The sequence below is a fragment of the Pseudomonas sp. ASL7 genome (assembly GCF_056680375.1).
Window position 1 is genome coordinate 3,738,599 of sequence record NZ_CM155279.1, and the last position, 56,460, is coordinate 3,795,058.

Here is a 56,460-nt window from a genome sequence, read left to right on the forward strand (position 1 = left end):
AGGCTCCACTGCCAAGCCTTGCAGTATAGGGGCTCTACGGCTGTGGCAAGTTGTCACAGCGCAATTCTTTGATAAATTACGCCCATAAAAAAACGCCCAGCTCCGCGAGGAAACTGGGCGTTCTTTTTGAACGCGAAAGCGAATTAACGCTTCGAGTACTGCGGACGCTTACGCGCTTTACGCAGACCGACTTTCTTACGTTCAACTTCACGAGCATCGCGAGTAACGAAGCCAGCTTTGCGCAGAGCGCCACGCAGGGTTTCGTCGTACTGCATCAGTGCGCGAGTGATACCGTGGCGGATTGCGCCAGCTTGACCACTTACACCACCGCCGATCACGGTGACGTAGATGTCGAACTTCTCGACAGTCTCAGTCAATTCCAGCGGCTGACGAACTACCATGCGGGCAGTTTCGCGGCCGAAGAAATTATCCAGCGAACGGTTGTTGATGGAGATGTTACCAGTACCCGGACGCAGGAAAACGCGTGCGGTTGCGGTCTTGCGACGGCCAGTGCCGTAATTTTGAGTCGCCGACATAATGAACTATTCCGTTAAAACTTCAGTTCTTGGGGCTGCTGAGCAGTATGAGGGTGTACAGCGCCCGCATAGACTTTCAGCTTACGATACATGTCGCGACCCAGCGGGTTCTTAGGCAGCATGCCCTTGACCGCAGTCTCGATCACGCGCTCAGGGGCTTTAGCGATCAGCTTTTCGAAGTTGATCGACTTGATGCCGCCCGGGAAACCGGAGTGGGAGTAGTAGATTTTGTCGGTGGTTTTAGCACCGGTTACACGAATCTGCTCGGCATTGATAACGACGATGTAATCGCCGGTGTCAACGTGAGGAGTGTACTCAGCTTTATGCTTGCCACGCAGACGGCTCGCGATTTCGGTGGCCAGACGACCCAGGGTCTGACCTGCAGCGTCGACGACAAACCAGTCGCGCTGTACTGTTTCCGGTTTAGCAGTAAAAGTTTTCATTCTTTATAGCCTCAGGGGCCGCCCTGTAAATTAGACGGCGGATCTTACTGAATAGTGCGTACTTTGACAAGTCAAAGGCAGCCGGATACAGACGCTTTCGGGGGCTCGGGTCGGCGCGTCCGTTCAACGGCAAGATTCTTCGGCGGCGGCGCATCACTTCCACTGCAGAAAGAGGTGCGCAATTATGCAGATTGCGAAAAATAATTCAACCTGCTTTTATGATTGTTTTGCCCAAGGAGCATCCGATGGACTATCGCCAGCTAGGCCGAACCAATTTGAATGTGAGTGCCATCTGTCTCGGAACCATGACCTGGGGCGAGCAAAACAGCGAAGCTGAAGCCTTCGCCCAGATTGAACGGGCCAAAAGCGCCGGGATCAATTTCATCGACACCGCCGAGATGTACCCGGTGCCGCCCAAGGCCGAAACCTACGCCACCACCGAGCGCTACATCGGCAATTACTTCAAAAGTCGTGGCGATCGCGCCGACTGGATCCTGGCCAGCAAGATCGCCGGCCCCGGCAATACCATCGACTACATCCGCGACAAGAACCTGCGGCATAACCGCCAGCACATCACCGAAGCGGTGGATGCCAGCCTCAAGCGCCTGCAAACCGACTACATCGACTTGTATCAATTGCACTGGCCAGAGCGCAGCACCAATTTTTTCGGCCAGCTCGGCTACAAGCACAAAACTGAAGCCAACCTCACGCCGCTGGAGGACACCCTCGAAGCACTGGACGAACAGGTGAAAGCCGGCAAGATTCGCCACATCGGCCTGTCCAATGAAACGCCGTGGGGCACCATGCGCTTCCTCGCCCTGGCCGAAGCCCGTGGCTGGCCGCGCGCGGTATCGATCCAGAACCCGTACAACCTGCTTAACCGCAGCTTCGAAGTCGGCCTGGCGGAAATCGCGATCCGCGAACAATGCGGCCTGCTCGCCTATTCGCCGCTGGCATTCGGTTTCCTGTCAGGCAAGTACGAAGGTGGCGCACGCCCACCAAAAGGCCGCCTGAGCCTCTACAGCCGCTTCAGCCGCTATTTCAATGCACAATCGGAAGCAGCCTGCAGCCGTTATGTGGCACTGGCGCGTGAACACGGCCTGGACCCGGCACAGATGGCGTTGGCATTCGTGACGCAGCAACCGTTCGTCACCAGTAACATCATCGGCGCGACGACGATGGAGCAACTGGAGAGCAACATTGCCAGTTTTGATCTGAAGCTGTCGGATGAAGTGCTGGAGGGAATTGAGGCAATTCACAAGGATCACCCGAACCCGGCACCTTAATCATTTTTTAGATCCATTCGCGAGCAGGCTCGCTCCCACAGGAGATCATCTTGATCTGTGGGAGCGAGCCTGCTCGCGAAAGCGGTCTTACATTCACCGCAAATTAAAGCGACCGCGCAATAATCTCCTTCATGATTTCATTGGTCCCGGCATAGATGCGCTGCACCCGCGCATCCGCCCATGCCCGGGCGATCGGGTATTCCCACATAAAGCCGTAGCCGCCATGCAACTGCACGCATTCGTCGAGCACCCTGCATTGCAGGTCCGTGCCCCAGTACTTGGCCATCGCCGCTGTCGGCACATCCAGCTTGCCCTGCAGATGCAACTCCAGACAGCGATCGACGAAGACTCGACCAATCTGAATCTCGGTCGCCATCTCCGCCAGTTTGAACCGAGTGTTCTGGAAGTCGGCGATCGCCTTGCCGAACGCTTTGCGCTCGCGGGTGTATTCCAGCGTCCATTGGAGCCCGGCCTCAGCCGAGGCGACCCCGCCGATAGCGACGGTGAGACGCTCCTGCGGCAACTCCTGCATCAGGTAGGCAAACCCCATCCCGACCTGGCCGAGCAGGTTCTCCTTGGGCACTCGCACGTCCTGGAAAAACAACTCCGACGTGTCCTGGGCCTTCATGCCGACTTTTTCCAGCCGCTTGCCCTTGGCGAAACCCGGGGTGTTGGCTTCCACCAGGAATAAACTGGTGCCCTTGGCCCCGGCCTTCGGATCGGTCTTGGCGACGACAATCACCAGGTCCGCGAGATAGCCGTTGGTGATGAAGGTTTTCGAACCGTTGATCACGTACTCGTCGCCATCCAATACCGCCGTTGTTTTCACTCCTTGCAGGTCGGAACCGGCGCCCGGCTCGGTCATTGCAATGGCGGTGACCATCTCGCCAGAGACCAGTTTTGGCAGGTATTTGTGTTTCAGCACTTCACTGCCGTAATGCAGGATGTAAGGCGCAACGATGTCCGAATGCAGCGAAAAACCGATACCGGTCAGGCCAAGACGGCCCACCTCTTCGATCACCACCGCACTGTAAAGAAAGTCCGCCCCCAGCCCGCCATATTCTTCTGGCAGGTGCGAACACAACATCCCCGCCTCCCCCGCCTTGTTCCAGAGTTCACGATCGATATATCCCTGCTTTTCCCATTGAGCATGAAACGGGACCGCCTCTTTTTCGAGGAACGTTCGCACGCTGTCACGAAAAAGTTCGTGCTCGGAACTGAATAGGGTTCTGGGGATCATGCGGCACCTGTCGTTATTGCTAGAGGGAATCCACCTCAGAGACTAAGCCTCGTATCCGACACAGGACACTGGACACATCAGACAAAAAATAAGACGATCCAGCCGTCTGGTGACCACTTTCCCCTATAAGAATAAAGTTGAATTATGTCTAACCAAGTCTCCACGCCCTTGCGGCGCGTCTGCATCCTGGCTATCGACCGGGTTTTCGCATCCACCCTCATGCAAGCCAAGGATTTCTTTCACCTGGCCAGCCTGCGCTACGGCAAACAACTGGGCCACGGCCTGACTCCGGCGTTCGAAACCCGTCTGGTCAGTCCCGACGCAAAGCCAGTGAACAGCTTCAGCGATGTGATGATGCCGGTGGACGGCGGCCTGGAAAACGCCGATATCATCATCCTTCCCGCCTTCTGGGACGATTTCGAAACCCTTTGCCAACGTTATCCACAGGTCCTGCCATGGCTGCGCCAGCAACATGCGCGCGGCGCAGTGCTCTGTGGTGAAGCGACCGGCGTGTTCTGGCTGGCTGAGGCCGGTTTGCTCGATGGCAAGGAAGCAACCACCTACTGGCGCTTCTTCAACGCATTTGCCGAGCGCTTCCCGAAGGTGCAACTCAATCAGGACAAGCACCTGACCGACGCCGACAACCTGTATTGCGCGGGCGGCACCACGTCGGCGTGTGATCTGTACATTTACTTGATCGAGCGCTTCTGCGGCGCCAACGTATCCCAAGCTGTCGCGCGAGATATTCTGTATGAAGTGCAACGCAGCTACACGCCGGGGAGAATTGGTTTCGGTGGGCAGAAGCTGCACCAGGACGTGATCATCCTGCAGATCCAGCACTGGCTGGAAGAACACTTCGCCGACAAATTCCGCTTCGAAGACGTCGCGCGTGAACACGGCATGAGCATTCGCAACTTCATGCGTCGCTTCCAGACCGCCACCGGCGACAAGCCCTTGCATTACCTGCAACGCCTGCGCATCGAAACCGCCAAGGGTTTGCTCTCCGGCAGCCGCAAGAGCATCAAGACCATCAGCTATGAAGTCGGCTACGACGATGCGAGCTTCTTTGCACGGCTATTCCGCCAGCATACCGAGCTGTCACCGAACCAGTACCGGCAGCAGTTTCAGCAAGCGGCGTAATCCTGAAGCCCAGCAGTAGGAGCGAGCTTGCTCGCGATGGACGTTAACGATAATGCGTGTTTCCTGAATAAACGCGCCGCTCTTGAGTCCATCGCGAGCAGGCTCGCTCCCACAGTGTTTGTTCGACGCAAACAGAAAAGGCCTGCAATCCAGGCCTTTTTCCCACGCAACAAAGGGAAAACAGAGCAACTCTGCGCCCAGCTTTGCTCATGTACCCTGACAGTTCAGTGCATCAACATCTTCCCCTGCAAACACCATCAGTGCTGACAGGGAAGATCAACAGTGACTATCGGATCAAGCTACAACTACCCCTCATACGTTGCCAAAGATCGCGCTCGAACAAAGCGATCAGCTAAAAGCAAATGGACTGCCCGCTTTCCGAACCCACCGGACTTGTGCTTCGACTATCGATCCTTGGTAGAACAAGAGAACGGCATCGCAAAAGCAACTGACCCGAACCATAGAATTTGCATTATCGGTGCCGGCGTAACCGGACTGACTGCCGCCAGAGAACTCTATCGCTGCGGCTTCACCCAAATCACCCTTATAGAACAATCCAGGCGCATAGGCGGCAGGCATCTGACCGTTCCCGGAAGCCAACACTCCTCGCAAAGTCATACACCCTTTGAAATGGGCGCTATGCGCATGCCCTTCTTCAATCGTGCGGACGAGCCACCGACAGAGGGCAGGTCGCTGATGGCCTACTACGCCAAGATTTTCGACTTATCGTTTTCAGACTTTGCCAATCCCGGAAGCCAATGGGTCAGCTCGACCGGCATCTATCTTCGAGAGGGCAGCATGGGCGGCGGATCGACGCCACAGATGTTGATATGGAAGAACGTCGATGGCCTGACTCCACCTCCTGGCGAAGCACTGCAAAAGGTTTATGCCAAGTGGAAAGCGTTTGCCGATCGCATGACCCGGCACGTTGCACAGGTGTATGGCAGCCAGGAATGGGAAGCCATGTGGACCGCTATCGTCGAAAAATACGAAGGCGTTTCGTTCCGCGATCTGGTCAGCATGACGGCACTGGACGTCTGGAACGAACGCTCGCCGGGGGACTTTGGTGGCATGGGAATGTCCGTCGAAGAGTCTGCGATTTTCTATGCGATTGGCATCGGTGACGGTAGCTGGGGAGCCTTTTACGATGTCTGTTGCCTTTATCCACTGCGCACTGCCATCTTTGGATTCAGCAGCCAGCTGCAATTGATCCATGGCCGGGTGGACACCCATGGTGATCCGCTGGCCGCCCCCTACCTGAACAGCGAAGCTGTTTATGATTCGGCGGGGTTGAGTTTCGACAGGCCTCGCTACATCGGGCTCGCCGCCTTGGACGAATGCCTGTTGTTCATGAAAACAGACGAAACCGGAAAATCCGTCTACGAACACAGCCGCGAAAGAAATACCGGTCTCCTGACCGACTCTTGCGTCACGAAACTTAAAAAACTGACCAACCAGAAAACCCGCGTTTACTTCAACTGGAAATACAGCCAATCCGAACACACCCAGGAACACTTCGATGACTTTGACTCAGTCATCATGACCCTTCCTTCCTGGCTGATCGAAACACGAATCCAGCTTGAAAACTTCACGCAGGAAATGCTGCCTTTCGAAACAATCAATGCCTATAAAACTGCGCATTGGGAAACCAGCTGCAAGGTTTTTGCGCCGTTGAAAAAATCATTTCTTTCAAAGAACAGCAAAATCCCCCAAGCCATCGTCACCGACAGTTTCATCCATGACGTTTACACCTATCGCTACAACGATCACTACAGCTACGACTGCATTCTCCTGAGTTACACCTGGGAGGATGATGCAACCAAACTGGCCTCATTCAGCGACCAGGAACTGGTGGCCAAGTGCGCCAAAGAGCTGGATCGCATCCTCATGAATGCCACCAATATCCAGCAGAAAATCTCTCCCTACATCGGCCTTGATCAAGCCGTGGTCCAACGCTGGATAACCGACAAAAACGCCTTGGGTTGTGCAAAGTTATACCGACCCGGCACCTACTACGACGCGGTGGGCTTGATGAAGTACAACCGCGACTTCGCGCATGCATCCGGCCTTTATTTTTCTGGCGAATCATTTTCCGTCGATGCCGGCTGGACAGAGCCCTGCTTTCGGGGTGCCGTCGATGCGGTTATTCATATTTGCAACAAAACCGTCGCAACATTCAATGGCGGTTTTGCCATGAGTGACTATCCGCAATACCAGCTCAAAGCCTGATCCCCTTCCCCACGGAGCCATGCACGGCGTGCATTGGCTCTACCTCAGCGCCACCTTGGCCAGCCAAATCTACTGCCTCGCCTCATGCATCTTCGGATAAGGACTACAACCTAAACGGAAGCCGCTGACTTACGTTCATCTGCCGTTTCAACTCTTAATAAACACGCAGTTAAACAGCGTGAATAAAAATAAAAAGAGGTCACCCGAAATGAGCGAATCAACAAGTCCTGTTCGCGTCGCAGTTGTGCAATTCGACCCCCAGGTGGGCATAGAAAATCGTAAAGATAATTTGCGTCAAAGCCTGGAATTAGCGCTACAGGCGGTGAACGGAGGGGCAAACCTCATCGTGCTGCCCGAGCTTTCAAATACCGGCTATTTCTTCAACAACCGGCAAGATGCCTTCGATCACGGCGAAGCGGTTCCCGGTGGGCCGAGCGTGCAAAGCTGGATGGATTTCGCCAGTGAACACAAGGTCTACCTCGTGGCAGGGTTGACTGAGCGCGATGGCATGCGGCTATTCAACACCGGCGTGCTTGTAGGGCCTGACGGTTTTATCGGCAAGTACCGCAAAGCCCATTTGTGGAACCTGGAAAAGCTATGGTTTACACCAGGTGATCTGGGCTTCCCGGTGTTTGAAACGCCAATAGGCCGCATTGGCTTGTTGATCTGCTGGGATATCTGGTTCCCGGAGGTGCCACGAATCCTGAGTCAGCAAGGTGCAGACATCATTTGCAGTTTGAATAACTGGGTCTGGACGCCTCCACCCCTGTTCGACGATGCCGGTAAATGCATGGCTTCGTACCTGACCATGACGGCAGCCCACGTCAACAACGTGTTTATTGCTGCCGCCAGCCGAATCGGCGAAGAACGAGGAGCACGTTATCTGGGCTGCTCTCTGATTGCCGGCACCAATGGCTGGCCGATTGGCGCCGTGGCTTCAGCTGACAAGCAAGAGATTCTATTCGCCGATATAGACCTGACCAGTTCCCGTAGCGCGCCTATCTGGAACGATTTGAACGATCTGCACCGCGATCGTCGAGCCGATCTCTACGATCAAATGCTTGGTTATACCCAACATCCTCGTCTCCCGCGCTGATAAGGGGGGACATGAATCATGGGAACTAAAACCGAAGAACATCGGCTGATCCGACGCGCCAGCAGCACGCCGTTTGATACTGCGATTGTCTTGCTGATGATCGGCACGACACTGCTGATTACCTGGCTTTCATTGACCAACCGTTCTTCCTGGTCGGCTCACTGGCCAGACTACAGTCATATGGTGACAAGCCTCCCCGATCCGAGTGCCTGGTTACGCTGGGTACTGGGAGATATCAGCGAGGTGGCATTCTACAAACACGAGTTCGCTTCCATCGGGCTGCTGGCGGGCGCGTATTTGGCTTACTGGGCAAATCGAACCGGAAAATCCTGGCAAGGCTTTGCCATTTCATATGGCAGCGGCCTATGGCCGTGGTTGATCACCAGTTCGCTGCTTGGGCTGCTGCTGAGTAATTTGCTGTGGGGTTGGACGGTCACGGCCACCAGCTGGCAACCAACGTTTGCAGCCTTTGTGTCACTGCCCGCGGCGATGGTGCTGATGTTTGGGGGTGGCTGGAAGGTCACGATCAACGGCGCACTCATGGGCGCTGCGCTCGTTACCCCGATGTGTTTATTGATCGTCAACTACGTCTGCAATCCACTGGGCTTGCCGGCCGTGATCGGCAATGTCTGCGGCATGGCAATCGCCAGCGTCGCGGCCTTCCTGCTCTGCCGTCACGTGCCAAGCCTGATGAAGTCCGCCCCATCCACGGCCTCCGAGAAGCCATCCGACACGGCTGATGCGCCAACCGAAGCAAAGACCCCTGACTACGGGGTCATCTGGAGCCTGCGCCGGATTTTGGCAGACTTTTCGGAAGCGCCGTTTTTTGGCAACGAACTGGCCAGTCTCGGCCTGTTACTGGGTGCACTGCTGGCTTACACCTTGAACCCCATGAGCCCGGTTTACGGCTCAGGTCTATTGCCACAACTAATCGGTGCACAGGCGTTGACGTCAGCTTTAGGGGTGGTGATCTGGCGGCGACAATGGATGATGCTCGGTTGGTTTCCAACCTATGTTCCGCTGGTGTCTGTGGTACCGGCGGTGGTTCTGACCTATGGCGGTAGTTGGCAGGTAATCGTTTCAAGTGCACTGTTTGGGGCACTTCTAGCGCCACCCTTGGCGCATGCGATCTCCAAGCGATTGCCGGCGGATATGCACCCCTACATCGGGAATGTGCTGTCCATGGCCATCAGTACCTTGCTGATCATTCCGTTTATCGGGTTCCTGATAACCCACTGAAGCACTCTTTCATCGGGCTGTACCTGCGGGTACAGCCACTTCTCATGCACATCAAGCGAGGTATGAAATGGACCTGCCCAAACTGGCTATTGCGGCTCTGGGTGGCACAGTGAGCATGCACGCCAGGCATGCCGGTGAAGGGGTTATCCCGACAGTCAGCGGCGAAACATTGTTGGCCTCGGTTCCGGAGCTGACGACCCTGGCCCGGGTGACCGTTGAAACACTCGGGCTATTGCCCAGCGCCTCACTGAATTTTGAGTTTTTGCTGAGTGTTCTTTCCTGGGCGAGATACCAGGTTGAGCAAGGCGCTCTTGGCGTCGTCATTACGCAAGGCACCGACACCCTCGAGGAAACCGCTACATTTTTCGATTATTTATGGGACCGCAACGAACCCTTGGTGGTGACCGGGGCGATGCGTTCGGCAAGCCAAGTGGGGGCCGATGGTCCGGCGAATCTGCTGGATGCTTGCCGGGTCGCGCTGGCCGACACCAGCCAGCAGCGAGGTGTTCAGGTGGTCATGAACGGGCAGATTCACCAAGCGAGTGTCGTGCGTAAAACCGACTCATTGGCATTGCATGCGTTCACCTCCCCGGTCTTTGGTCCCGTCGGCATGCTCATGGAAAATACCGTTCGCTATTTACGCCCACCGGCCCCGCGGATGCTTTTACCCTTGCCGCAACAGACCACACAGAAAATTGCCCTGCTTGAAGCGTCGCTTTCTGCCGACACCCTGTTATTGGAAAACATCCTCGAACTGGGCTACGACGCACTGGTGATCGCGGCGTTCGGTGCAGGACACGTTTCGGAACGCTGGGCGGCCGTTATCGAAAGCATCGCCAAAAAAATCCCCGTCATCATTGCGACCCGCACCGGCTCCGGCGCTACCGCGCAATTCTCCTACGGTTTTGTTGGCGGCGAGATTGATTTGATCCGTAAAGGTGCATCGATGGCCGGGTTTCTCTGCCCGCGCAAAGCCCGAATTTTGCTGTGGTTGCTCGTTGGCTGTCAGCGGCAGGATGACCTGGCGTTTTTTCTCGCTCAAGACTGACACAGACCTGTGGGAGCGAGCCTGCTCGCGATGGTGTGTCAGTCGACATCAATGCAGCTGACACTCCATCGCGAGCAGGCTCGCTCCCACAAGGGAACTACGGCGCACAAAAAAGGGCCTGCATGCAGGCCCTTTTTTATTTTCCGAATCGTCCTACGGCTTGTGCGCCCGGGACAGGAATTCGTGGGACTGCATTTCCAGCAGACGGCTGAGGGTGCGCTGGAACTCAAAGTTCAGGCGACCGCCGGTGTAGAGGTCTTTAAGCTCGACTTCAGCAGAAATGATCAGCTTCACGTTACGGTCGTAGAACTCATCGACCATGTTGATAAAGCGTCGGGCGATGTCGTCAGTGGTGACGCTCATCTGCTCGACACCGCTGAGCAACACGGCGTGGAAGATTTTGCCCAGTTCGATGTAATCGTTCTGGCTGCGCGGGCCGTCGCAGAGTTCGCGGAAGTCGAACCAGGCCACGTCATCACAGGTGCGCAAGGAGCGGATCTCGCGGTTCTCGATCATCAGCACGTCGTTTTCGATGGCTGCCGTGCATTCCGGCGTCAACGCGCGAAAGCTTTTACGCAGGCTTTCGTGAGACGCTTCGTCGAGCGGAAAGTGGAACAGCTCGGCTTGTTCGAGGTGACGCAGACGATAGTCGACGCCGCTGTCGACGTTGACGATCTCGGTGTTCTGCTTGATCAGCGCAATGGCCGGCAGGAAGCGAGCACGTTGCAGGCCGTCCTTGTACAGACCGTCTGGCACGATGTTCGAGGTCGCGACCAGGGTCACGCCGTTCTTGAACAGCTCTTCCATCAGCGTGCCGAGGATCATCGCGTCGGTGATATCGGACACGAAGAATTCATCGAAGCAGATGACCCGGGCTTCATCGGAGAAGCGCTTGGCGATGATGGTCAGCGGGTTTTTCTCGCCGCCGAGGGTCTTCATCTCTTCGTGCACGCGCTTCATGAAGCGGTGGAAGTGAGTCCGGACCTTTTCCTTGAACGGCAGCGCTTCGAAGAAGGTGTCGACCAGGTAGGTCTTGCCGCGACCCACGCCACCCCAGAAGTACAGGCCCTTGACCGGCACCTGCTCTTTCTTGGCAAACAGTTTGCCGAACAGGCCCGGTTTGCTGTGCGAGGCGGCGACCAGATCGTCGTACAGGCGCTGCAAATGGCGCACCGCAGTTTCCTGCGCGGCGTCATGAAAGAATTCCGGGCGTTTCAGATCAGCTTGATATCGTTCTAGGGGCGTCATAATTCGTTAGCAAGGCAACAAAAACGGGCCGACACTGTAGCGACGGCCCGGGGGAATGGCAATCGGCCCTTGGTCGGACCGAGCCGCTGATTATTCCTGAACTGGCGTCAGCGCAACGCGCAACGCGTCAATGGCGACGTCGCGAGCGGCACTGTCAGCAAAGGTTGCGCTGTCGGCAACACACTCACCTTCCAGCCAGATGCTGAAGCTCAAGTCTTCGCTACGCACGTCCAGCGGTTGACCCGCTTGCAGTTGCTTGGTGACCTGACCGGCGGTTTTGCCATCGACAAAGTTGCGCGACAGCAGCAATTGCTCGCCATCGGCCGCCAGCAGACGGAAGCGGAAACTGCCGTCGTCCTCACGGAAACTGACGAACCGCGCAGCTTTTACGGCTTTCTTCTTGGTGGTCGCCGCGACTTGCGTCTGGGCGAGGAACGAACGCAGGCCGACCGCTTCACGCAGCTCGTGAAGGAATGGCGTGGCCACCGAGCGAGCCTTCTTCGCGCCGGTCTGCAGGATGTCTTCCAGGTCCGCCGGACGTTCAATCAACTGGTGATAACGCTCACGAGACTCGCCCAGCTCGCTGTCGAGCAGCTGGAACAGACGATTCTTCGCCTCGCCCCAACCCAGGCCCTGCAACAGTTCGCTGCGCAATTCGTCGGACTGCGCCGGGGTGGCGAAGGCCTGAAACAGCGTGAACAAGTGGGAATTGTCCGGATCTTTGGCTTCGCCCGGCGCACGGGAGTCGGTGACAATCCGCGAAATCGCGTCTTTCATCTCTTTGGCGCTGCTGAACAACGGAATGGTGTTGTCGTAGCTCTTCGACATCTTGCGACCGTCGAGGCCTGGCAAGGTGGCGACGCTTTCTTCGATCAGCGCCTCGGGCATGGTGAAGAATTCTTTGCCCTGGCCGAACAGATGGTTGAAACGCTGGCCAATGTCGCGGGCCATTTCCACGTGCTGGATCTGGTCACGACCGACCGGCACCTTGTGGGCGTTGAACATCAGAATGTCCGCGGCCATCAGCACCGGGTAGCTGTACAAGCCCATGGTGATGCCGGCATCCGGGTCTTCGCCGGTTTCGACGTTCTTGTCCACCGACGCCTTGTAGGCGTGGGCGCGATTGAGCAGGCCCTTGGCGGCAACGCAGGTCAGCAGCCAGGTCAGTTCGGGGATTTCCGGGATGTCGGACTGGCGGTAAAAGGTCACGCGGTCCACATCCAGGCCACCGGCCAGCCAGGTCGCGGCGATTTCCAGACGCGAGCGCTGGATGCGCAGCGGGTCATCGCATTTGATCAGGGCGTGGTAGTCCGCCAGGAAATAGAACGAATCGGCATTGCTGTCACGGCTGGCCAGGATCGCCGGGCGGATGGCGCCGGCGTAGTTGCCCAGGTGCGGCGTGCCGGTGGTGGTGATGCCGGTGAGGATACGGGTACGAGTCGTCATGGGTAATCGCTTGTCAGACTGCAATCAATTCGAAAGACGCGGCAGGATCAGATCCTTGAGATCGGTCAGCTTGCCATGAAAAAAGTGTCCGCATTCTGCCACTTTCAGCAGCTCATGGGGGCGTTCAAGCGTGTCGGACCATGCGTAAACGAGTTGCGGATCGATGACTTCGTCGGTTTCCGGTTGAATCAGGGTCAACTCGCCCTGCTGCGGCAGTTGATCCTGATCACCCAGGCGCATGACCGCAGGTGCGACCATGAAGACATGCTTGAGTTGTTCGCCCTTGGCTTCCAGGCGCCCGCCGAGACTTGCTGCAACAAAACCGCCGAAGGAGAAACCAAACAGGGTCAGCGGCAATTGAGGGTGCTTGGCACGCAGCCATTCAGCCACTGCCTGGGCATCGTCGACTTCGCCAGTGCCCATGTCGTGCGTGCCTGCGCTGGCACCGACGCCACGGTAGTTGAATCGCAAGGTAATCAGACCGGCATCGCGCGCCGTGCGCTGTAGGGTCGATACCACTTTGTTGAGCATGGTGCCGCCCTGAACCGGGTTAGGGTGGCAGATCAGCGCAATGCCGCGGGGCTGGTCGTTATCCAGGTAGAGGGCTTCCAGTTGGCCGACCGGGCCATCAATCAATACAGGGGTTTCGCGCATAAGCAAGGAAGGAACTCCGTGACCTCGAATCGGGTCGACTCGTCTAGCAAATTGTCTGTGCCAATCTATTGCGAGTGAATCGCGGTATACAGCGCAGGTTCGAGCCGTTAACGTAAAGCAAAGCCGTTTATAGAGGAAGGACTCGTGGAACACTCGCTCTTAGTTTGGTTGTTACCGACTCTTGCCCTGGTTGTGGGTGTCGCCATTGGATTCCTGATCGCTCGCCTGGTGCCGAACGCCGCGCCTAGCAGCACGCAACGTCAGCTGGATGACATTCAGGAACGTTTCGACAGTTATCAGAACGAGGTGGTCACCCACTTCAACAGCACTGCAGCCCTGGTCAAGAAACTGACGGCAAGCTATCAGGAAGTGCAGGATCATCTCGCCGAGGGCGCCAACCGCCTGGCCCTGGACGAGCAAACCCGCCAACGCCTGCTGGCCTCCCTGCACGCCGATGCGGCAGCAGCCCCACGGGAGCGCCTGACGCCACCGCGCAATCAGGAGCCGCCTCGCGACTACGCCCCCAAAGCCCCTAACGCGCCGGGCATGCTCGATGAGCATTACGGCCTGAAGAAGTAATCAGGTTTCGCACCGCACAAAAAAGCCCTCGGACAACTGATTGTTCGAGGGCTTTTTTATTTCTGATTGTTTGGCTGTCTACTCTGGCCTCATCGCGAGCAAGCTCGCTCCCACAGGGACCGCGTACTTATCCAGCAACTCGGTCAACTGTGGGAGCGAGCTTGCTCGCGATGAGGCCAGATCTGTCGACACAAAAAACCGCCCGATCTGTTGAGGATCGGGCGGTTTTTTTTACGCCTGGGGTTCAGTCAGGTGGGTAAAGAGACTGCGTTTACTGCTGCGGATACTGTTGACCCGGAATGGCCTTCAGATTGACTTCCACCCGGCGGTTCTGCGCCCGGCCATTGGCGTCAGCGTTGCTGGCAATCGGGTTATCCGGCCCGGCGCCGCGTGCCGACAGGTTGGCACCGCTCACGCCCTGCGACGTCAGGTAAGTCGCCACACTCTGGGCGCGACGCTGGGAGAGGTCCATGTTGTGCTGACGGCTGCCTGTGCTGTCGGTGTAGCCAACGATCTCGATCTGGTTCTGGCTGAACTCCTTGAGCGAGCCTGCCAGGCTGTTCAGCGGCTGATAGAAGCTCGACGCGATATTCGCCGAATCGGTAGCGAATGTGATGTTGCCCGGCATGATCAGCTTGATCTGATCGCCTTGGCGTTGCACTTGAACTCCCGTATTGGCCATGCTGGCGCGCAGCTTTTTCTCTTGCTGGTCGGCGTAGTAGCCATAACCGGCGGCGGAAGCACCGCCCAGAGCCGCACCAATCAATGCCCCTTTGCCACGGTTATCGTGGTTAATGGCAGCACCGGCCACAGCACCGGCCAAAGCACCGAGACCGCCGTATTTGGCGGTTTTGCTCATGCCTTGGGAACCGCTATCAGCCTGACCCTGGTTATCGTAAGGGCTAGGCGAGGCGCAGCCAGACAGCAAGGCCACTGCGGTAGCGAGAATAATCAAACGACGCGTGGTGAACATGTAGAGCTCCTACTTTTTTGCATTCTGTGGTGCAACGGACTTAAGCATTGGACCTTTTGCGGGCGTTGGATCATCTCGCCGGTCAAAAATTCCCGGTGTTACAAATCAGGCCCGCACAAACGGGTTTTCGCGCATTTCATCGCCCAAACGCGTGTCCGGACCATGCCCGGTCACCACGGTTGCCTCTTCATCGAGGGTGTACAGCCGCTGCTTGATTGACCGCACGATGGTCGCCTGATCGCCACCCCACAAATCCGTACGCCCTACCCCGCGACGAAACAACGTGTCGCCGGCAATCAGCAGCTTAGCCTCGGAAAACCAAAAGCTCATGGAGCCCGGCGTATGACCCGGCGTGTGCAACGCCACGCCGCAGCCGCACGCCAGCTCTTCATCATCGGCCAGCCAGCGATCCGGCGAGGGTACCGGGGTGTAAGGCACACCGAACATTTGGCACTGCATTTCCAGGTTGTCCCAGAGAAATTGATCTTCTTTGTGCAGATGCAACGTCGCGCCGGTTTTCTCTTTGAGCTGACCAGAGGCCAGAAAGTGATCGAGGTGCGCGTGGGTGTGAATGATACTGACCACCTTCAGGCCCAACGCGTCGAGCCGGGCCAGAATCAGCTCATGATTGCCTCCCGGATCGACCACAATGGCCTTTTTCGTGACCGGATCACCGATGATCGTACAGTTGCACTGCAACGGGCCGACGGGGAAGGTTTCGCGGATAAGCAAGGGCTTTTCGGCTGCCATGGGTGTTCCTGTAAAGTTAATGGCACATTTTTGGTTCTGTGCAAAAAAGCGATGGTGACGTTTAGGAAGAAAGGCCCGCACCAGCCTGTTCGGCCATTACCTCAGATATGCAGCCATGCCAGCGAGCCGATCAAGACACCAGCGCCAGCGGCACAATACGCGACCTTTTTCAGCCACTCCTTGCGCGTCAACAAGGTGATCGCCGCCAGTGAAATGGCGATCTGGATAGCCGTCATGGCCTGAGCCCAGCGGTGATGCTGGTGCAATATCAGTTCGGATTTCGCATCCCACTCGCGAGCCTCGCTCTCAAGCACTTCTGCCTTCTTGCGTGCTTCTTCTTTCTGGTCTTTGTAGCGCTGGGCCTCTGCGACGTAGTGCGCGGCATCCAGGCCGGGTAGATGGCTGGCCAGTTCTGAAAGGTTTTGCCGGCTGGACTTGGCCTGGTAGTAATTCCATTCGTTGGAGGCTTCGGTTTTCGAGATGGCCGCGTTGTTCTTGTCCATGGCCGCCTCACTCTCCGTGGAGCCGGCCTGATAGCTGAGCAACGCACCAATGGTAGCCATGACCGCCGTCATCACCGCGATCTTGCTGGCGAAATCGTCGCCACGGGCATGAGCGTGGTGGGTCGCATGTTCAACATGTTGTTCGTGAGGGCTGGGGACTTCGAACTCTTCAGGCATGGATGTCGATCTTGAGGGATTGATTTCGGATGTTTGCAGGCAGCAAATGCCCGCGGCTTTATATCAATGGATCAGCAGTAAGTCGACGCTGGGAACCACCGCGCCCCCAGCAAGCGCACAGCCACGCGCGGGAGGATTGAGCATCATGTCTTTTCTGTGAGTCCTGGTGTCGCGCACGTGTGAAAAAATCACTAGCCCAACACCCCCAATTCCTTGGCCCGAGCGACCGCCTGCGTGCGTCGCTCAACCCCAAGCTTGCTGTTGATATGGCTGGCATGGGTTTTAACCGTGTGCAGGGAGATGAATAGCTGATCACTGATTTCCTGGTTGGAGCAACCCTGCGCGATCAGTCGCAGGACAGCCATTTCCCGGGCGCTAAGTTGTTCCGCCGCGCAAGCGGCCTCGGGTGCTGGACGGCCTGCCGAAACCGGAAGTTTTTCGCAGAGGCTCTGTACAACAGGCGTCGGCGCACTGAGTTGCAGTTGTCCGCGCAGCCAGTCCGGATGCCCAATCAGTAACCCGTCGAAGGGTAGCAGCACACCCCCGGCCGCCGCGTCCATCGCCTGACTCAAGGTCTTGCGGGCCTCGGGTTCACGTCCACTCCCCAGCAACAACATCACTTTCTGAGTCAGCACCATGACGCTGAGCATCTGCCTGCCCGTTTGCTGGCCATGCTCAAGCAGTGCGTTCAATCGTCCCTCGGCCAGCATCGGCTGCCCCTGAATGACCTCTAGCAAGGCTTGCTGTAATTCGATGTGCAGCGGCAGTTGTGGATGGAACTCTGGAGGTGACGCCGCGTGCTCGCCGATGTAGGTGTGGCCTAATCGCGAAAGCCAGGCCTCGGCCAGGTCGGTGCGCCCCTGGGCCAGCCAGAGTTCGCATTTGACCTGGGTGATCATCGCCAGGTAGTAGATCGGCGGTACGTCCCAGATGTGCATCAGACGTTCAGCTTCAGCGAGCTCGGAGAAAGCTTTGGCAAACTCGCCGCTGCTGCCTTCAAGCCTGGCGATCATACAATGACCGATCAATACGCTGATATCGCGACAGGCGCGCGCTTCAGTCAAACCGATCTGCAAACGTACCCGGGCGGCTTGTGGCTGCAGGCGCAGGGCTAGCAAAAAACCTTCGTACAAGGTCAGTCGGGCACGTATGGCATAGAGGCGTTGCGGGGATAACCCTTGCAGGCGCTGCAGCCCCTGACTGACCTCATCGAGTGAACGAAGGACTTCCCCTCGCGCTTGCAGCACCCGGGCGCGGTCGTAATGGGCCAGCGCTTCGAACAGCGGGTTACTCACCCGTTGCGCCAATTCCAGCGAGTCTCGGTTCAACGCGCGTGCACGCCACAAGTCACCGTCGGCAATGGCCAGGTTGGACAAGGTTGAGAGGCACACCAGTCGTTGACCGTAACGCTTGGCCGGAAGACTCTCCAGCGCTTCGGTGCAATAGAGCAGTGTCAGTTCGCGATTGCCGCGACCGCGAGCGACGATTCCGCTCAAGGCCAGCCATTGCGCCAGCATGGATTTTTGCGCGGTGGCTGATGGGGCCGGCAGGAAGCGGCTCAAATGGCTGGCCAGCTCCTCGGCGGCATCCAACTGACAGGCCAGCCCCAACGCCCAGCTGTAGAGCACGATCAGCCGCGGCGTACTGATCAGCAGGCTGTCGGGCAAATCCATCTTCCAGCGCAGCAACATGCCGACGTTCTGCTCGGCCAGCAGTTGTTCTTCAGAAAGGTTCTGTACCAGATTCGCCGCAACGTCGAGGTGTCCGGCGCGTAACGCCTGTTCCACCGCCTCATCGATCAATCCTTGAGCATTGAACCAGCGACAGGCGCGCAGGTGCAGGCTGGCAGCCGGCACCATCGTCTGAGCTGTCGGCCGGGTACGCAGCAGGTCGGAGAACAGATGATGATAGCGGTACCAGTGACCGTTTTCGTCCAGCGGCACCAGGAACACTTGATGAGCCAGCAGAAAGCGCAAGATCTCTGCACTGTCATGAGCTTCGCGGACGGCGTCGCACAGCTCGCTGCAAAAGCGTTCCTGCGAGGCCGTGTCGTACAGGAAAGACTGCACCTCGGAAGGCAGGCAGTCGATGACCTCTTCAAGCAGGTAATCGCGGATCAGCCCTTCCCCACCATGCAACGTCTGGGGTAATGCACCCTGGGTACCCGCTTCGGAGGCTGCCAGCAGCCAGAAACGCAACCCGGCGACCCAGCCTTCGCTGCGTTGAATCAAGCTTTCCAGCGCTTCGCCGCGCAAGGAACTGCTGTGCCGATCGAGCAGGGTCAAGGCTTCGTCGTGGGTCAGGCGCAAGTCCTGCTCGTTCAACTCAAGCAGCTGCCGAGACAGTCGCAAACGCGCGAGATGCCAGTCCGGGCGCTGACGACTGGTGACCATGACCAGCAAACCATCGGGCAAATGATTGAGGAAAAACTGCAGACAACGATCAAGCACCGGGCCCTGGGCCAGATGGTAATCATCGAGCACCAGCAACAATGGCGCCGCCGGTAGCAAGTACACGGCCAACTCATCGAGCAAACCGTCCAGCCATTCTTCGAAAGCGAACGGTTGATGCCGCTGGCGCATTTTCAGCAACCCCAGAGACTGCCTCCCCAGCTGCGGAAAAAAATCCTGAAGGCCTTCGAGCAACCGCTCAAGAAAACGACCCGGATCGCTGTCCCGTGGACTCAACCCGAGCCAAAGGCTTTGCCAATGAGCCGGCAGGCTCTGACAGAATTCCACCGCCAATGAACTCTTGCCAAACCCCGCAGGAGCGCTGATCAGCAATAACCTGCCACCCAGACCGGCACTCAGGCGTTCGCACAGGCGAGGCCGCAGCACATGGCCATCGGGCAACGGAGGCCGGAAAAAACGTCCGTCCAGTGCCGCGACGGCAATGCTTGCAGGGCCCGGAAGTGAGGACAAATCAGTCATGGCCGGCTCTTGTTTGAATTGCTGTTGGCGGCATTGCAGATGTCCGCAGACTAGCGGTAAACGAAGAGGGAATGAAGATTATTGCTACAAATGGCTACAAAAAGGCTACAAGCCTGGGATTGGACGGATGCAGGCCGTAGCAGCTGTCGAGCTTGCGAGGCTGCGTTCGGCTGCGCAGCAGTCGCAAACTCTAAACGGCTTAATGCCAATTGATTGATGAATCCAGCCCTACGACTGCTTCGCAGCCGAACGCAGCCTCGCAGGCTCGGCAGCTGCTACATAGCGTTGTTGATGCGCCAAAAAAAACGCCCCGAACCAGTCGGGGCGTTTTTCGAGGATGCGGCCTCAATTCAGTGCTGGTTAGCGAACACCATCCTGACGCAATGCCGCCGGAGTGAAGTCGCTAGTGGTTGCCGTGAAGCCGAAGTCATACGCCGACTTTTCTTCGTTCTTCATACCCAGTGCCAGGTAACGGCCCGATTGCAGGTCGTACAAGGTTTCCAGGGTGTACCACGGCACCTGAACGTTGTAGTAGTTCTGGGAGTGAGCCTCTGCCACACGCCAGAGCTGATTACGACCGTCGTAGTGATCGATCACCGCAGCCTGCCAAGTGTCTTCGTCGATGTAGAAGTCACGCTTGGCATAGATGTGACGCTGGCCTTCCTTCAGGGTTGCAACCACATGCCAGACCCGGCGCAGCTCGTAACGAGTCAGGTCCTGGTTGATGTGACCGGCCTTGATGATGTCGGCGTACTTGAGGTTCGGCGAGTCGAGCTTGTAACTGTCGGAGGCGATGTACATCTCTTTCTTGCCTTCGAGTTTCCAGTCGTAACGATCCGGCGCGCCGTTGTACATGTCCAGGTTATCGGAGGTACGCAAGCCATCGGCAGCGGTACCCGGCCCGTCATAAGACACTTGTGGTGCACGACGCACACGACGCTGACCGGCGTTGTAGACCCACGCCGAACGCGGTTCCTTAACCTGGTCGAGGGTTTCGTGCACCAGCAGCACACCGCCGGCCAGACGTGCCGGCGCGGTCACTTTCTGCTTGAAGTAGAACAGGATGTTGCCCGGGTTTTTCGGGTCGTAATCCTTCATCTTGTCGCGAAACACGAACTGGTCCTGGAAGTACACCAGGCTAAACGAACCGTTCGGTTGCGGCGTGGCCTGGGTGACCAGACGGGTCACGCTGCCGCCGCGATAGCGGGTGATGTGGTTCCAGATGACTTCGACGCCGCTTTTCGGAATCGGGAAGGGTACGGCGGATTCGAAATTCTCCAGACCGTTGCCGCCGGACACCAGGTTAGTGGCGGTGGCGTTTTTCTTGATGGCGGCGAACACGTCGTCCGGCACGGTCGCACCGCGATGGGACGGGTAGACCGGCATCTTGAAGGTTTCCGGGTAGCGCTTGAACATCGCGTACTGGCCCGGAGCGAGTTTGTCCTTGTACTGGTCGACGTTCTGCGCAGTGATGGTAAACAGTGGTTTTTCACTGGCGTACGGGTCGGACAGGAAACCTTTGCTGTCTGCCGTACCGGCGTTTTTGGCCAATGGTTTCCAGGCCGGGATCGAACCGTCGGCGTTGCCCGCCATTTCGGCGCCCATTGGCGTCAGGCTCTTGCCCAGCTTGTCCGCTTCAGCAGCAGGGACCGCCGCCATGACACTGGTCGCCAGCAAGGAAAGACCCAGAACACCGGCGTGGAACAGACTCTTTGTTATTTTCATATGTGTGCTCGTCCTGAAAATACAGTGCTTAGAAGTTCACGCCAACGCTGAGCGCGACGAAGTCACGGTCATCCACGGTGGTGTACTTGCCGTCGAAGAAGTTGGTGTAAGCCAGGCTGGCGGTGTAGGTGTTCTGGTACTCGGCGTCGACACCCAGGCTCACCGCTTTGCGGCCTTCCTCGAAGTTGCCGCCAGGGCCAGGCGAGTAACCGCTGACGTCATGGGACCAGGCTATGTTCGGCTTAAGGTTCACACCGGCGAATACGTCGTTGTATTCCCAGATGGCGCGACCGCGATACCCCCAGGAGTTTGCAGTGGTGAAGCCATCGTTTTCACAATAGCGACTGACGTTGTTTTGCGGTCCGCCGGCCAGGGTGCTGGCGTTCAATGCCTCGCACTGACCATTCGGCAATGGCCCAGGGCCATAGCTCGGGTCGCGGCCATAACGTATTTTCGAAGTGCTTTCCAGACCGCCAACGTGCGTCAGACCGATCTCGCCGACCAGCGTCAGTCGCTCGGCGCCCATTACTTGGTCGAGAAAGTGAGTAAAGGTCGTCTGGAACTGGGTCACTTCCTTGCGGCGATAACCTGGTTCATCCTGCCCTGGCGTTCCCTGGAGCAAGGAAACGTTAGGGTTCAGTGGTGTCAGACCGGAGTAGAGAATGTCAGTGGTGTTGATCTGGACCGGCGCATTCGGACGGTAGCTGACTTCACCGCTCCATGCAGTACCCGTAGGCAGCGTGGTGGAGAAACTCAGGCCATACAGGCGAATATCTTCCGGGTACTCGACGTAGTAACTGGAGTTCCCCGCGACCACCAGTGGCAGCAAGGTGGGAGCCAGCCCGCGGGCGACACCCAGCGGAACGCCCGAGCCGACCAATGAGCCTACCAGGCCTGCCGCACTATAAGCGCTCGCCGGAGCCCCCGTGCCGCTGAAAATCGGCGCACGGCTGTGGTAGTTCATGAAGTAGGCACCGAATTCGGTATCCAGCGGGTCGAACATGTATTTGAAGGACAGGCCAAACTGGCCGCTGTCACGGGCATCGCGATCCGGACCACGAGGAACGATGACACCTTCATCCGGGGTACCCCAGGTGACGCCCCTGGCAGAGAGTGTATTGATGCTGGCATTACTCAGTGAAGCCGGCAGCCCAGCCGCCGTCAGTGAATTGCTCAGTCCGTTTTGGGTACGCAATACAGCCAGGTTATTGTTGCAGCCATCCGCGATCACGTCCGGTTGCGAGAAGAAGGTGCCGCAGTTGTCGACAACGGTCTGTTCCCAATTCAATTGGTAGAAGGCTTCGGTCGAGAGATTCTCGGTGAGGCTCTGGGACACGTAGAACATGTTGACCGGGATCAGGCCTTCCTTGATCTCGGCACCCGGCCGACGAAACGCGGAAACGTCAATCGGGTTAATCGAGTTGATGCCGCCGCCGATGAAGGTACTTTCCCCCCAGCTCACGACCTGTTTGCCCAAGCGCACGGAGCCCGGCTCATCGGCAATGGCGTAGTTGTGGTAGATGAAGGCGTCGAGGATTTCGCCACCGGAGGACTTGGCGCCCTCCTTGCGTCCATCGTTGCTGACGTTCTTGAATTCCAGGTCTTCGTTTTGCAGCGCGAAGTCGTACCAGTATTTACCTCGCACGAAGACACCCGTGTCGCCGTACTTCAGTTCAAGGTCATGGATGCCCTTGAAGATCTTCGAAAAGGCTTGTCCGCTCTTGAAGTTCAAGTGGCCATCATCGGACGTCTGGGACAGACCTTGCCCCCCGTTGTTGACACCAATCAGGTTCTTGTTCGGCTGCTGGGTCGACACACTCATACCCAGAGAAAGAGACGAGTCGAACTGACCTTCGATTTCACCAACGTTGAAACTGACGCCGAATGCTGGCCCGGCGAGCGTAGAAGCAAGACTGATCGCCAGGGGCAGTTTCACCCGGCGCCAGAACTGGTTTACTGATGTCATCGACGCTACTCCATGTGCATTATTGTTATGGCAGTTAGCACTTCTAAAAACGCTGTGGATGACTGGGCACCAAGGTGTCCCAAAGTCATTCCAAAGTTGCATCGCCCCGTTTTGTGCGTTTGCTCCGTTCTTAAAAATCCGTGAACGGACTATAGCCAGCAGGTAGTACTGCTTGATCCCTCTAAAGTGTGATTTGCAGCTGCCGGCCATTCTGGAACAGTCCTTTGCCAAGCCGAACCCGTCGGCACGGCAAGGATGACTGAAAACTCGAACATCACAAGCCAAGCGCTTGCTTGGTGGGGCTGGCGTGCCGTTTATGGCACGCCAGGGGGCGCTTAAAGCGTCGAGAGGAAGGTGCTGTTATTGGCCTGCCATTCAGTAATGTTGACGCGAATCCGCTTCTTGTCGAGTTTGCCGACACTGGTCTTGGGAATTTCAGTAACAAGAGCGATCTGGCTCGGGATAGCCCACTTGCTCAGGTGCCCCAGCTCCACAAACGGCTTGAGGTGTTCCTTGAGTTCCTTGGCCCCAATCACATGGCCTTCGCGGACCACCAGCAAAGCAAACGGGCGCTCGCCCCACTGCGGATCGGCAATGCCCACCACTGCTACTTCGCGTACCGCCACATGGCGGCTGATCAGGTCCTCCAGGTCCAGAGAGGAGATCCATTCGCCCCCCGTCTTGATCACGTCCTTGATGCGGTCGCGAATGTCGATCACGCCCATGCTGTCCAGGGTCGCCACGTCACCGGTATGCAGCCAGCCCCCGGCCCAGAGCTCGGCGCCCTTTTGCGGCTCATTGAAATAGCCTTCGGTGAGCCACGGCGCACGCAGGACCAGCTCCCCCTGAGTCTCGCCATCGGCGGGCAGGAAGTTGCCTTCAGTGTCGACGATCGCCGCCTCCACTAATGGCCCCGGTACTCCGGCCTTGATCCGATACGTGGTGCGCTCGTCTTCAGTGCCTGCCATCAACTCGTCGTTGAGGTGAGCACACGACACCAGCGGACCGGTTTCCGACATGCCGTAGGCGGCGGTCAGTTGGATGCCCTTGGCCTTGGCGGCGTCATACAGTGCCCGGTTCAACGCGCTGCCGCCGATAACGATTTTCCAGCCACCGAAGTCGGTATTTTGCGCAGCCTTGGAGTTGAGGACCATTTGCAGGATGGTCGGCACGCAGTGGGAGAAGCTGACCTTTTCCTTGCGCCACAGCTCCACCAGATATTCCGGGTCGTAGCGACCGGGATAAACCTGCTTGAGCCCGAGCATGGTTGCCACATACGGCAACCCCCAGGCGTGCACATGGAACATCGGGGTGATAGGCATGTACACGTCGTTGGTGCCCAACAGTCGCACGCTGTCGATGGCGCCCATGATGGTCGACACCCCCATGGTGTGCAGCACCAGTTGCCGATGGGTGAAGTACACGCCTTTGGGATTGCCCGTCGTCCCGGTGGTATAGAAGGTGGTCGCGACCGAGTTTTCGTCGAAGTCCTGGAAGTCGTACTGCGTGCTCGCGGCGGCCAGCAGTTGCTCGTACTCGCCGAACAGGTTCGGCAGGTCGGCGGTTTTTTCCGGCAGGTCGGTCAACAGCAGGGTTTTCTCCACCGTGGTCAGGTGACCGGCGATTGCCTGGTAGAGCCCCACGAACTCGCTGTTGACCAGCACGAAGCGGTCCTGGGCGTGGTTCATCGTGTAGAGGATCTGTTCCGGCGACAGGCGCACATTGATGGTGTGGATCACCGCGCCGATCATCGGGATGGCGAACATGCACTCCAGGTAACGATGGCTGTCCCAATCCATCACCGCCACCGTATCTCCGGCTTTTACCCCGGCCGCCGTCAATACATTGGCCAGTCGTGCGACCCGCTCGATCAGGGTCGGATAGCTGTAGCGCAACTGATCGCGGTACACGATCTCGCGGGTTTTCTCGTAACGAGCACCGGACATCAGCAGCCGTTTAATCAGCAGCGGATACTGGTAAGCGCCTTCGGCTGGAGGAATAACGCGAGTCTGCAACATAGGAATCCCTTTTCTGACGGCACGGTTGTGACTGAAAGTAAGCACTCTAGTGCTCTTATACGCCAGCCAAATCAGCCAAAGGAATGATTTGCAGAGCCACATGCACATGTAGGAGCTGCCGCAGGCTGCTCCTACAGGGTGGCGCGTTTGATCAATGCATCTCGGTGAACGCGAGTTTTACGCCAATGGCGATCAGCACTGCGCCCATCGTCCGGTCAAACCAGTGCCCCATGCGGGCGAACCCGGCGCGCACCCGCTGCTGGCTGAACAGCATCGCCACCAGGCAGAACCACACAGCCGTGGCCACCGCGAGGTAAACCCCATAGCCGGCCTGCACCGCCAGCGGCGTGTGCGGGTTGATCACTACGGTGAACAGCGACAAGAAGAACAGCGTGGCTTTCGGATTCAGACCATTGGTCACAAAACCGGAAGTAAAGGCACCGCGTGCCGTGCGCTCGCCCGCCTCCTTGTGCAGATCGTCCGCCACCGGTTTCGCCGGTTGTGCACGCAGGGCCTTGAAGCCGATGTACAGCAGGTAAGCGGCGGCGGCCCATTTCAAGGCGTTGAACAGTACAATCGACTGCGACACGATCAGGCCAATGCCCAGCAGTGAATAACCCACGTGGAGGAAAATCGCCGTACCGACGCCCAGCGCCGTCCAGGTACCCGCGCGACGACCGTGAGTCACACTCTCACGCACCACCACCGCAAAGTCAGGGCCGGGACTGGCGACGGCCAGCAAGTGAATCAGGGCAACGGTCAAAAACTCTGTCCAGTACATGGGGGCTCCTCTGGGGCAGATCGGTCAAATAAAATTCCAGGCATCGACATCACCTGTAGCAGCTGGCGAAGCCTGCGTTCGGCTGCGAAGCAGTCGTGAAACCTGCCGACTCGGTCAGTCTGATAGAGCACGGAGTCTGAATTTACGACGGCTTCGCCGCCGAACGCAGGCTTCGCCAGCTGCTACAGGGGGCGTCGCCGCCTCATCGCATAGCGCGTCAACTTAGCCATTTTGGTGCAATGGGTAACCATTTGTTTCATCTGGTAGGCTCGGCAGATTACGCCTTCAGTTCAATGCACAAAAGGTACAGTTGATGACGAACTCTCGCCGCGCCGTTTTCCTCGATCATCCATCGCTGGATCTTGGCGATCTCGATCTCAGTCCGCTGCGCGATTGCTTCGATGATTTGCAGCTGTTTGCGCAAACCGCACCGGATCAAGTCATCGAACGCCTCAAGGGCGCTACTGTGGCCATCAGCAACAAGATCCTGATTGACGCCGCGGCCATCGCCGCCAGTCCCGAGCTGAAGCTGATCCTGATCACCGCCACCGGCACCAATAACGTCGACCTCGCCGCCGCTCGTGCTCACGGTATTACCGTCTGCAATTGCCAGGGTTACGGCACGCCATCAGTGGCGCAGCACACGATCATGTTGTTGCTCAATCTCGCGACGCGCCTCGCCGACTATCAGAAAGCCGTTGGCGAAGGCCGTTGGCAGCAAGCGAAACAATTCTGCTTGCTGGATTACCCGATCGTCGAACTGCAAGGCAAAACCCTTGGCCTGCTCGGTCACGGCGAACTGGGCGGCGCGGTGGCGCGACTGGCTGAAGCCTTCGGCATGCGCGTACTGCTGGGTCAAATCCCCGGGCGCCCTGCCCGAGCGGACCGATTGCCGCTGGATCAACTGCTGCCACAAATCGACGCGCTGACCCTGCACTGCCCGCTCAATGAACACACCCGCCACTTCATTGGCGCCCGTGAGCTGGCCTCAATGAAACCCGGCGCCTTCGTGGTCAACACCGCACGCGGTGGTTTGATCGACGAACAGGCGCTGGCCGATGCCTTGCGCAACGGTCACCTCGGCGGCGCAGCAACTGACGTGCTGAGCGTCGAACCACCGAGCGCTGGCAACCCGCTTCTGGCCGCCGACATTCCACGACTGATCGTCACGCCGCATAACGCCTGGGGCAGTCGTGAGGCGCGGCAGCGGATCGTTGGCCAATTGACCGAAAATGCTCAGGGATTCTTCAGCGGTAAGGCACTGCGGGTCGTCAGTTGATAGACTGCTGCACTTTTTTTCAGGGAGCAGACTATGGATCCGCGCAGTGAAGTACTGCTTCGTCAGGCCGAGTTATTCCAGGGTTCGGTGTTGCTGGCCGGTTTGCCCGCCGATGATCTGTTGGGCCGCCTGCCCGATGCTCATGGCTGGTGCTGGCATGCCGGCGACCAGGCCGCGCTGGACGCCCGCTTCGCCGAGCGCAGCCATTTTGGCGTGGACGCCCCGGAGCGCGAATTCGATAACGCGGTGGTGTTTCTGCCCAAGTCCAAGGACCTGACCGACTACATCCTCAACGCCCTCGCCTCGCGCCTGGCCGGGCGTGAGTTGTACCTGGTGGGCGAAAAACGCAGTGGCATCGAAGGCGCGGCCAAGCAACTGAACCCGTTCGGTAAACCACGCAAGCTCGACAGCGCGCGGCATTGCCAGCTCTGGCAAGTCACCGTGACCAATGCACCGGAAGCCAAATCGCTGGAAAGCCTGGCTCAGACCTATGAGCTGCCACTGGCCGAAGGTCCACTTAAAGTCATCAGCCTGCCGGGCGTGTTCAGCCACGGTCGACTGGATCGCGGCAGCGCGTTGTTGCTGGAGCATCTGGACAAATTGCCGAGTGGGCATTTGCTGGATTTCGGTTGCGGCGCCGGAGTGTTGGGGGCAGCGGTGAAACGTCGTTATCCGCACAACCAGGTCACGCTGCTCGACGTGGATGCCTTCGCCGCCGCCAGCAGCCGCCTGACGTTGGCTGCCAACGGTCTGGAAGCCGACGTGATTACCGGTGATGGCATCGATGCTGCACCGATGGGTTTGAGTGCGATTCTGAGCAACCCGCCGTTCCATGTCGGCGTTCACACGGACTACTTCGCGACCGAGAACCTGCTGCGAAAAGCGGCCAAACATCTGAAAAACGGTGGTGAACTTCGCTTGGTCGCCAACAGTTTTCTTAAGTATCAACCGCTGATCGAAGAGCACCTCGGCGTGTGCGCGATCAAAGCTGAAGGACAAGGTTTCAGAATCTATCGGGCCAAACGCGGCTGATAAATAAGTACTTGCCTAACGGATTTTGCCTAGGCAGAATCCGCTCCGTCCTAGGGGAGTAGTCTCCCACGAGCGCCATGCTCGTCCGGCATACGTCAACATACTTGGTCCTCAGACCATGGCGTATGCGACCCACGCGTCCGCATCAGACGGATCGCAGGGTTTGACAAGACCTATGACACGAACACCTTACCCGGGGCGGGAAGGCTGTACGTGTCATAGCCGTGTCGACCCGCCCCTTAGGAAAACCCTGATGCTGGATTCTTTACTCGTTCCCACCGCAATCGTTGCCTTGGCCGAAATCGGCGACAAGACTCAATTGCTCGCACTCATTCTTGCCGCACGCTTTCGCAAACCCTGGCCGATCATCGCCGGCATCATCGCCGCTACCCTGGCCAACCATGCGGCGGCCGGTGCGGTAGGCGCCTGGGTCGGCAGTTTCTTCTCGGATGCGATGCTGCACTGGATCCTCGCCGCAAGTTTCACCGCGACCGCGCTGTGGACCCTGGTGCCGGACAAGATGGATGACGACGAAGCCAGCACGGCCCGTAAGTTTGGACCGTTCCTGACCACGCTGATCGCATTCTTCCTCGCCGAAATCGGCGACAAGACCCAGATCGCAACCATCATGCTCGCTGCGCAATACCCGGAACTGTGGCTGGTGATCATCGGCACCACCGCCGGCATGTTGATTGCCAACGTGCCGGTGGTGCTGGCGGGTAACTTTGCGGCGGATAAATTGCCATTGACGTTGATCCGTCGTTTGGCGGCGGCGGCGTTCTTCATCCTGGCGGTGGTTGCGGTGTACAAGGCGATGCAGAGCAGCGGTTGGGTTTGATGCGGTAGGTCAGGAGACCGAGTTATCGTTCATCGCGAGCAGGCTCGCTCCCACAGGGGTCAGTGTCGATCACAAAACCAATGTGGGAGCGAGCCTGCTCGCGATGGCGCCCTCAAAGGCGCCGCATGACGGTCAGTTCTTTTTGGCCTGCTCGTACAACGGCATCACCTTCGGAATCGCCGCCTGTAAGGAAGCAATACGACTGGACGACGCCGGGTGAGTACTCATGAACTCAGGCGGCGAACCTTCCGAGGCCTTGCTCATCTTGTTCCAGAGGGTGATCGCGGCATTCGGGTTATAGCCGGCACGCGCGGCCAGTTCCAGGCCAATCAGGTCCGCCTCGTTTTCATTGGCGCGGCTGTTGGGCAGCGTCATGCCGTAGTTCGCCACGGTATCCGCCAGCGCCAGGCTGTCCTGGCTCAGACCCAACAAGGCACCAGCGCCCTGCTTGGCCATTTCAATGCCGTAGGCCTTGGACATCGCTTCACGACCGTGCTCGCGCAGCGCGTGGGCGATTTCATGGCCCATGACGGCGGCGATTTCATCGTCAGTCAATTGCAGGCTGTCGATCAGCCCGGTGTAGAAAATGATCTTGCCACCCGGCCCGCAGTTGGCGTTGAGCTCGTCGCTCTTGATCAAGTTGACTTCCCACTTCCACTGGGCCGAATCCGGACGAAAAACCGGTGCCTGGGCAATCAGCCGATCGGCAATGGCCTGGACGCGCCTGGCTTCATTACTGGTCTTGTCCAGTACGCCTTGGGTGCTCGCCTCCCCAACGGTCTTTTGATAAGACTGGGCGTACATCTGGTTGACCTCATCAGTCGACAGCATGCTGAACATGTACTGTTTGCGCTCAACGCCCACGGCACCACCGTTGGTGGTATTAACCGACTGGCAACCGGCGAGCAACAAACCTGCGCTCAGCGCACACAAAACCAATGTCTTGTTCATCAAAAAACTCCCTGAAAACATGCCGCGTATCCTAGGTGGGGAATTGTATCGACGCCAGATACAAAAGCCATCCAGAGGTCCTTTTCAGACAAAGCTCTCGTCACGGCAGGAAAAAATTCACACAACGACGTCCACCACGGCCGGTAAAGGCTCGCGATGATTCAATTACGACATCAACCACTCCAAAACAGTCAATTCGCCCCACCCTGCTCACGGCCTTCGAGCCCCCTGCCGATACACCACCGCAGTCGTCCTCTTGCGTGCGGAGCACCCATGAAATTCAAGTCGATCCAGTTTTCCGTGGCAGCCCTCGCCGGCGCCATCGTTCTTAGCGTCGTGGCCGCGCTGGTGCTTTACGCGCTGTTTTCCGGCGCAAGGACTCAAGACATGGTCCAGGAACGGACCCAGGCGCAATTCGAGCAAGTCATCGAGCAGCGCCTGACGTCGCTTGCGCAAACCCAGGTCAGCCAGATCCAGCGCGAGCTCGAAGCGCCTCTGCTGATTGCCGGCGCACTGGTGCGGGTCAATACGCTGATCGGCACACCGGGCGCCGATGGCCAGCCGCAGCTGAACCTCAGCCGGGAGCAGTTGATCAACCTGATCAAGGAAAACGTCGCCAAGAACCCGAAAATTCTCGGCACGTACATCGGCTGGGAGAAAAACGCCCTCGACCACAACGATGCAGCGTACGTCGACACCAAAGTGGTCGGCATCGACGCCAGCAACGGGCGTTTCCTGCCGTGGTGGTTCCGTAACGAAGATGGCAGCCTGGGTCTGGACAAACTGGTGGATGTCGACGACCAGAAAACCCTGTCCACCGGCGTGCGCGCCAGCGAGTATTACCTGTGCTCGAAAGAAACCAGGAAATCCTGCGTAATCGATCCGGCGCCCTACAAGGTCGGCGACAAGATCGTCATGCTCGCGTCCTTTATTGAACCGATCATGCTCAACGGCACCTTCCAGGGCATCGTCGGCGCCGACCTCTCGGTGAACTTCATCCAGGAAATGCTGCTGGGCGCGAATCAGAAACTCTACAGCGGCTCCGGTGTGATGGCGCTGATCGGCGGTAATGGCCGGATCGTCGCCTACACCAAGGATCCGAGCAAATTCGGTGAGAAAGTCAGCGACATCCTCGACAGCCAGCAGATCGCCAACATGGCCAATCTCAAGCGCGGCGAAGTGACCTACACCGTTGACAAGGCCCAGGGCCGGATCGAGTTGTACTTGCCGTTCGGCATCGGACAGACCGACGCTCGTTGGACCCTGATGCTGCAACTGCCGCTGAATGCGGTGATGGCGGACCTGCAAAAACTTCAAGGCGACCTGAACACCCAGCGCAAGTCCGACACCTTCGGCATGGCCATGGTCGGTCTATTGATCGCGGGTATTGGCTTGCTGGTGATCTGGCTGGTGGGCCACGGCATTGCCCGGCCACTCAAGCAAATGGTCGCCATGCTCGATGACATTGCCAAAGGTGAAGGCGACCTGACACGCCGCCTGACTAGCGATCGCGCTGACGAATTGGGTTCGATCGCCAAAGGCTTCAACACCTTCCTGGCCAAGTTGCAGGCAATGATCACTCAGGTGGTGACCTCGGTGCAGAGCGTCAGCGATTCATCGGAACACACAGCCGACATTGCCATCCGCACCAACATCGGCGTGCAGAAGCAAATGGCCGAGATCGATCAAGTCGCCACGGCGGTGCACGAAATGACCGCCACGGCCCAGGATGTGGCGCGCAACGCAACCCAGGCGGCGCAAGCCGCCAGCCATGCCGATCAGGCCGCAGCGCAACCCAGGCGGCGCAAGCCGCCAGCCATGCCGATCAGGCCGCAGCGCAGGGCATGCAGATCGTCCGGGACACGTCGAACTCGATTGGCGTGCTGGCGATTGAAATCGGCAAGGCTGTCGGTGTGGTGCAGACCCTGGCCAAGGACAGCGAGAACATCAACGCGATCCTCACCGCTATTCGCGGGATCGCCGAGCAGACCAACCTGCTGGCCTTGAACGCGGCCATCGAAGCGGCCCGGGCTGGCGAACAGGGCCGTGGTTTTGCGGTAGTGGCAGACGAGGTGCGCAACCTGGCGCAGAAGACTCAAAAGGCCACTGAAGAAATTCAGACCATGATCCAGCAACTGCAACAAGGCACACGTGACGTTGTGCGGGTGATGGAAGACAGCCAGAACCGCACCGACGAAAGCGTGCAGCATGCGGCGAAAGCGGCCGAAGCGCTGGAGACCATTACGCAGGCGGTATCGGTGATCAACGACATGAACACGCAGATCGCCAGTGCGGCCGAAGAGCAGAGCGCCGTGGCGGATGACATCAACCGCAACGTGATCAACATCGGGCAAGTGGCCAATGAAGTGGCCGGCGGGGCGGATGAATCGAGTGCGGCGAGTGCAGGCCTGACCAAATTGGCGGAGCAGCAGCGGCGGTTGATCAATCAGTTCAAGGTCTAAAGATTGCCGGAAGGTCCTGCGGACCTTATCGCGAGCAAGCTCGCTCCCACATTGGATCTGTGGCGTTCACAAAATCCCTGTGGGAGCGAGCTTGCTCGCGATGGCGGCAGTACAGGCGCCCACTTAACCCGGGGTCAGACACTCCGGTGCATTCAACTTCGGATCATTCACCAAATTGGCCAACACCCGCTCACGCAATGCCGCGGGTTCACTGGCAAGCACCCCCTGCAACACATGCAACGGCGTCTGCGGATCGAGCCACGCCGCCTGCCCGGCCTCATCAAGAATCAACGGTCGACGCTGACTGGCCGCCGGCTGGGTGATCACCGCTGTACTCAACCACACCTGCTCCTGCACCGGATAAGCCTCCCAAATCGCCGCAAAAAACAGCGCCGAGCCCTCCCCCGGCGTCAGCCAATACGGGCGCTTGCGTGTGGTGCCGCGCCATTCGTAAAAACCATTGGCCGGCAGCAGGCAACGGCGTTCGCGCAAGGCCTGGCGGAACATCGGTTGCTCGGCTACGGTTTCGGCCCGGGCATGGGCCGGCGTACGGGACAGATCGGTCAGCCACGGCGGCGTCAACCCCCAGCGTGCTCGTGCCAACTCACGCTGACCATCGACGCCTGCCCGCAGCATTAACACCGAATCGTTTGGGGAAATATTCCACTGGGCCTGCTGATCGGCGGGAAAGCCAGGCAGGGCCGCGAAGGCGGGGTTCCAGCGAAACAGGGCATAACGTCCACACATGGGGCAGCACGACTCTTGATAAAACGAACGCCAGCCTAACAGACCAGCGTGCCTGGGAAGCTCTCCGGTTCATCGCCGGGCAGCGGCAGCGCGGCATTGTACGCGGTGATCAACTCCCGGGCGTATTGCGCCTGGTCATTATCCACCGACAATCCCAAAAGGCCGAAGATTGGCAATTCGCCGGTGCCACCGAGTAAATCGCGCCCCACCAGATGCGCCTCGATGCCTTCGCTGGCCAACATGCGTTGCAGCAACTCACCTTCCATCAGGTTTTCCGGCTCGTAGATTCGCTGCATCGGGGTGCCCCTCTCATTCGTTTTCACTAAAAACTTCGAGATGCCATTCCTCGCCATGAACCTGTAAAACAAAGGTGATCGGCCGGCAGCACACCTGGCAGTCTTCAATATAGGTCTGATCCCCCGCGGACAGATCCACGGTCGTCTCAACCTCCTCACCACAATACGGACATTCATACTGCGCAGTTTCCAGCATCGCGGTCTCCCAGGTGACTTGTGCGTATAATCGCCGGTCTATTTGCAGGGCTATTTTTGTCTGGCTACTTTTTCAGACCGTGCCCCGCGGGTTTTCGATCAAAACCTTTACTTACCCTAGCCGTTTCTAACAAGAGAGCATGATGGGCGAATTCGATGCCATCCGACCTTACGACGACAGCGAAGTCCCAGCGGTGCTGGAAAGGCTGCTCGGCGACAAGGCGTTTCTAGATATCCTCACCCACTTCCGCTTCCCGCGTTTTGCCGGTGCATTCGGCTGGATGCTCAAACCTCTTATAGCTCATCGGCTGCGCCGCGAGTTCGCTGATGTCACATCAGTGGCCACGTTGCAGGACAAAGTCGAGATGTATGTCGACCACACCATCGAGCGGGCCACGGACGGTGTGACGTACACCGGCGTCGAGCAGTTCAAGTCTGGCAGCGCCTATCTGTTCATCGCCAACCACCGCGACATCGTGATGGACCCGGCCTTCGTCAACTACGCCGTGTACCACGCCGGCCTGCCGACACCGCGCATCGCGATCGGCGACAACCTGCTGCAAAAACCCTTCGTCAGCGACCTGATGCGCTTGAACAAGAGTTTCATCGTGCACCGTTCGATCAGCGGTCGCCGCGAGAAAATGGCGGCGTATCAGCTGCTGTCGGCTTACATCAACCACTCGATCCGCCACGATTGCGCATCGATCTGGATCGCCCAGGCCGAAGGCCGGGCCAAGGACGGCGACGACCGCACCGAGTCGGCCATCCTCAAAATGTTCCACATGAGCCGCAAGGACGAGCCGTTCGGCGAAGTCATCCGCTCGCTGAACGTCACCCCGGTGTCGATCAGCTACGAATACGACCCGTGCGACCAGGCCAAGGCCCGCGAACTGTTCATCCGCGCAACCACCGGCAGCTACACCAAAGTGCCGGGTGAGGATGACGCGAGCATTGCCAAGGGCATCACCGGTTACAAGGGCCGCGTTCACGTGAACTTCGCCTCGCCGATCACCGAGTTGTTCGAAGATACCAAGCTGTTGGCGATCGAGATGGACCGGCAGATCCTCGGCGGTTACCGCCTGTTCCCGGTGCACTACCTGGCCTACGCGCAATGGAAGGATGCCGACCCGCAATTGCAGGTTCCAAAAGCCGCCGAGGTGTTCCCGGCCGACGAACTGGCCAAGGCCCAGGAGCAATGGCAGCAACGTCTGGAGGCTTGCCCCGAGGAACATCGTCCATTCCTGGTGCTGCAATATGCGATGCCGGTACGCAATCAGTACCGCGTGAAAGCGGGATTGCCGCTGTAAAGTTTTTGGCCTGAATACGACAACGGCGCCTTCGGGCGCCGTTTTTCATTCCAGATCTTTTGATCTTAAAAACTCAGACCCGCGTACTGATCCACGACACCAGCAACGCCACACCCAGGCAAGCAAAGCCGAATCGATAGAAAAACCGATTCATGCGCAAGGTCGCACCGTCCAGCATCAATGTGGGCTCATCGATGCGACGGCTCTGGATTTGCGCGTCCAGACTGGCCAGCGCACGCTGTTCGCGGCGACGGGTGGCGTGCAGCAACCAACTCCCCGGGAACGCAAGCAGCAATGCCAGCAGGTTGATCAATTTGGCAGGGTGGGCGGTAAACAGCGTCATCAAATGCAGCGACATCGCGGACCTCAAGCAAAACAGGTGTGGCAGACGCCGGACCGACGACCGCGGCGCGGATTCTACCGAAAGCCTTCCCTCTTGCCCTGCGCTTTACGACAAATAACGAACCATTTGGCAGATTGCTGCCCTGCGTCACGGCTTCGTCATCTGAATACGTCAGTCTGACGCCCCTCGAAATCGACAAGGAGCCCGTCATGCTGCACGCCGAAAATCAGGATCGCCTCTACCTCATCGCCCAAAGCGACGAACAACAAAACCTCGTCGGAAGCCTTGCCTTCAACGTTCAGGATCGGCACTGGCTGGTCTATTGCGCGCTGAGTGGGCATCCACATGCGGATTTACCGGAGACGGATTTGCTGACAGGCGTGAGCGTACTGGATTTCTATTCGCAAGCCGCCTGAGCAACGCAGCCCCCCCTGTGTAGGAGCGAGCTTGCTCGCGATGGTGTGTCAGTCGACATCAATGTAGCTGACACACCATCGCGAGCAAGCTCGCTCCTACAGGGGATCGGGTGATTCGAAAAATCGGCAGGCATAAAAAAGCCCGGGGCCATTGCTGGCACCGGGCTTTTTTGAATCCAGCGATTTATTCGCCGAGCATCTGACCCACAGTCGGGTCCTTGAACAGACGCGTCAATGCATCGCTCAACACATCGCTGACCAGCTTGGTGTTGGTTTCCTGATTCGGCGCCATACCAAAACGCTGATCCAGGGACGAACCATAACGACCGCTGTAACGATGATTGGCATTCTGCACATCGGAGCGGAACGTCGCGCCAATGGTCGCCTCAGTCACATACATGCCTTCTTTAGGCGACTGATACTTCAGCTCGGCCAGGGTCACGGTCAACTGCGGTACATTCATGCCATTGGGGACCGGGGTAAAACCCAGCAAACGCACGGCCGCTTCGGCCTGAGCCTGCAACTTCGGCAGAATCTGCGCGCCCTGCACCGTAATCGCACTGGTCTCCGGATACAGACCACCACGCGTTCCCAGGGTTGGCGACGGACGACCATCCACTACGCGCACCACGACTTGCTGACCATGGCCCACTGGCGCGAGCTGAGTGGTCAGCTTCGGTTCCGGACTCAGTTGTTGCGGGCTGTTGGCGCAGCCGACCAGGGTCAAGCTGGTCACAGTGATCAAACCGAACAACAGGCGTTGCAACATGCGCTTCTCTCCAGAATCAGGCAAAAACAGGCTGGCAGTATAACGGTGGGCCATCGTTGCGAACCAGTGTTCGGTCTCGCAAATAGGTTTCTAGCAGTGATTACTGAAATATCTGACAAACCCTTCAGACCGCGGATCCTGTCACACCTCTGTCACCGAACTCACACAAACACGTCACGGCTCACGGGCAACCTATAGAACAGTTCCCCTACACGGTACTTTGCCATGCGCCACCTCATCTCACTGTTCGCGCCACGCCCGCTGCATCGCAGCTTTGCCCTGCTCGACCGCAATGGTCTGTGCCAGGCATTCAAGCAGTGCAGCCTCCAGCCAATGGGCGATGGCTGGGTCGAAATCGAAGAAATCAGCCTCAACTGGCTGCACCATCCCCTGCCCCCAAGTGCCCGTGTCAGCCAGCGCCAGCCGCGTGCGCGGGTGCAACCTCTGTTGACCACCTGACCAGACGTCTAATAAAAGTCATTAAACACGTCCATTTCCCTGCGTTTCTTAGATACAATCTCCCCCCGATTATAAGGACGTCTCCTGATCGGGCCTCGCAGCATCGTCAATGCCTTGGTATTGACACCCCGCACCGCCCACAGAGAGCCGCCCACACAGATCGAGTGAAGCTGGCGCGCTTGCTGTTCCTTGAGCAAAACCCCCACTTTTCGCGAATCTGCAGAGCTGTCATTACGCTCGGTCACTGAGCTGTTTGCCCGTTTTGCCTGTCATGCATTCCATGACGGCAATCCATCCGGGCCCGGTGCCAGGCTGGACAGCCCTTTTTTGAGGTTCACGTCTTCAAAAGAGCGTGAAAAAAACGGGTTTTCACAACTTCACAAGAGTGTGGCGAGCAAATGAATAGTTTTGCGTCTGAACATGCACCATTAGCGTCTGAAACAGCCCAACGACACAGGACCGAGTATTCATCGAACACCGGAGCCTGAAGCCTGTCCGCTACGGATTTGGTTGCACAAACGGATGTCTCGACCATAAGTCGAATTGCCAGACGCGTGTTGAAATGAGTTCATAGGGCTCATTAACCCGGCCGGTAGCATCCGTCGAAGTTGCGAAAAATTGCGAAGATTCGGACATGGCGATACTGCCATGGGTACCTGGGGCCTCACTGACACGCCCCGTCACTCCTGGCAGCCATGCCGACAATTTGGTGCTGCAGATTTTGGAGACGCGTTAAATGGCGCATAACGAAGCAGTCGACGTAGTACTGGTTGGGGCCGGCATCATGAGTGCCACCCTCGCTGTACTGCTCAAAGAGCTCGACCCCGCGATCAAGCTGGAAGTCGTCGAGTTGATGGATTCCGGTGCCGCGGAAAGCTCGAACCCGTGGAACAACGCCGGTACCGGTCACGCCGGGCTGTGTGAGCTCAACTACACACCGCAGGCCGCCGACGGCACCGTCGACATCAAGAAAGCCGTGCACATCAACACCCAATTTGAGGTGTCGAAGCAGTTCTGGTCGTACCTGACCAAAAAAGGCACCTTCGGCTCGTGCAAGACGTTCATCAGTCCGGTGCCGCACCTGAGCTTCGTGCAGAGCGACAGTGGCGTGTCCTTTCTCAAGGAACGCTTCAAGACGCTGAGCAAGCACCACGCCTTCTCGGACATGGAATACACCGAAGACAAGGCCACCATGGCCGAGTGGATGCCGCTGATGATGCCAGGCCGTCCAGCCGACGAAGTCGTCGCGGCGACCCGCGTGATGAACGGCACCGACGTCAACTTTGGCGCCCTGACCAATCAACTGCTCAAGCACCTGACCAGCGCACCTGATGCCCAGGTCAAGTACTGCAAGCGTGTGACTGGCCTGAAGCGTAACAACGGCGGCTGGACCGTCAGCATCAAGGACGTCAACAGCGGCAACACCCGTGAAGTCGACGCCAAGTTCGTTTTCCTCGGCGCTGGCGGCGCGGCTTTGCCGCTGTTGCAGGCGTCGGGCATCGAAGAAAGCAAAGGCTTCGGCGGTTTCCCGATCAGCGGCCAATGGCTGCGTTGCGATAACCCGGAAGTGGTCAAGCACCACCAGGCCAAGGTCTACAGCCAGGCGGCCGTGGGCTCGCCACCGATGTCGGTGCCGCACCTGGACACCCGTGTGGTCGATGGCAAGAAGTCCCTGCTGTTCGGACCTTATGCCGGTTTCACCACCAAGTTCCTCAAGCACGGCTCTTTCATGGACCTGCCGATGTCGGTTCGCGCCGGCAACATCGGCCCGATGCTGGCCGTGGCGAAAAACAACATGGACCTGACCAAGTACCTGGTCAGCGAAGTGATGCAGTCGATGGAGCAACGCCTGGATTCGCTGCGCCGCTTCTACCCAGAAGCGAAAGCCGAAGACTGGCGCCTGGAAGTGGCTGGCCAACGGGTGCAGATCATCAAGAAAGACCCGAAAAAAGGCGGTGTTCTGCAGTTCGGTACCGAACTGGTCGCGGCCAAGGACGGCTCCCTCGCCGCCCTGCTGGGTGCTTCGCCAGGCGCTTCGGTCACCGTTTCGATCATGCTGGAACTGATCGAAAAATGCTTCCCGAGCAAGGCATCCGGCGAGTGGGCTGCCAAACTGGCGGAAATCTTCCCGGCTCGGGAAAAGGTTCTGGAAACCGACGCGGCGCTGTATCGCAAGATCAATGCGCACAACAACATCGCATTGGAGCTGGTTGAAGCCAGCAACGAGACCGAAAGCTACGCTTGATTCGGTCGCAAAAAAAACGCCCCGTTCTCATTGAGTGCGGGGCGTTTTTTTTGTGCCTTCTGCAGGAGCCAGGCTTGCCGGTGAAAGCGATCTCACGGATGCCTTCGCCAGCAAGCCTGGCTCCTACAGGCAAGGATTAACCGCGAGCCTTGGCGATCAGCTCAATGTACTCGGCCGCGTTACGCTGATCCTTGATCACCGCGACGAAATCATTGCCGTGCTCATCCTTGCCGTTCAGGTCAAAACCGGCTTCCACGAAGAACGTCAGAAAACGCTCGAAATCATCGATACGCAGACCGCGATAGGCCTTGATCAATTTGTGCAGCGACGGTGAAGTGGCATCGACCGGTTCAAAATCGAGGAACAGTTTGATCTGCTCATCGCCGATCTCGTCACCAATCACTTGCTTCTTATCTTTACGCATTGCCGACTCCAGCTCGCAGACATTTCACGGGGCGGGCAGTTTACCCCTCCCTTGCCGCCGGGCTCAACGCGAACGAACGCTGCCTGTGTGCAGATCGGCCCAGACATGCCCGTTGGCGTAGCTGAGGAACTGGCAATACACCGTGTCGTTGCGCAGCAGGTCGATGACCACCCGGTATTGGGCCAGCGGGTAATAAAGCGTCAGGGTTTTGCTCTTGTCGTCGTAGATCGGCTTTTTCAGGCTTTTGCTTTCGCCATCGAAGTTGACCAGTACCTGGCTGATGGTTGCACCCTTGTTCAAGGATTTTCCCTTGAGACGGATAAGCACCGGAGACGTAACCGGAATCGGCTGTTGGGTGGACTGGCGCTGACTGCCCACCACCACCGAATAGTCAGTGACCTGCAACAGTTGTTGTTGCTCGGGTTCGGCGTCACGCAGGGTCAGGTCGTCCGGAGGCAGGAACTGTGCGTGCATAGGCGCTGGAGCGGCGGCCAAGGGTAGGCTGAGCGCCAGCAACAGGGCGGCGCAGCTGCGGATCAAAAGGCTCATGACAGGCTCCCAGGGCGAAGCCGAGCACTCTAGCATGAGGATCAACCGCGCGAATTAGCGATATGGGTCAATACTTCGCAGTGCGCGGCTGGCCATACTGGAAGAGCTTTCAGCCATCGTTCAACGGCGCGCCGTCTATCGTGGAGTGCTCATGTCGTTCTCCGTTCCCCCGTTGTTCGCCGCCTGGCGTCAGACCTGGCGTGCCGGCTACACCCTCAGACGCTTACGCGGCGACATTAGTGCCGGGGTGACGGTAGGGATTATCGCCATCCCGCTGGCCATGGCCCTGGCGATTGCCGTAGGTGTACCGCCCCAGCAAGGGTTGTATACGGTACTGATCGCCGCGCCCCTGATCGCCCTGACAGGTGGTTCGCGTTTCAATGTCAGTGGGCCGACCGCCGCGTTCGTGGTCATTCTGCTGCCCATCACCCAACAATATGGCCTGGGCGGCCTGCTGCTCTGCACCATGCTTGCCGGCGTCATCCTCATTGCCCTGGGGCTCATTCGAGCCGGGCGGTTGATTCAGTACATTCCGTATCCGGTCACCCTGGGCTTTACCGCCGGGATCGGCATTGTCATTGCCACCCTGCAATTGAAGGACTTGTTGGGCCTGAGCACCGCCGGCCAGGCAGAACACTACATCGAACAGCTGGGTGTACTGATTCTGGCGTTGCCCAGCGCTCGGCTGGGGGACGGGATTATCGGCATCGTATGCCTGGCTATTCTGATTGTCTGGCCACGGTGGGTGCCGAGGATTCCGGGGCATCTGGTGGCGCTGACCATCGGCGCGCTCCTGGGGTTGGCGCTGGAGCACGGTGGGCTAGCGGTGGCGACATTGGGTGAGCGTTTCAGCTATATGGTCGAGGGCGTCAGCCATCCCGGCATTCCGCCGTTCCTGCCAAGCTTCGATTGGCCATGGAATCTACCCGGTCCCGGCGGCCAGCCGCTGCACCTGTCTTACGACTTGATCCGTCAATTAATGGCGCCGGCGTTCGCCATTGCCATGCTCGGCGCCATTGAATCCTTGTTGTGTGCGGTGGTGGCGGATGGCATGACCGGCAGTAAACACGACCCCAACGCAGAACTGCTGGGCCAGGGCCTGGGCAACCTGATCGCACCGTTGTTCGGCGGTATTACCGCTACGGCGGCAATTGCTCGTAGTGCCACCAACGTGCGCAGCGGAGCATTTTCGCCTTTGGCGGCCATTATTCACAGCGCGGTGGTGCTGATGGCGATACTCGTCCTCGCACCGCTTTTCAGCTACCTGCCGATGGCTGCATTGGCCGCATTGCTAATCATGGTGGCATGGAACATGAGCGAAGCCCGGCACGTGCTGCATACCTTGCGCATCGCGCCCCGCAGCGATGTGCTGGTTTTGCGACCTGCCTGAGCCTGACGGTGTTGTTCGACATGGTGATGGCCGTCGCCGTCGGCCTGCTGCTGGCCGCCGGGTTATTTATCAAGCGCATGAGTGATCTTACGGACACCGCCGAACTGCCGCGCGCCTACCATCAAGCCTTGCAGGACATGCCGGCGCATGTTCGTTGCTATGCGATACGCGGGCCGCTGTTTTTCGGCGCGGCCGAAAAAGCCTTGGGGGTGCTACGCAAGTTCAGCCCAGAGGTCAAAGTGGTGATCGTCGAGATGAGCGCCGTGCCCATGCTGGACATGACGGCGCTGGCGGCCTTCGACAATATCCTGAGGGATTACCGCAAGGACGGCATTGGCCTGATTCTGGTGGCGACCGCCCCACGGGTGCGCCTGAAGCTCAGACGCGCGGGCATCCATCGGGAGCAGCGTCAGTTGGCCTACGTGAACAACCTGGAACAGGCTCGTCGCAAAAGCGAACGTTGGCTGGCCGGGGAAAATTGAGCGCGCTTCAGGTGAACTGCGCGCGCATCCACCTCTGATATTCAGCCACACCCGGCTCGCCTTCGCGCGGCGCCCAGTGAGCAAGCTCACCTTCACCGACTGGGCGATAAGGGCCGGCCTTGCACTCGAACATCAGGCTGTCCGCTTCCAGTACCACCAGGCTATGGAACACACCGGCTGGCAGGTCCACGCCGAGACAGGCGCCACCGGCCTGCAGGATGTGTTTGCTCAGTACCCCGCCAGACTCATCGAAGATCAACACACCCAGCCGCCCTTTGAGGACCAACAAGGTTTCAGCCTTGTTTTCCCCCATGTGCCGGTGAGGCGGGACATAGGTGTTGGGCTGCAAGCCAACCACCATGCGATGGCAGGCGTCGTCCATCTGATGAAAGTTGTGATGCTGACGCCCGCGAGGATTGGCTGCCGCTTTCTCGGCCAATTCATCGAACAGGGTTTGATCAAGAAAGCTCGGCGCGGCCATGTTCTTACATGCCTTTAACGGCAAAAATTCCGTTGGCGTTACGCCAGTAGCCTTTGTAGTCCATGCCGTAACCGAAGATATAACGGTCGATGCACGGCAGGCCGACGAAATCGGCTTTCAGGTCCGGGCGAGCCTTGCGGTCGTGGTCCTTGTCGATCAGCACGGCGGTGTGCACTTTGCGCGCGCCGGCGTGTTTGCAGAAGTCGATGATCGCGCCCAGGGTGTGACCTTCGTCGAGGATGTCGTCGATGATCAGCACGTCACGGTCGATGAACGAAACTTCAGGCTTGGCTTTCCAGAACAGATCGCCGCCGCTGGTTTCGTTGCGATAACGGGTGGCGTGCAGGTAGGACGCTTCCAGCGGGAAGTGCAGATGGGTGAGCAGCTTGCCGGCAAAAATCAGGCCGCCGTTCATCACACAGAACACCACCGGATTGCTGTCAGCGAGTTGTTCGTTGATGTGTGCACCGACGCGGGCGATGGCCGCCTCGACTTCAGCTTCGCTGTACAGGCGGTCAGCTTCTCGCATGATTTGACGGATATGCTCGAGATCAGCGGACATGGCGCTCTCCAGGGGGGTGAGGGGCGGGACGGTTTCGGAAAAGCGGGCAAAGGTACGCATCTCGCACCGCCAGATCAAGCGTTTGTGGACTAACGTACTTGATGTCTATAGGACAACACCCTCGGATAGATTAACCTAGGCCGGTTTTTTTGCCCGCCGCCGGAGCCTTCCCCATGCCCATCCTCGAGATCCGCCATCCGCTGATCCGTCATAAACTTGGCCTGATGCGCCGCGCAGACATCAGTACCAAGAATTTCCGTGAACTCGCTCAGGAAGTCGGCGCCCTGCTGACCTATGAAGCCACCAAAGACCTGCCGCTGGAAACCTACGATATCCAAGGCTGGTGCGGCACCGTGTCGGTCGAGAAAATCGCCGGCAAGAAAATCACCGTGGTACCGATCCTGCGCGCCGGTATCGGCATGCTGGAAGGCGTGCTGAGCCTGATCCCCGGCGCCAAGGTCAGCGCCGTCGGCGTGGCCCGTAACGAACAAACGCTGCAGGCCCACACGTATCTGGAAAAACTGGTCCCGGAAATCAACGAACGCCTGGCGATGATCATAGACCCGATGCTCGCCACCGGCAGTTCCATGGTCGCCACCATTGACCTGCTGAAAAAGGCCGGTTGCCGCGACATCCGCGCGATGGTGCTGGTGGCCGCGCCGGAAGGCATCGCCGCTGTAGAAAAGGCGCACCCGGACGTGACCATCTACACCGCCTCCATTGACGAAAAACTGAACGAACACGGTTACATCATCCCAGGCTTGGGCGATGCCGGTGACAAGATCTTCGGCACCAAGCAGAAGGACGCGTGACCATGCAGCAAGAGTTCAACGATCCGCTCTGGCGCACGGTGCTGTCTGGCGCGCAGATGCTGTTCGTGGCCTTCGGCGCCCTGGTGTTGATGCCGCTGATTACCGGCCTCGACCCGAACGTAGCGCTGTTCACCGCCGGTCTGGGGACGATTCTGTTCCAGATCGTCACCGGGCGCCAGGTGCCGGTGTTCCTGGCGTCGAGCTTCGCCTTCATCACCCCGATCATTCTCGCCAAGGGCCAGTTCGGCCTCGCGGCGACCATGGGCGGTGTGATGGCGGCCGGTTTCGTCTACACCTTCCTCGGCCTGGCGGTGAAGATCAAAGGCACCGGTTTCATCGACCGTTTGCTGCCACCGGTGGTGATTGGCCCGGTGATCATCTCCATCGGCCTGGCCATGGCACCCATCGCCGCGAACATGGCGATGGGCAAGGCGGGCGACGGCACTGAGCTGATCCATTACCAAACGGCGATGCTGATCTCGATGCCCGCACTGCTGACGACGCTGATCGTCGCCGTGTTCGGCAAAGGCATTTTCCGCCTGGTGCCGATCATTTCCGGGGTGCTGGTCGGTTTTGCCATGGCGTTCTACTTCGGCGTGGTCGATACCGCGAAAATCGCGGCTGCACCATGGTTCGCGATTCCGCACTTCACCGCACCGGAGTTCAACTGGCAGGCGATTCTGTTCATCGTTCCGGTGGCGCTGGCTCCGGCCATCGAGCACATCGGCGGCGTGATTGCCGTAGGTAGCGTGACCGGCCGCGATTACCTGAAAAAGCCGGGCTTGCACCGTACCCTGCTCGGCGATGGCATTGCCACCACGGCCGCCGGTTTGTTTGGCGGTCCGCCTAACACCACCTACGCCGAAGTCACGGGCGCGGTGATGCTGACCAAAAACTACAACCCGAAAATCATGACCTGGGCGGCGATTTTTGCCATCAGCCTGGCGTTTATCGGCAAGTTCGGCGCGCTGCTGCAAAGCATTCCGGTGCCGGTAATGGGCGGAATTCTGTGCCTGTTGTTCGGTTCGATCGCGGCCGTAGGCATGAACACGCTGATTCGCCACAAGATCGACCTGGCCGAGGCGCGCAATCTGGTGATTGTGTCGGTGACGCTGGTGTTCGGGATTGGCGGCATGCTGGTCGGCACCGGCACGGGTCCGGACGACTTTGGCCTCAAAGGTATCGCGCTGTGCGCGGTGGTGGCGATTGCGCTGAACCTGTTGCTGCCGGGCAATGACAGCTGGAAGCACAAGAAGGCGAATGAGCCGTTGTTGTAATGGCTTGAGATCTTTGTTGCCAGTTAGATAGCTATCGCGAGCAAGCTCGCTCCCACATTGGATTAGTGTCGTTCACAAATCACCTGTGGGAGCGAGCTTGCTCGCGATGCTTTTAAAGCGCCAGAGGCGCGCGCTCACACAACGTGTTCAACGCCTTAGCCCACTGCAGGTCATCGTTGAGGCAAGGCACCAGCACCAACTCCTCCCCTCCCGCCTCGCGGAACTGCTCCAGCCCGCGATCACCGATTTCTTCCAGCGTCTCGATGCAATCGGCGACGAACGCCGGGCACATCACCAGAATCTTTTTCACGCCGCTATTGGCCAGTTCTTCAAGACGCGCTTCAGTGTAGGGTTCGATCCATTTCGCCCGGCCCAGACGCGATTGAAACGACACTGACCATTTGCCGTCCGGCAAGCCCATGCGCTTGGCAAATTGCGCCGCGGTGCGCAAACACTGGCCGCGATAACAGGTCGCAACCACTTCCGGCGGCGCATCGGCGCAGCAATCGCCGCCGCCTTCGAAACTGTGACCCGGATTGAGCTTCTTCAGATGCCGCTCCGGCAAGCCATGAAAGCTCAGTAACAGGTGATCGAAACCCTGCTCCAGATAAGGTCTGGCGCTGGCCACCAATGCATCGAGGTATTCCGGCTGATCGTAAAACGGTTGAAGAATCGATAACTGCACATCGAGTTTCTTCTCCCGCACTACTCGCTTGGCCTCCTCGATTACCGTGGTCACCGTGCTGTCGGCAAACTGCGGATAGAGCGGCGCGAGGGTGATTCGCTTGTGGCCCTGCGCGATCAGCTGCAACAGTTTCGATTCAATGGACGGCTCACCATAACGCATCGCCAACTCAACAGGACCACGGACCCAGTGCGTGGTCATGGCCTGTTGCAGGCGACGGCTGAGCACCACTAACGGCGAGCCCTCTTCCCACCAGATTGACGCGTAGGCATGGGCTGACTGTTCCGGACGCTTGATCAGGATGAGCGAGACCAGTAAACGTCGCACCGGCCAAGGCAGGTCGATCACATACGGGTCCATCAAAAATTGATTGAGGTAACTGCGCACATCCGCCACCGAGGTGGAAGCAGGTGAGCCCAGGTTGACCAGAAGCAACGCGTGATCGGTCATGCAACGTCCTATTTCAGAGGCGGCTGGACAGGTCGTCCAGAGCCGCGCGCAAATCAGTGAACTGGAAAGTGAAACCCGCTGCCAGCAAACGAACCGGTGTGGCTCGCTGCCCTCCCAGCAACAGCAACGACAACTCGCCCAGGCCCACCTTCAACGCGAAGGCCGGCATGGGCATAAACGCCGGGCGGTGCAGCACACTGCCCAACGTCTTGGCGAACTCGCGATTGCGAACCGGTTTCGGCGCGCAGGCATTATAAGGACCGCGCGCATTAATCTGATGCAGGAGAAAATCAATCAGGGCGATTTGATCGTTGATATGGATCCACGGCATCCACTGCCGACCATTGCCGATAGGCCCGCCCAGCCCCAGTTTGAACGGCAGCAACAACCGCGACAAAAAGCCGCCCTCGGCGGACAACACCAACCCGGTGCGAATCAGGATGACGCGCATCCCCAAGGTTTCGGCACGCTGGGCAGTTTCCTCCCAGGCAATGCACAACTGACTGGCGAAATCTTCGTTGACCGGAGGCGAGTCCTCGGTCAGCTCTCGCTCCCCCCCGTCACCGTACCAACCGACTGCAGAACCGGAAATCAACACCGACGGTTTCTGCTCGCGGCTTTCGAGCCAGGCCAGCAGGGTTTCAGTCAGGGTGATCCGGCTGCTCCACAACGAAGCTTTGCGCCTGTGAGTCCAGGGTCGATCAGCAATGGGGGCGCCCGCCAGATTGATAATTGCATCGACCGGATCCTGACCGATGTCTTCGAGCCGGGCAACGCCACGCACCGGGGCGCCACAGATTTTCGCGACTTTTGCAGGCTTGCGACTCCAGACCGTCAGGTTATGCCCCTGACTCAACCAGAGCCGGCAGAGCTGACGTCCTATCAAACCAGTACCGCCGGTCAGCAATATGTGCATGACTTCTTCCTCGCGTGGCGTTTTACCCTGATCACTAGTCTATTTTTATAAGCAGGGATCTTTGGTATCGGGCAGGCTCTGTGATTAACAATAGGCCAACCTGTCAGAACGAGAACGCTAAAAGTTATACCAAAAAACAATATTGTACAGGTTTCAACCACGGCGTAGTCTGTACAGAAAGGTAAACGAGGCCCCTATGACTGTACCTATCGCGATCATCGGCACCGGCATCGCCGGGCTCTCAGCCGCCCAGGCCCTTACGGAAGCCGGGCATGTCGTTCAACTTTTCGATAAAAGCCGCGGCAGTGGCGGACGCATGTCAAGCAAACGCAGCGATGCGGGGGCGCTGGACATGGGCGCACAATATTTCACCGCACGCGATCGTCGTTTTGTCACTGAAGTCCAGCGCTGGCAAGCCAACGGCTGGGTCGCCGAGTGGACGCCACTGCTCTACACCTTCCACGGTGGCCAGCTCAACCTGTCCCCGGACGAGCAAACGCGCTGGGTCGGCACGCCGCGCATGAGCGCAATCACCCGTGGCCTGCTCGGCGACCTGGAAGTGCATTTCGCCTGCCGTATCACCGAGGTCTATCGTGGTGAAGAACACTGGCATCTGCAGGACGCCGAGGGCTTCACACATGGTCCGTTCAGTCATGTGGTCATCGCCACGCCGGCGCCTCAAGCGACCGCACTGCTGGCCTCTGCGCCGAAACTTGCCGGTGCCGCTGCCGGGGTAAAAATGGACCCGACCTGGGCGGTTGCACTGGCGTTCGAGGCACCACTGGATACCCCTATGGAAGGCTGCTTCGTGCAGGACAGCCCGCTGGACTGGCTGGCTCGCAACCGCAGCAAACCAGGGCGCGACAATACGATGGATACCTGGGTGTTGCACGCGACTAGCGCCTGGAGCCGACAACATATCGATCTATCCAAGGAAGCCGTGATCGAACAGTTGCATGGCGCATTCGCCGAACTGCTCCACAGCGCCATGCCCGCTCCATCCTTCAGCGTCGCCCATCGCTGGCTCTACGCCCGCCCAGCCAGCAGCCATGAATGGGGGGTGTTGGCAGATGCTGATCTGGGTCTGTATGTGTGTGGTGACTGGTGCTTGTCCGGCCGTGTCGAAGGCGCCTGGCTCAGCGGACAGGAAGCTGCCCGTCGCCTGCAAGCGCATCTGCAATAAACCGCATCTGGCGACATGGCTGGAAATAGATCGTGTGGGAGCGAGCCTGCTCGCGAAGCAGCCAGCGCGGTCCGGCAGTCCCACTGCGTAATCGTTCTGCCGCCCGGAGCCGGCTCGCTCCCACAGGGTGCTGTTACCCTCTGAAAAACCTATACAAACAATTTGACTTGTACACCTTTGAATCTATGATGAACTCATGTTGTACAGAAATGAAATTCTGTACAGGTTTGGATTCGAGGTGCTCCGATGCCCCACGCCAGCGTAAAACCGAAAATTGCCATCAGCGCCTGCCTGATGGGTGCCGAGGTACGTTTCAACGGCGGGCATAAGGAATCGCAGTTGTGCAGCCGCACGCTCGCGGAGTATTTCGATTTCGTTCCGGTGTGCCCGGAAGTCGCGATCGGTCTGGGTATCCCTCGACAACCGATCCGATTGGTCGGCGACGCTGAACATCCCGAAGCTGTCGGCACTGCTCAGCCCGAACTGAATGTCACCCGGCCGCTAGCCGACTATGGTCAGAAAATGGCCGCCGAGCTGGGTGACATCTGCGGCTACATCTTCATGCAGAAATCTCCGTCGTGCGGCCTGGACCGGGTCAAGGTCTATCAGGCCAACGGTGCGCCGGTCGATGGCGGTGGCCGTGGCATCTACGCCCAGGCTTTCTGCGCGCAGCACCCGAATTTGCCGGTGGAAGAAGACGGCCGTCTCAACGATCCGGTGCTGCGGGAAAACTTCCTTACCCGCGTGTTCGCCTACAGCGCCTGGCAGCAATTACTGCAAGAAGGCCCGACCCGCCGCGGACTCGTCGAATTTCATTCGCGCTACAAATACCAGCTGATGGCCCACCACCCGGTGCAATACAAAACCCTGGGCATTCTGTTGGGCAACATGGGCCAGACTGACCCGAAAGAACTCGGCCCACACTATTTCAGCGAGCTGATGGCAGCCTTGAAAAAATGCGCCACGCGCCGCACCCACACCAACGTACTGCAACACCTCAGCGGTTACCTGAAACGGGTCATCAGCACTGAAGACAAACAGGAAGTGCAGCACGTCATCGGCCAGTACCGCCACGGCATCGTGCCGCTGGTGGTGCCGTTAACGTTGCTCAAACACTACTTCCGTCAACACCCGGATCCGTACATTGCGCAACAGGTTTACCTGCAACCGCACCCGGAAAACCTCAGCCTGCGAAACGCAATTTAATGAAAACCCCACTCGACACCAGCGCCAGTGAAGACCTGGGCGCCGACTTCAAAAAAGCGCTCGACGAAGGTTTGCTGCCGATTCGCGAAGTCGCCCGGCAGACCGGCGTCAACGCCGTTACCTTGCGCGCCTGGGAACGGCGCTACGGGCTGATCGTGCCGCAGCGCACGCCCAAGGGGCATCGACTGTTCAGTGCCGAACACGTGCAACGCATCCTGACGATCCTCACCTGGCTCAACCGTGGCGTGGCCGTCAGCCAGGTCAAACAGCTGCTCGACACTCCGTACGCCTTTACCGAATCCATCGGAAACGATTGGCAGGTTTTGCACCAGACGCTGCTGCAAGCGGTGACCCATCTGAACGAACGCACCCTCGATGACACCATCAATCAGGCGATCGCGTTGTATCCGCCGAGGACCTTGTGCGAACAATTGCTGATGCCGCTGCTGGCGGAACTGGAACAACGTTGGCAGGGACAGTTCGGTGCGCAGATGGAGCGCGTATTTTTTTACTCCTGGTTACGCAGCAAATTCGGCGCACGCATCTACCATAACAACCGTCAGTTACGCACCGCGCCGCTATTGTTGATCAATCACTCGGACCTGCCACTGGAGCCTCACCTATGGCTCACCGCGTGGCTGATCAGCAGCGCAGATTGCCCGGTGGAAGTGTTCGACTGGCCGTTGCCGACAGGCGAACTCGCGCTCGCGATCGATCACCTGCAAGCCCGAGGCGTACTGCTATATTCCAGCAAAGCCATGAACCTGTCGCAGTTGCCGAAACTTTTGAATGGTGTCTGCTGCCCAATAATGATTGTCGGTCCAACGGTACGCATCCACCACGCCGAGTTGACCGTAAAAACTTCAGAAATCGCTGATTTGTTTCTGGCCGAAGATTCCTTATCGGCGCATCAGGACCTGGTTCAGCGGGGGCTTATTTAAATGAATCGTGCGGGCACTTCCATGCAATTGATCTGGCTGCGCAGCGACTTGCGCCTACACGACAACACCGCCCTCGCGGCCGCCACAGCCCGCGGTCCGAGCGTAGCGGTGTATCTGCTGAGCCCGAAGCAATGGCGGGAGCACGATGATGCGCCCTGCAAAGTGGATTTCTGGCTGCGCAACCTGAGTGAGTTAAGCCACGCACTGGATGAACTGAACATTCCCCTGCTGATCCGCACGGCCTCTCGCTGGGATGAAGCGCCAAACGTTTTGCTAGACCTGTGCCAGCATATGAAGATCGACACGGTACACGTCAACGAGGAATACGGCATCCACGAAACCCGTCGTGATGCGGCGGTGGCCGACAGGCTGAAAAGCAACGGCATCGATTTCAACAGCTACCTCGACCAATTGTTGTTCAAACCCGGAACCGTGCTGACCAAGACAGGCACCTATTTCCAGGTTTTCAGCCAGTTTCGCAAGGTTTGCTACGACCGCCTGCGGCGTTCATTGCCGAGCCGGGTAAGCGCCCCCATCGCTCAATTGCGGTTGAACATCGACAGCGATGAAATCCCCTCGCGTGTCGAAAGCTTCGAAACGCCCAGCAATACCTTGCGCGCCCTCTGGCCCGCCGGTGAAGCAGAAGCCCAGCGCCGCCTCGACACCTTCGCCGATGCCCGGATCGACGCCTACAAAAGTGAGCGCGACTTCCCGGCTAAACCGGGCACCAGTCAGCTGTCGGCCTATCTCGCGGCGGGGGTGATTTCTCCACGCCAGTGCTTGCACGCGGCCCTGCAAAGCAATCAGGGCGAGTTCGAAAGCGGCAAGGTCGGCGCGGTTACCTGGATCAACGAACTGTTGTGGCGCGAGTTCTACAAACACATTCTGGTGGGTTACCCGAGAGTCTCCCGCCACCGCGCCTTCCGCCCGGAAACCGAAGCCCTGGCCTGGCGCGACGCCCCCGAAGAACTGGCGGCCTGGCAGGAGGCGCGCACGGGTTTGCCCATCATCGACGCGGCGATGCGCCAACTGCTCGAAACTGGCTGGATGCACAACCGCCTGCGCATGGTGGTGGCGATGTTCCTGACCAAGAACCTGTTGATCGACTGGCGTGAAGGCGAGCGCTTTTTCATGCGGCATCTGATCGATGGCGACCTCGCGGCGAACAACGGCGGCTGGCAGTGGAGCTCGTCCACCGGCACCGACTCGGCACCCTACTTCCGGATTTTCAACCCCATCAGCCAATCAGAAAAATTCGACAGCGAAGGCCTGTTCATCAAGCACTGGCTACCGGAGCTGGCCGGACTGAACAAAAAAGAACTACACAATCCGGCGGACCTCGGCGGGCTGTTCGGCGTGGCGGATTATCCATCGCCGATCGTTAATCTGAGCGCCTCCCGCGTCCGTGCACTGGCTGCGTTCAAACACCTGCCATTGCGAATAAATGCCGCAGGTGGTTATGAGTGATTGCCTGAGGCATTTTGCCCTGCAGTTGGAGGACCTGAACGCAGGGGCACTCCTTTACGAACATGCACCCAAATTGGGTCGGGCGATTGCCTGGCTGAAAAGGAGAATGGGATGAACCTTACACCCCCACGACGATATTGGTTGACTGGTGCCGGCAGCGGCATTGGCGCCGCGCTGGCCGAGGAAATCCTGAAAACCGGTTCCCACCTGGCGGTCAGTTCTCGTTCGTTGGCGCCGCTAAAAGTCTTGTCCCAGCGCTATCCCGGGCAAGTGCTGGTGGTGGCCGGTGATTTGACCAACAGCCAGACCGTACGCGAAATCAGCGAGCAAATCGCTGAAGACTGGGGTTCGCTGGACACGGTGATTCTCAATGCCGGTACGTGCGAATACGTCGACGCCCGGCAGTTCGATTCGTCGCTCGTCGAGCATGTGGTGCGCACCAATCTGCTGGCCAGCAGTTATTGCATCGAAGCCGCTCTGCCCCTTTTGCGCAAAGGCATCGCGCCACACCTGGTGGGTGTTGCCAGTTCAGTCACCTACTTGCCGTTGCCAACGGCGGAGGCGTATGGCGCATCGAAGGCGGGGCTGCGTTATCTGTTCGAATCGCTGCGCATTGACCTGGCGCCCGAAGGCATCGAGATCACCGTGGTCAGCCCGGGGTTTGTCGAGACGCCCCTGACCGCGAAGAACGATTTCCCGGTGCCGCTCAGTTGGCCGGTGGGCAAAGCCGCACAGCACATCTTCGCCAAACTGAAAGACCGCCCATTGGAGATCGCATTTCCGGCGCTGTTCATGGCGGCCCTCTGGCCGCTATCAAAAATGCCCAACGGGGTGAAACTCGCCATCGGCAAACGCATGGTGCGCAGCAGCCCGCCGATCAAGGATGCGCCGTGAACATCGCAATTATCCGCTTGTGCCTCATGGCACAGCGTTTGGTCGGCGATAGATACAGCTAGACGTCCGTCAGACCTTTCACACTCCCGCAGCCCACTGCCTTACACTGCGCGCCATGAAGACCATTCCCCACACGCAAATCGCCGAACCGGCGATCACTTGCTCGACTTGCGCAGCCTGTTGCTGTCAGCTCGAAGTGATGCTGATCACCGACACTGGCGTGCCCGAACGTTTTATCGATACCGATGATTGGGGTGGGGAAGTCATGCTGCGTCTGGATGACGGCTGGTGCGCCGCGCTGGATCGCAACACGATGATGTGCACCATCTACGAAAAACGCCCGTTGATCTGTCGGGAGTTCGAGACGGGCGCACCGGAATGTATCGAAGAGCGCCAGGGGATTACCACCGCGTATCGCTGATCGAGAAAAACCTTGGTCCTTGTAGGAGCGAGCTTGCTCCGGGCGGCGTTCCGACGAAGGACTTGAGAGCAACGTGTTTATTCAGGAAAAACGCGTTATCGTTAAGGTCCTTCGCGAGCGAGCTCGCTCCTACATAAGCCCGTATTTACAACGGCATCGTGTAGTGCAGTGCGTAGCTTTCCAGGCCGTCGTTATGAATGCTCATACTTGCGTCGGAATAGTGCGTCACACGAATCCCGACTTCATGCCCGCCCGCAAAGCGCAGACCAAAGCCGAATCGGTCTTCAAACTGAAAAGCACTCCCGAGGTTTCTGCTTTCAAGTCTGGTATCGGAGAACAACGCCACGCCAACCCCCAACTCGACGTACGGTTTGACGGTCTGACCGGAAAACTCGTAAACAAACACTGGTGAGAACGACAGGCTGTTGTTGCTGTTGGTATTTTTGCCTTCCCAGTAGGTGTAGGCCCCACTCCAGTAACCGGTCAAACGACCGACGTCACTCTGCAGCCAACTCTTGTCCCAATCGAACTGCATACCCAATCGATAGGTCATGGTCGAATCGCCGGTCTCGCCGACCCCGAACTCCACGCCTGCCGCCTGTGCGGTAAAACTGTGCCCCAATAGTGCGGCCGCAATCGCAGCCAAGCAGAATAATCGCTTCACTAGAAACATCCTTTTCCGAACGATTTCGTGTGTGTTTTTTTTGTTGCTCAGCAGAGCTAAAGCTATAGAAGTCGACGCTTATTCAGAAGTTTCCCCCAAAGATTCGTGTTTCCCCAGGATTTAATTTATCCCTCAAAGCTTCGCACAATGCCAGAGGTATTCCACAGTATCGGCAGGATATTTCTGAAGTGTTCTGGATCGGAACTCGTCCAGAACTGCGCGGCACGAACAGGCCCCTCGGCCAGTAACTCACGTTCGGCCAACAGGCGCTGAAGTTGCCGCGCGACAGCGGCACCCGTGTCAATCAAGCTGATGTCGTCGGGGATCATCTGCTTAAGCAATGGTTTTAGGAAGGGATAGTGGGTGCAGCCGAGAATTATCGTGTCGCACCCGGCAGCCAGCAGCGGTTCGACATATCCGGCAAGCAACTGGCACAGGGCAGGACTGTGCAGATCGCCGTTTTCAATCAGCTCCACCAACCCCGGACACGGTTGAGTGATGACCCGCACATCGGTGGCGAAACGGTCGAGTAACGCGGCGAACTTGGCGCTCTGCAAGGTGCCGGTGGTGGCGAGCACCCCGACGACGCCGCTGCGAGTGGCGGCGGCGGCCGGTTTGACGGCCGGTTCCATGCCGACGATAGGCCAGTGGGGATAATCGCGTCGCAGGTCCGCAACCCCGGCGACAGTCGCCGTATTGCAGGCGAGTACCAAAGCCTTGGCACCCTGGCGTTGGAAAAAACCAGCCATCACGCTGCAACGATGGCGGATGAACTCCGGGGTTTTCTCGCCGTAAGGAATGTTCCCGCAATCGGCGACGTACAGCAGCGACTCATTGGGCAGCAAACGCTGGATCTCGGCCAGCACCGAAAGGCCACCGACACCGGAGTCGAACACGCCGATCGGCGCTTCACGCATGTGCAGAACCACAGACACTGCAACCCGGATCACGCTTGACGCGCAATTCACGGAAGCGTGTGCCCAAGGCATCAATCAATAACAGGCGCCCCACCAGTGGCTCGCCAAAACCGGCCAAAAGCTTCAGGGCTTCCAGCGCCTGGAGACTGCCAACCAATCCCACCAAAGGCCCCACGACGCCGGCTTCGCTGCAGGTCAATTCGGCTTCAGTGCCATGCCCGTATAAACAGTGGTAGCACGGGCTCTCTGGACGGCGCGGGTCAAACACCGACAACTGGCCCTCCAGGCGAATCGCCGCGCCACTGACCAAGGGCTTGCCGGCAGCCACGCACGCGGCGTTGACTGCTTCGCGGGTAGAGAAATTGTCGGAGCAGTCCAGCACCAGATCCACGGCGGTCACGGCCGCGGCCATCGAATCTTCGTCCAGCGCCGTGCGATGGGCAATCAATTGAATCTCGGGATTGATCGCGCTCAAGCGACGGATCGCCGAATCAACCTTGCTCACACCCACGCTGTCGGTGTCGTGAATGATCTGGCGCTGCAGGTTGGTCAGATCGACGGTATCGAAATCCGCCAGATGCAGTTCTCCGACCCCCGCGGCAGCCAGGTAAAGCGCCACAGGCGAACCGAGACCGCCGAGGCCGACGATCAGCACCCGGCTTTCCTTCAATCGCAACTGGCCGTCGATATCGACGTGCTGCAATAGAATCTGCCGGCTGTAGCGCAATAACTCCTGATCATTCAGCACGGCAGGCGCCCCAGACTGATACGTTCGTGACCGCCCAGATCGGTGCGGCTGTGGACGGCGTCAAAGCCTTGGGTCAGCAGCAAATCACGCACTGCCGCGGCTTGATCGTAACCGTGTTCAAGCATCAACCAGCCACCGTCTTCGAGATGAGCCGGTGCCTGGGCCGCGATCAATCGCAAATCGTCGAGCCCGTCGATACCGGCCACCAACGCACTGGCCGGTTCGAAGCGTACGTCGCCCTCCACCAGATGCGGATCGGCCGACGCAATGTAGGGCGGGTTGCTAATGATCAGTTCAAAACGCTGACCTTGCAGCGCGCTGAACCAGTGGCTACTCAGCACGGTGGCGTTGTTCAAGTGCAGTCGTTGACGATTGCGCTCGGCCAGGGCCACGGCTTCCGGTACGCGATCCACCGCAGTGACGGTCCAGGCCGGACGCTCGCTGGCCAGGGCCAACGCAATGGCGCCACTGCCGGTGCCGAGGTCAAGGACGTTGGCTGGGGTCGCGGGCAGTAACTCCAGCGCGGCCTCCACCAACAGCTCAGTGTCGGGGCGCGGGATCAGCGTATGCGGCGCGACTTCCAGATCAAGTTTCCAGAAACCTTGCTGACCCAGAATGTAGGCCACCGGTTCACCGCCACGACGA

General features: G+C 58.5%; 53 protein-coding genes, 3 pseudogenes and 1 riboswitch (1 of these 57 running past the window's edge). Of the genes and pseudogenes, 26 read left to right on the top strand and 30 right to left on the bottom strand.

What is annotated here, in order from left to right; translation table 11 throughout:
• Positions 1–143 precede the first annotated feature (143 nt).
• Together rpsI and rplM are read right to left on the bottom strand one after the other, a co-directional pair.
• Positions 144–536: a 30S ribosomal protein S9 gene (gene rpsI, locus AC1MDT_RS17220; RefSeq protein ID WP_002555064.1), complete on the bottom strand. Its 393-nt coding sequence runs from the start codon at positions 534–536 to the stop codon at positions 144–146.
• Positions 537–550: 14 nt separating this feature from the next.
• The gene (gene rplM / locus AC1MDT_RS17225) at positions 551–979 is read right to left on the bottom strand and encodes a 50S ribosomal protein L13 (protein WP_007905295.1); all 429 of its coding nucleotides are present in this window, start codon (positions 977–979) and stop codon (positions 551–553) included.
• Between the two features lie 245 nt (positions 980–1,224).
• On the opposite strand from rplM, the gene AC1MDT_RS17230 reads away from it, so the two are divergent.
• On the top strand, positions 1,225–2,265 hold the full coding sequence (locus AC1MDT_RS17230) for an NADP(H)-dependent aldo-keto reductase (protein ID WP_414909997.1): 1,041 nt from the start codon (positions 1,225–1,227) through the stop codon (positions 2,263–2,265).
• A 103-nt stretch (positions 2,266–2,368) separates the two neighbouring features.
• Here AC1MDT_RS17230 and AC1MDT_RS17235 read toward each other — a convergent pair whose 3' ends face one another.
• Positions 2,369–3,505 carry an acyl-CoA dehydrogenase family protein gene (locus AC1MDT_RS17235; RefSeq protein ID WP_480418234.1) on the bottom strand — a complete coding sequence of 379 codons (1,137 nt, stop codon included), beginning with the start codon at positions 3,503–3,505 and terminating at the stop codon, positions 2,369–2,371.
• A 243-nt stretch (positions 3,506–3,748) separates the two neighbouring features.
• Here AC1MDT_RS17235 and AC1MDT_RS17240 point away from each other — a divergent pair, with 243 nt between their 5' ends.
• From AC1MDT_RS17240 to AC1MDT_RS17260, 5 genes are all read left to right on the top strand, one after another.
• A complete protein-coding gene (locus AC1MDT_RS17240; protein ID WP_480422814.1) occupies positions 3,749–4,645 on the top strand; it encodes a GlxA family transcriptional regulator in 897 nt (298 codons plus the stop codon).
• Between the two features lie 282 nt (positions 4,646–4,927).
• Positions 4,928–6,874, top strand: a complete 1,947-nt coding sequence (locus AC1MDT_RS17245) for a flavin monoamine oxidase family protein (RefSeq protein WP_480418235.1) — start codon at positions 4,928–4,930, stop codon at positions 6,872–6,874.
• A gap of 208 nt (positions 6,875–7,082) precedes the next feature.
• Complete coding sequence (locus tag AC1MDT_RS17250; RefSeq protein WP_480418236.1) at positions 7,083–7,970, top strand: nitrilase family protein; 888 nt, start codon at positions 7,083–7,085, stop codon at positions 7,968–7,970.
• Positions 7,971–7,988: 18 nt separating this feature from the next.
• Positions 7,989–9,209, top strand: a complete 1,221-nt coding sequence (locus AC1MDT_RS17255; protein ID WP_480418237.1) for a hypothetical protein — start codon at positions 7,989–7,991, stop codon at positions 9,207–9,209.
• Between the two features lie 67 nt (positions 9,210–9,276).
• Positions 9,277–10,257 (top strand): asparaginase, encoded by a 981-nt coding sequence (locus AC1MDT_RS17260; protein WP_480418238.1) that lies wholly within the window; start codon positions 9,277–9,279, stop codon positions 10,255–10,257.
• A gap of 153 nt (positions 10,258–10,410) precedes the next feature.
• On the opposite strand, the gene zapE is transcribed toward AC1MDT_RS17260, so the two are convergent.
• The 3 genes from zapE to AC1MDT_RS17275 form a co-directional block, all read right to left on the bottom strand.
• Positions 10,411–11,505, bottom strand: coding sequence for a cell division protein ZapE (gene zapE, locus AC1MDT_RS17265; RefSeq protein ID WP_480418239.1), 1,095 nt, complete (start codon positions 11,503–11,505; stop codon positions 10,411–10,413).
• Between the two features lie 90 nt (positions 11,506–11,595).
• On the bottom strand, positions 11,596–12,951 hold the full coding sequence (locus tag AC1MDT_RS17270) for a tryptophan--tRNA ligase (protein WP_480418240.1): 1,356 nt from the start codon (positions 12,949–12,951) through the stop codon (positions 11,596–11,598).
• A gap of 24 nt (positions 12,952–12,975) precedes the next feature.
• The gene (locus AC1MDT_RS17275) at positions 12,976–13,605 is read right to left on the bottom strand and encodes an alpha/beta hydrolase (RefSeq protein WP_480418241.1); all 630 of its coding nucleotides are present in this window, start codon (positions 13,603–13,605) and stop codon (positions 12,976–12,978) included.
• A 144-nt stretch (positions 13,606–13,749) separates the two neighbouring features.
• On the opposite strand from AC1MDT_RS17275, the gene AC1MDT_RS17280 reads away from it, so the two are divergent.
• A complete protein-coding gene (locus tag AC1MDT_RS17280) occupies positions 13,750–14,184 on the top strand; it encodes a Z-ring associated ZapG family protein (RefSeq protein ID WP_480418242.1) in 435 nt (144 codons plus the stop codon).
• A gap of 271 nt (positions 14,185–14,455) precedes the next feature.
• Here AC1MDT_RS17280 and AC1MDT_RS17285 read toward each other — a convergent pair whose 3' ends face one another.
• The 8 genes from AC1MDT_RS17285 to AC1MDT_RS17320 form a co-directional block, all read right to left on the bottom strand.
• Positions 14,456–15,157, bottom strand: coding sequence for a YiaD family glycine zipper/OmpA-like lipoprotein (locus AC1MDT_RS17285; protein ID WP_480418243.1), 702 nt, complete (start codon positions 15,155–15,157; stop codon positions 14,456–14,458).
• A gap of 105 nt (positions 15,158–15,262) precedes the next feature.
• On the bottom strand, positions 15,263–15,907 hold the full coding sequence (locus AC1MDT_RS17290) for an MBL fold metallo-hydrolase (protein WP_414907553.1): 645 nt from the start codon (positions 15,905–15,907) through the stop codon (positions 15,263–15,265).
• A gap of 101 nt (positions 15,908–16,008) precedes the next feature.
• Entirely contained in the window at positions 16,009–16,587 is a 579-nt protein-coding gene (locus AC1MDT_RS17295; protein WP_480418244.1) for a DUF4337 domain-containing protein, read from the bottom strand.
• Between the two features lie 191 nt (positions 16,588–16,778).
• The gene (locus tag AC1MDT_RS17300; protein ID WP_480418245.1) at positions 16,779–19,517 is read right to left on the bottom strand and encodes a winged helix-turn-helix domain-containing protein; all 2,739 of its coding nucleotides are present in this window, start codon (positions 19,515–19,517) and stop codon (positions 16,779–16,781) included.
• A gap of 360 nt (positions 19,518–19,877) precedes the next feature.
• The gene (locus AC1MDT_RS17305; RefSeq protein WP_480418246.1) at positions 19,878–21,242 is read right to left on the bottom strand and encodes a DUF1329 domain-containing protein; all 1,365 of its coding nucleotides are present in this window, start codon (positions 21,240–21,242) and stop codon (positions 19,878–19,880) included.
• A gap of 28 nt (positions 21,243–21,270) precedes the next feature.
• On the bottom strand, positions 21,271–23,208 hold the full coding sequence (locus AC1MDT_RS17310) for a DUF1302 domain-containing protein (RefSeq protein ID WP_480418247.1): 1,938 nt from the start codon (positions 23,206–23,208) through the stop codon (positions 21,271–21,273).
• Between the two features lie 335 nt (positions 23,209–23,543).
• Positions 23,544–25,226 (bottom strand): fatty acid--CoA ligase, encoded by a 1,683-nt coding sequence (locus tag AC1MDT_RS17315; RefSeq protein WP_480418248.1) that lies wholly within the window; start codon positions 25,224–25,226, stop codon positions 23,544–23,546.
• 151 nt (positions 25,227–25,377) lie between these two features.
• Entirely contained in the window at positions 25,378–26,007 is a 630-nt protein-coding gene (locus AC1MDT_RS17320; protein ID WP_201120565.1) for a LysE family translocator, read from the bottom strand.
• 313 nt (positions 26,008–26,320) lie between these two features.
• On the opposite strand from AC1MDT_RS17320, the gene AC1MDT_RS17325 reads away from it, so the two are divergent.
• The 3 genes from AC1MDT_RS17325 (at position 26,321) to AC1MDT_RS17335 (ending at position 29,156) form a co-directional block, all read left to right on the top strand.
• On the top strand, positions 26,321–27,286 hold the full coding sequence (locus AC1MDT_RS17325; protein WP_480418249.1) for a 2-hydroxyacid dehydrogenase: 966 nt from the start codon (positions 26,321–26,323) through the stop codon (positions 27,284–27,286).
• A gap of 33 nt (positions 27,287–27,319) precedes the next feature.
• Entirely contained in the window at positions 27,320–28,318 is a 999-nt protein-coding gene (locus AC1MDT_RS17330) for a methyltransferase (protein ID WP_480418250.1), read from the top strand.
• A gap of 40 nt (positions 28,319–28,358) precedes the next feature.
• A riboswitch (yybP-ykoY riboswitch) is annotated at positions 28,359–28,483 on the top strand.
• 88 nt (positions 28,484–28,571) lie between these two features.
• Positions 28,572–29,156 (top strand): TMEM165/GDT1 family protein, encoded by a 585-nt coding sequence (locus AC1MDT_RS17335; RefSeq protein ID WP_480418251.1) that lies wholly within the window; start codon positions 28,572–28,574, stop codon positions 29,154–29,156.
• A gap of 132 nt (positions 29,157–29,288) precedes the next feature.
• Here AC1MDT_RS17335 and AC1MDT_RS17340 read toward each other — a convergent pair whose 3' ends face one another.
• Positions 29,289–30,107, bottom strand: a complete 819-nt coding sequence (locus AC1MDT_RS17340; RefSeq protein WP_480418252.1) for a M48 family metallopeptidase — start codon at positions 30,105–30,107, stop codon at positions 29,289–29,291.
• 1,452 nt (positions 30,108–31,559) lie between these two features.
• On the opposite strand from AC1MDT_RS17340, the pseudogene AC1MDT_RS17345 reads away from it, so the two are divergent.
• Both AC1MDT_RS17345 and AC1MDT_RS17350 read left to right on the top strand, forming a co-directional pair.
• Positions 31,560–31,619 (top strand): annotated as a pseudogene (locus tag AC1MDT_RS17345) (hypothetical protein); the annotation flags it as partial.
• Between the two features lie 332 nt (positions 31,620–31,951).
• Positions 31,952–32,569: a methyl-accepting chemotaxis protein gene (locus AC1MDT_RS17350; protein WP_480418253.1), complete on the top strand. Its 618-nt coding sequence runs from the start codon at positions 31,952–31,954 to the stop codon at positions 32,567–32,569.
• A 123-nt stretch (positions 32,570–32,692) separates the two neighbouring features.
• Here the strand turns inward: AC1MDT_RS17350 and AC1MDT_RS17355 are convergent, their stop codons facing one another.
• From AC1MDT_RS17355 to AC1MDT_RS17365, 3 genes are read right to left on the bottom strand one after another with little or no spacing between them, the layout of a single operon-like run.
• Positions 32,693–33,316, bottom strand: coding sequence for an SOS response-associated peptidase (locus tag AC1MDT_RS17355; protein WP_480418254.1), 624 nt, complete (start codon positions 33,314–33,316; stop codon positions 32,693–32,695).
• A 35-nt stretch (positions 33,317–33,351) separates the two neighbouring features.
• Positions 33,352–33,612: a putative signal transducing protein gene (locus AC1MDT_RS17360; protein WP_480418255.1), complete on the bottom strand. Its 261-nt coding sequence runs from the start codon at positions 33,610–33,612 to the stop codon at positions 33,352–33,354.
• 13 nt (positions 33,613–33,625) lie between these two features.
• Entirely contained in the window at positions 33,626–33,808 is a 183-nt protein-coding gene (locus AC1MDT_RS17365) for a CPXCG motif-containing cysteine-rich protein (RefSeq protein ID WP_480418256.1), read from the bottom strand.
• A 142-nt stretch (positions 33,809–33,950) separates the two neighbouring features.
• On the opposite strand from AC1MDT_RS17365, the gene AC1MDT_RS17370 reads away from it, so the two are divergent.
• Positions 33,951–35,114, top strand: a complete 1,164-nt coding sequence (locus AC1MDT_RS17370) for a 1-acyl-sn-glycerol-3-phosphate acyltransferase (RefSeq protein WP_480422816.1) — start codon at positions 33,951–33,953, stop codon at positions 35,112–35,114.
• A gap of 73 nt (positions 35,115–35,187) precedes the next feature.
• On the opposite strand, the gene AC1MDT_RS17375 is transcribed toward AC1MDT_RS17370, so the two are convergent.
• Positions 35,188–35,472 (bottom strand): hypothetical protein, encoded by a 285-nt coding sequence (locus AC1MDT_RS17375; protein WP_480418257.1) that lies wholly within the window; start codon positions 35,470–35,472, stop codon positions 35,188–35,190.
• Positions 35,473–35,666: 194 nt separating this feature from the next.
• Between AC1MDT_RS17375 and AC1MDT_RS17380 the strand changes: the two genes are divergently transcribed.
• Positions 35,667–35,873: a hypothetical protein gene (locus AC1MDT_RS17380; RefSeq protein ID WP_480422817.1), complete on the top strand. Its 207-nt coding sequence runs from the start codon at positions 35,667–35,669 to the stop codon at positions 35,871–35,873.
• Between the two features lie 184 nt (positions 35,874–36,057).
• Here the strand turns inward: AC1MDT_RS17380 and AC1MDT_RS17385 are convergent, their stop codons facing one another.
• Positions 36,058–36,642, bottom strand: a complete 585-nt coding sequence (locus AC1MDT_RS17385) for a YajG family lipoprotein (RefSeq protein WP_480418258.1) — start codon at positions 36,640–36,642, stop codon at positions 36,058–36,060.
• Positions 36,643–36,867: 225 nt separating this feature from the next.
• On the opposite strand from AC1MDT_RS17385, the gene AC1MDT_RS17390 reads away from it, so the two are divergent.
• Together AC1MDT_RS17390 and mqo are read left to right on the top strand one after the other, a co-directional pair.
• Positions 36,868–37,101: a hypothetical protein gene (locus tag AC1MDT_RS17390; RefSeq protein WP_480418259.1), complete on the top strand. Its 234-nt coding sequence runs from the start codon at positions 36,868–36,870 to the stop codon at positions 37,099–37,101.
• Between the two features lie 736 nt (positions 37,102–37,837).
• Positions 37,838–39,346, top strand: coding sequence for a malate dehydrogenase (quinone) (gene mqo, locus AC1MDT_RS17395; RefSeq protein WP_480418260.1), 1,509 nt, complete (start codon positions 37,838–37,840; stop codon positions 39,344–39,346).
• A gap of 136 nt (positions 39,347–39,482) precedes the next feature.
• Here the strand turns inward: mqo and AC1MDT_RS17400 are convergent, their stop codons facing one another.
• Both AC1MDT_RS17400 and AC1MDT_RS17405 read right to left on the bottom strand, forming a co-directional pair.
• Positions 39,483–39,770, bottom strand: coding sequence for a PA4642 family protein (locus tag AC1MDT_RS17400; protein WP_480418261.1), 288 nt, complete (start codon positions 39,768–39,770; stop codon positions 39,483–39,485).
• 63 nt (positions 39,771–39,833) lie between these two features.
• Positions 39,834–40,319, bottom strand: coding sequence for a hypothetical protein (locus AC1MDT_RS17405; RefSeq protein ID WP_480418262.1), 486 nt, complete (start codon positions 40,317–40,319; stop codon positions 39,834–39,836).
• 151 nt (positions 40,320–40,470) lie between these two features.
• Here AC1MDT_RS17405 and dauA point away from each other — a divergent pair.
• Positions 40,471–42,191: pseudogene (gene dauA / locus AC1MDT_RS17410) on the top strand (C4-dicarboxylic acid transporter DauA).
• Positions 42,192–42,198: 7 nt separating this feature from the next.
• Here the strand turns inward: dauA and AC1MDT_RS17415 are convergent.
• Both AC1MDT_RS17415 and AC1MDT_RS17420 read right to left on the bottom strand, forming a co-directional pair.
• Positions 42,199–42,672, bottom strand: coding sequence for a WbuC family cupin fold metalloprotein (locus tag AC1MDT_RS17415; RefSeq protein WP_480418263.1), 474 nt, complete (start codon positions 42,670–42,672; stop codon positions 42,199–42,201).
• Between the two features lie 4 nt (positions 42,673–42,676).
• Positions 42,677–43,234 (bottom strand): hypoxanthine-guanine phosphoribosyltransferase, encoded by a 558-nt coding sequence (locus tag AC1MDT_RS17420; protein ID WP_480418264.1) that lies wholly within the window; start codon positions 43,232–43,234, stop codon positions 42,677–42,679.
• Between the two features lie 173 nt (positions 43,235–43,407).
• Between AC1MDT_RS17420 and upp the strand changes: the two genes are divergently transcribed.
• Entirely contained in the window at positions 43,408–44,046 is a 639-nt protein-coding gene (upp, locus tag AC1MDT_RS17425; RefSeq protein WP_480418265.1) for a uracil phosphoribosyltransferase, read from the top strand.
• A 2-nt stretch (positions 44,047–44,048) separates the two neighbouring features.
• Positions 44,049–45,323 (top strand): uracil-xanthine permease family protein, encoded by a 1,275-nt coding sequence (locus AC1MDT_RS17430; protein WP_480418266.1) that lies wholly within the window; start codon positions 44,049–44,051, stop codon positions 45,321–45,323.
• Between the two features lie 112 nt (positions 45,324–45,435).
• On the opposite strand, the gene hemH is transcribed toward AC1MDT_RS17430, so the two are convergent.
• Positions 45,436–46,458 (bottom strand): ferrochelatase, encoded by a 1,023-nt coding sequence (hemH, locus tag AC1MDT_RS17435; RefSeq protein WP_480418267.1) that lies wholly within the window; start codon positions 46,456–46,458, stop codon positions 45,436–45,438.
• A gap of 13 nt (positions 46,459–46,471) precedes the next feature.
• A complete protein-coding gene (locus tag AC1MDT_RS17440; protein ID WP_480418268.1) occupies positions 46,472–47,374 on the bottom strand; it encodes a TIGR01777 family oxidoreductase in 903 nt (300 codons plus the stop codon).
• A 196-nt stretch (positions 47,375–47,570) separates the two neighbouring features.
• Here AC1MDT_RS17440 and AC1MDT_RS17445 point away from each other — a divergent pair, with 196 nt between their 5' ends.
• From AC1MDT_RS17445 to AC1MDT_RS17475, 7 genes and pseudogenes are all read left to right on the top strand, one after another.
• Positions 47,571–48,557, top strand: a complete 987-nt coding sequence (locus AC1MDT_RS17445) for an NAD(P)/FAD-dependent oxidoreductase (RefSeq protein ID WP_480418269.1) — start codon at positions 47,571–47,573, stop codon at positions 48,555–48,557.
• A 246-nt stretch (positions 48,558–48,803) separates the two neighbouring features.
• Complete coding sequence (locus AC1MDT_RS17450) at positions 48,804–49,763, top strand: YbgA family protein (protein ID WP_480418270.1); 960 nt, start codon at positions 48,804–48,806, stop codon at positions 49,761–49,763.
• A complete protein-coding gene (locus AC1MDT_RS17455) occupies positions 49,763–50,704 on the top strand; it encodes a MerR family transcriptional regulator (RefSeq protein ID WP_480418271.1) in 942 nt (313 codons plus the stop codon). Before AC1MDT_RS17450 ends, AC1MDT_RS17455 begins: the two co-directional genes overlap by 1 nt.
• 21 nt (positions 50,705–50,725) lie before the next feature.
• Positions 50,726–52,171 carry a deoxyribodipyrimidine photo-lyase gene (gene phrB / locus AC1MDT_RS17460; RefSeq protein ID WP_480418272.1) on the top strand — a complete coding sequence of 482 codons (1,446 nt, stop codon included), beginning with the start codon at positions 50,726–50,728 and terminating at the stop codon, positions 52,169–52,171.
• A 37-nt stretch (positions 52,172–52,208) separates the two neighbouring features.
• Positions 52,209–52,286, top strand: a pseudogene (locus AC1MDT_RS17465) (nuclear transport factor 2 family protein); the annotation flags it as partial.
• Positions 52,283–53,065: an SDR family NAD(P)-dependent oxidoreductase gene (locus AC1MDT_RS17470; RefSeq protein WP_480418273.1), complete on the top strand. Its 783-nt coding sequence runs from the start codon at positions 52,283–52,285 to the stop codon at positions 53,063–53,065. The pseudogene AC1MDT_RS17465 and the gene AC1MDT_RS17470, both read left to right, overlap by 4 nt.
• 115 nt (positions 53,066–53,180) lie before the next feature.
• Entirely contained in the window at positions 53,181–53,486 is a 306-nt protein-coding gene (locus AC1MDT_RS17475; protein ID WP_480418274.1) for a YkgJ family cysteine cluster protein, read from the top strand.
• A gap of 145 nt (positions 53,487–53,631) precedes the next feature.
• Here the strand turns inward: AC1MDT_RS17475 and AC1MDT_RS17480 are convergent, their stop codons facing one another.
• The 4 genes from AC1MDT_RS17480 to prmC form a co-directional block, all read right to left on the bottom strand.
• Positions 53,632–54,150: an acyloxyacyl hydrolase gene (locus tag AC1MDT_RS17480; RefSeq protein ID WP_480418275.1), complete on the bottom strand. Its 519-nt coding sequence runs from the start codon at positions 54,148–54,150 to the stop codon at positions 53,632–53,634.
• 125 nt (positions 54,151–54,275) lie between these two features.
• Positions 54,276–55,067 carry a glutamate racemase gene (gene murI, locus AC1MDT_RS17485; RefSeq protein WP_480418276.1) on the bottom strand — a complete coding sequence of 264 codons (792 nt, stop codon included), beginning with the start codon at positions 55,065–55,067 and terminating at the stop codon, positions 54,276–54,278.
• Entirely contained in the window at positions 55,060–55,815 is a 756-nt protein-coding gene (locus AC1MDT_RS17490) for a molybdopterin-synthase adenylyltransferase MoeB (RefSeq protein WP_480418277.1), read from the bottom strand. The genes murI and AC1MDT_RS17490 overlap by 8 nt, the downstream gene beginning before the upstream one ends.
• Positions 55,809–56,460 carry the 3' portion of a peptide chain release factor N(5)-glutamine methyltransferase gene (prmC, locus tag AC1MDT_RS17495; RefSeq protein ID WP_480418278.1) on the bottom strand. It continues 179 nt past the right edge of the window, so the window shows 652 of its 831 coding nt (coding positions 180–831); its start codon lies off the right edge, out of view — the gene reads right to left on this strand; it ends in the stop codon at positions 55,809–55,811. The genes AC1MDT_RS17490 and prmC overlap by 7 nt, the downstream gene beginning before the upstream one ends.

Excerpts from the sequence above, each read along its gene's own strand:
- rpsI (WP_002555064.1), bottom strand. The coding sequence starts at position 536 with ATGTCGGCGACTCAAAATTACGGCACTGGCCGTCGCAAGACCGCAACC.
- rplM (WP_007905295.1), bottom strand. The coding sequence starts at position 979 with ATGAAAACTTTTACTGCTAAACCGGAAACAGTACAGCGCGACTGGTTT.
- AC1MDT_RS17230 (WP_414909997.1), top strand. The coding sequence starts at position 1,225 with ATGGACTATCGCCAGCTAGGCCGAACCAATTTGAATGTGAGTGCCATC.
- AC1MDT_RS17235 (WP_480418234.1), bottom strand. The coding sequence starts at position 3,505 with ATGATCCCCAGAACCCTATTCAGTTCCGAGCACGAACTTTTTCGTGAC.
- AC1MDT_RS17250 (WP_480418236.1), top strand. The coding sequence starts at position 7,083 with ATGAGCGAATCAACAAGTCCTGTTCGCGTCGCAGTTGTGCAATTCGAC.
- AC1MDT_RS17255 (WP_480418237.1), top strand. The coding sequence starts at position 7,989 with ATGGGAACTAAAACCGAAGAACATCGGCTGATCCGACGCGCCAGCAGC.
- AC1MDT_RS17260 (WP_480418238.1), top strand. The coding sequence starts at position 9,277 with ATGGACCTGCCCAAACTGGCTATTGCGGCTCTGGGTGGCACAGTGAGC.
- zapE (WP_480418239.1), bottom strand. The coding sequence starts at position 11,505 with ATGACGCCCCTAGAACGATATCAAGCTGATCTGAAACGCCCGGAATTC.
- AC1MDT_RS17270 (WP_480418240.1), bottom strand. The coding sequence starts at position 12,951 with ATGACGACTCGTACCCGTATCCTCACCGGCATCACCACCACCGGCACG.
- AC1MDT_RS17275 (WP_480418241.1), bottom strand. The coding sequence starts at position 13,605 with ATGCGCGAAACCCCTGTATTGATTGATGGCCCGGTCGGCCAACTGGAA.
- AC1MDT_RS17285 (WP_480418243.1), bottom strand. The coding sequence starts at position 15,157 with ATGTTCACCACGCGTCGTTTGATTATTCTCGCTACCGCAGTGGCCTTG.
- AC1MDT_RS17290 (WP_414907553.1), bottom strand. The coding sequence starts at position 15,907 with ATGGCAGCCGAAAAGCCCTTGCTTATCCGCGAAACCTTCCCCGTCGGC.
- AC1MDT_RS17295 (WP_480418244.1), bottom strand. The coding sequence starts at position 16,587 with ATGCCTGAAGAGTTCGAAGTCCCCAGCCCTCACGAACAACATGTTGAA.
- AC1MDT_RS17300 (WP_480418245.1), bottom strand. The coding sequence starts at position 19,517 with ATGACTGATTTGTCCTCACTTCCGGGCCCTGCAAGCATTGCCGTCGCG.
- AC1MDT_RS17305 (WP_480418246.1), bottom strand. The coding sequence starts at position 21,242 with ATGAAAATAACAAAGAGTCTGTTCCACGCCGGTGTTCTGGGTCTTTCC.
- AC1MDT_RS17310 (WP_480418247.1), bottom strand. The coding sequence starts at position 23,208 with ATGACATCAGTAAACCAGTTCTGGCGCCGGGTGAAACTGCCCCTGGCG.
- AC1MDT_RS17315 (WP_480418248.1), bottom strand. The coding sequence starts at position 25,226 with ATGTTGCAGACTCGCGTTATTCCTCCAGCCGAAGGCGCTTACCAGTAT.
- AC1MDT_RS17320 (WP_201120565.1), bottom strand. The coding sequence starts at position 26,007 with ATGTACTGGACAGAGTTTTTGACCGTTGCCCTGATTCACTTGCTGGCC.
- AC1MDT_RS17325 (WP_480418249.1), top strand. The coding sequence starts at position 26,321 with ATGACGAACTCTCGCCGCGCCGTTTTCCTCGATCATCCATCGCTGGAT.
- AC1MDT_RS17330 (WP_480418250.1), top strand. The coding sequence starts at position 27,320 with ATGGATCCGCGCAGTGAAGTACTGCTTCGTCAGGCCGAGTTATTCCAG.
- AC1MDT_RS17335 (WP_480418251.1), top strand. The coding sequence starts at position 28,572 with ATGCTGGATTCTTTACTCGTTCCCACCGCAATCGTTGCCTTGGCCGAA.
- AC1MDT_RS17340 (WP_480418252.1), bottom strand. The coding sequence starts at position 30,107 with ATGAACAAGACATTGGTTTTGTGTGCGCTGAGCGCAGGTTTGTTGCTC.
- AC1MDT_RS17350 (WP_480418253.1), top strand. The coding sequence starts at position 31,952 with ATGCAGATCGTCCGGGACACGTCGAACTCGATTGGCGTGCTGGCGATT.
- AC1MDT_RS17355 (WP_480418254.1), bottom strand. The coding sequence starts at position 33,316 with ATGTGTGGACGTTATGCCCTGTTTCGCTGGAACCCCGCCTTCGCGGCC.
- AC1MDT_RS17360 (WP_480418255.1), bottom strand. The coding sequence starts at position 33,612 with ATGCAGCGAATCTACGAGCCGGAAAACCTGATGGAAGGTGAGTTGCTG.
- AC1MDT_RS17365 (WP_480418256.1), bottom strand. The coding sequence starts at position 33,808 with ATGCTGGAAACTGCGCAGTATGAATGTCCGTATTGTGGTGAGGAGGTT.
- AC1MDT_RS17370 (WP_480422816.1), top strand. The coding sequence starts at position 33,951 with ATGGGCGAATTCGATGCCATCCGACCTTACGACGACAGCGAAGTCCCA.
- AC1MDT_RS17375 (WP_480418257.1), bottom strand. The coding sequence starts at position 35,472 with ATGTCGCTGCATTTGATGACGCTGTTTACCGCCCACCCTGCCAAATTG.
- AC1MDT_RS17380 (WP_480422817.1), top strand. The coding sequence starts at position 35,667 with ATGCTGCACGCCGAAAATCAGGATCGCCTCTACCTCATCGCCCAAAGC.
- AC1MDT_RS17385 (WP_480418258.1), bottom strand. The coding sequence starts at position 36,642 with ATGTTGCAACGCCTGTTGTTCGGTTTGATCACTGTGACCAGCTTGACC.
- AC1MDT_RS17390 (WP_480418259.1), top strand. The coding sequence starts at position 36,868 with ATGCGCCACCTCATCTCACTGTTCGCGCCACGCCCGCTGCATCGCAGC.
- mqo (WP_480418260.1), top strand. The coding sequence starts at position 37,838 with ATGGCGCATAACGAAGCAGTCGACGTAGTACTGGTTGGGGCCGGCATC.
- AC1MDT_RS17400 (WP_480418261.1), bottom strand. The coding sequence starts at position 39,770 with ATGCGTAAAGATAAGAAGCAAGTGATTGGTGACGAGATCGGCGATGAG.
- AC1MDT_RS17405 (WP_480418262.1), bottom strand. The coding sequence starts at position 40,319 with ATGAGCCTTTTGATCCGCAGCTGCGCCGCCCTGTTGCTGGCGCTCAGC.
- AC1MDT_RS17415 (WP_480418263.1), bottom strand. The coding sequence starts at position 42,672 with ATGGCCGCGCCGAGCTTTCTTGATCAAACCCTGTTCGATGAATTGGCC.
- AC1MDT_RS17420 (WP_480418264.1), bottom strand. The coding sequence starts at position 43,234 with ATGTCCGCTGATCTCGAGCATATCCGTCAAATCATGCGAGAAGCTGAC.
- upp (WP_480418265.1), top strand. The coding sequence starts at position 43,408 with ATGCCCATCCTCGAGATCCGCCATCCGCTGATCCGTCATAAACTTGGC.
- AC1MDT_RS17430 (WP_480418266.1), top strand. The coding sequence starts at position 44,049 with ATGCAGCAAGAGTTCAACGATCCGCTCTGGCGCACGGTGCTGTCTGGC.
- hemH (WP_480418267.1), bottom strand. The coding sequence starts at position 46,458 with ATGACCGATCACGCGTTGCTTCTGGTCAACCTGGGCTCACCTGCTTCC.
- AC1MDT_RS17440 (WP_480418268.1), bottom strand. The coding sequence starts at position 47,374 with ATGCACATATTGCTGACCGGCGGTACTGGTTTGATAGGACGTCAGCTC.
- AC1MDT_RS17445 (WP_480418269.1), top strand. The coding sequence starts at position 47,571 with ATGACTGTACCTATCGCGATCATCGGCACCGGCATCGCCGGGCTCTCA.
- AC1MDT_RS17450 (WP_480418270.1), top strand. The coding sequence starts at position 48,804 with ATGCCCCACGCCAGCGTAAAACCGAAAATTGCCATCAGCGCCTGCCTG.
- AC1MDT_RS17455 (WP_480418271.1), top strand. The coding sequence starts at position 49,763 with ATGAAAACCCCACTCGACACCAGCGCCAGTGAAGACCTGGGCGCCGAC.
- phrB (WP_480418272.1), top strand. The coding sequence starts at position 50,726 with ATGCAATTGATCTGGCTGCGCAGCGACTTGCGCCTACACGACAACACC.
- AC1MDT_RS17470 (WP_480418273.1), top strand. The coding sequence starts at position 52,283 with ATGAACCTTACACCCCCACGACGATATTGGTTGACTGGTGCCGGCAGC.
- AC1MDT_RS17475 (WP_480418274.1), top strand. The coding sequence starts at position 53,181 with ATGAAGACCATTCCCCACACGCAAATCGCCGAACCGGCGATCACTTGC.
- murI (WP_480418276.1), bottom strand. The coding sequence starts at position 55,067 with ATGCGTGAAGCGCCGATCGGCGTGTTCGACTCCGGTGTCGGTGGCCTT.